The organism is Streptomyces sp. AN091965, assembly GCF_022698285.1.
Taxonomy (GTDB): domain Bacteria; phylum Actinomycetota; class Actinomycetes; order Streptomycetales; family Streptomycetaceae; genus Streptomyces.
Genome location: NZ_JALDMY010000004.1, coordinates 1 through 43,207, shown reverse-complemented (window position 1 = coordinate 43,207; position 43,207 = coordinate 1). Strand labels below are relative to the sequence as shown.

General features: G+C 72.3%; 32 protein-coding genes and 1 pseudogene. 20 read left to right on the top strand and 13 right to left on the bottom strand.

All coding sequences use genetic code 11. The annotated features are described in order from the left end of the window. Positions 1–1,628 (top strand): sensor histidine kinase (locus MQV74_RS40610; RefSeq protein ID WP_278195524.1); only part of this gene is annotated, 1,628 nt, incomplete at its 5' end. Between the two features lie 19 nt (positions 1,629–1,647). Here the strand turns inward: MQV74_RS40610 and MQV74_RS40605 are convergent. After that, positions 1,648–2,364 (bottom strand): response regulator, encoded by a 717-nt coding sequence (locus MQV74_RS40605; protein ID WP_242729466.1) that lies wholly within the window; start codon positions 2,362–2,364, stop codon positions 1,648–1,650. Positions 2,365–2,554: 190 nt separating this feature from the next. Here MQV74_RS40605 and MQV74_RS40600 point away from each other — a divergent pair, with 190 nt between their 5' ends. Then, positions 2,555–2,929, top strand: a complete 375-nt coding sequence (locus MQV74_RS40600) for a VOC family protein (RefSeq protein WP_242729465.1) — start codon at positions 2,555–2,557, stop codon at positions 2,927–2,929. Between the two features lie 82 nt (positions 2,930–3,011). Here MQV74_RS40600 and MQV74_RS40595 read toward each other — a convergent pair whose 3' ends face one another. The 3 genes from MQV74_RS40595 to MQV74_RS40585 all read right to left on the bottom strand — a co-directional run bounded on the left by MQV74_RS40595 (position 3,012) and on the right by MQV74_RS40585 (position 5,293). Beyond that, positions 3,012–4,103 carry a hypothetical protein gene (locus MQV74_RS40595; protein ID WP_242729464.1) on the bottom strand — a complete coding sequence of 364 codons (1,092 nt, stop codon included), beginning with the start codon at positions 4,101–4,103 and terminating at the stop codon, positions 3,012–3,014. A 2-nt stretch (positions 4,104–4,105) separates the two neighbouring features. Next, positions 4,106–4,462, bottom strand: a complete 357-nt coding sequence (locus MQV74_RS40590) for a PadR family transcriptional regulator (RefSeq protein ID WP_242729463.1) — start codon at positions 4,460–4,462, stop codon at positions 4,106–4,108. An 87-nt stretch (positions 4,463–4,549) separates the two neighbouring features. Further along, positions 4,550–5,293 (bottom strand): hypothetical protein, encoded by a 744-nt coding sequence (locus tag MQV74_RS40585; protein ID WP_242729462.1) that lies wholly within the window; start codon positions 5,291–5,293, stop codon positions 4,550–4,552. Between the two features lie 165 nt (positions 5,294–5,458). Between MQV74_RS40585 and MQV74_RS40580 the strand changes: the two genes are divergently transcribed. The 3 genes from MQV74_RS40580 (at position 5,459) to MQV74_RS40570 (ending at position 8,238) form a co-directional block, all read left to right on the top strand. Continuing rightward, entirely contained in the window at positions 5,459–6,004 is a 546-nt protein-coding gene (locus MQV74_RS40580; RefSeq protein WP_242729461.1) for a GNAT family N-acetyltransferase, read from the top strand. Positions 6,005–6,150: 146 nt separating this feature from the next. After that, positions 6,151–7,191, top strand: coding sequence for a methyltransferase (locus tag MQV74_RS40575; RefSeq protein WP_242729467.1), 1,041 nt, complete (start codon positions 6,151–6,153; stop codon positions 7,189–7,191). A 129-nt stretch (positions 7,192–7,320) separates the two neighbouring features. After that, the gene (locus MQV74_RS40570) at positions 7,321–8,238 is read left to right on the top strand and encodes a phosphotransferase (RefSeq protein WP_242729460.1); all 918 of its coding nucleotides are present in this window, start codon (positions 7,321–7,323) and stop codon (positions 8,236–8,238) included. A gap of 49 nt (positions 8,239–8,287) precedes the next feature. Here MQV74_RS40570 and MQV74_RS40565 read toward each other — a convergent pair whose 3' ends face one another. Then, positions 8,288–8,797 (bottom strand): ATP-binding protein, encoded by a 510-nt coding sequence (locus MQV74_RS40565; protein WP_242729459.1) that lies wholly within the window; start codon positions 8,795–8,797, stop codon positions 8,288–8,290. Between the two features lie 148 nt (positions 8,798–8,945). Here MQV74_RS40565 and MQV74_RS40560 point away from each other — a divergent pair, with 148 nt between their 5' ends. Together MQV74_RS40560 and MQV74_RS40555 are read left to right on the top strand one after the other, a co-directional pair. Continuing rightward, a complete protein-coding gene (locus MQV74_RS40560) occupies positions 8,946–11,825 on the top strand; it encodes a helix-turn-helix transcriptional regulator (RefSeq protein WP_242729458.1) in 2,880 nt (959 codons plus the stop codon). A 385-nt stretch (positions 11,826–12,210) separates the two neighbouring features. Beyond that, positions 12,211–13,683: pseudogene (locus MQV74_RS40555) on the top strand (S8 family peptidase); the annotation flags it as partial. 81 nt (positions 13,684–13,764) lie between these two features. Here the strand turns inward: MQV74_RS40555 and MQV74_RS40550 are convergent. Next, on the bottom strand, positions 13,765–14,802 hold the full coding sequence (locus tag MQV74_RS40550) for an aliphatic amidase (protein WP_242729457.1): 1,038 nt from the start codon (positions 14,800–14,802) through the stop codon (positions 13,765–13,767). 220 nt (positions 14,803–15,022) lie between these two features. Between MQV74_RS40550 and MQV74_RS40545 the strand changes: the two genes are divergently transcribed. The 4 genes from MQV74_RS40545 (at position 15,023) to MQV74_RS40530 (ending at position 19,771) form a co-directional block, all read left to right on the top strand. Further along, a complete protein-coding gene (locus MQV74_RS40545) occupies positions 15,023–16,678 on the top strand; it encodes a carboxylesterase/lipase family protein (RefSeq protein ID WP_242729456.1) in 1,656 nt (551 codons plus the stop codon). An 80-nt stretch (positions 16,679–16,758) separates the two neighbouring features. Next, entirely contained in the window at positions 16,759–17,538 is a 780-nt protein-coding gene (locus MQV74_RS40540) for a PTS sugar transporter subunit IIA (protein WP_242729455.1), read from the top strand. 46 nt (positions 17,539–17,584) lie between these two features. Next, positions 17,585–19,144 (top strand): PTS ascorbate transporter subunit IIC, encoded by a 1,560-nt coding sequence (locus MQV74_RS40535; RefSeq protein ID WP_242729454.1) that lies wholly within the window; start codon positions 17,585–17,587, stop codon positions 19,142–19,144. Positions 19,145–19,195: 51 nt separating this feature from the next. Further along, positions 19,196–19,771, top strand: a complete 576-nt coding sequence (locus MQV74_RS40530; protein WP_242729453.1) for a YdcF family protein — start codon at positions 19,196–19,198, stop codon at positions 19,769–19,771. A gap of 85 nt (positions 19,772–19,856) precedes the next feature. On the opposite strand, the gene MQV74_RS40525 is transcribed toward MQV74_RS40530, so the two are convergent. Continuing rightward, a complete protein-coding gene (locus MQV74_RS40525) occupies positions 19,857–20,450 on the bottom strand; it encodes a CAP domain-containing protein (RefSeq protein ID WP_242729452.1) in 594 nt (197 codons plus the stop codon). Between the two features lie 92 nt (positions 20,451–20,542). Further along, positions 20,543–22,168, bottom strand: coding sequence for a class I adenylate-forming enzyme family protein (locus tag MQV74_RS40520; protein WP_242729451.1), 1,626 nt, complete (start codon positions 22,166–22,168; stop codon positions 20,543–20,545). A gap of 1,037 nt (positions 22,169–23,205) precedes the next feature. Here MQV74_RS40520 and MQV74_RS40515 point away from each other — a divergent pair. The 3 genes from MQV74_RS40515 (at position 23,206) to MQV74_RS40505 (ending at position 27,840) form a co-directional block, all read left to right on the top strand. After that, positions 23,206–24,696, top strand: coding sequence for an amino acid adenylation domain-containing protein (locus tag MQV74_RS40515; protein ID WP_242729450.1), 1,491 nt, complete (start codon positions 23,206–23,208; stop codon positions 24,694–24,696). Between the two features lie 92 nt (positions 24,697–24,788). After that, the gene (locus tag MQV74_RS40510; RefSeq protein WP_242729449.1) at positions 24,789–25,853 is read left to right on the top strand and encodes a thioesterase II family protein; all 1,065 of its coding nucleotides are present in this window, start codon (positions 24,789–24,791) and stop codon (positions 25,851–25,853) included. Between the two features lie 10 nt (positions 25,854–25,863). Next, positions 25,864–27,840, top strand: coding sequence for a B12-binding domain-containing radical SAM protein (locus MQV74_RS40505; RefSeq protein WP_242729448.1), 1,977 nt, complete (start codon positions 25,864–25,866; stop codon positions 27,838–27,840). A 75-nt stretch (positions 27,841–27,915) separates the two neighbouring features. On the opposite strand, the gene MQV74_RS40500 is transcribed toward MQV74_RS40505, so the two are convergent. From MQV74_RS40500 to MQV74_RS40480, 5 genes are read right to left on the bottom strand one after another with little or no spacing between them, the layout of a single operon-like run. After that, a complete protein-coding gene (locus tag MQV74_RS40500; protein WP_242729447.1) occupies positions 27,916–29,214 on the bottom strand; it encodes an MFS transporter in 1,299 nt (432 codons plus the stop codon). Then, positions 29,211–30,878, bottom strand: a complete 1,668-nt coding sequence (locus MQV74_RS40495; RefSeq protein WP_242729446.1) for a condensation domain-containing protein — start codon at positions 30,876–30,878, stop codon at positions 29,211–29,213. Before MQV74_RS40495 ends, MQV74_RS40500 begins: the two co-directional genes overlap by 4 nt. A gap of 58 nt (positions 30,879–30,936) precedes the next feature. After that, positions 30,937–32,559, bottom strand: coding sequence for an acetolactate synthase large subunit (locus MQV74_RS40490; RefSeq protein ID WP_242729445.1), 1,623 nt, complete (start codon positions 32,557–32,559; stop codon positions 30,937–30,939). After that, on the bottom strand, positions 32,556–33,566 hold the full coding sequence (locus MQV74_RS40485) for an LLM class flavin-dependent oxidoreductase (protein WP_242729444.1): 1,011 nt from the start codon (positions 33,564–33,566) through the stop codon (positions 32,556–32,558). The genes MQV74_RS40490 and MQV74_RS40485 overlap by 4 nt, the downstream gene beginning before the upstream one ends. Then, complete coding sequence (locus MQV74_RS40480; protein ID WP_242729443.1) at positions 33,548–34,390, bottom strand: aspartyl/asparaginyl beta-hydroxylase domain-containing protein; 843 nt, start codon at positions 34,388–34,390, stop codon at positions 33,548–33,550. Before MQV74_RS40480 ends, MQV74_RS40485 begins: the two co-directional genes overlap by 19 nt. A 726-nt stretch (positions 34,391–35,116) precedes the next feature. Here MQV74_RS40480 and MQV74_RS40475 point away from each other — a divergent pair. The 6 genes from MQV74_RS40475 to MQV74_RS40450 all read left to right on the top strand — a co-directional run. Continuing rightward, positions 35,117–37,135, top strand: coding sequence for a SidA/IucD/PvdA family monooxygenase (locus tag MQV74_RS40475; protein ID WP_242729442.1), 2,019 nt, complete (start codon positions 35,117–35,119; stop codon positions 37,133–37,135). Next, positions 37,119–37,352, top strand: coding sequence for an MbtH family protein (locus MQV74_RS40470; protein ID WP_242729441.1), 234 nt, complete (start codon positions 37,119–37,121; stop codon positions 37,350–37,352). Before MQV74_RS40475 ends, MQV74_RS40470 begins: the two co-directional genes overlap by 17 nt. Then, positions 37,349–37,855 carry a VOC family protein gene (locus MQV74_RS40465; RefSeq protein WP_242729440.1) on the top strand — a complete coding sequence of 169 codons (507 nt, stop codon included), beginning with the start codon at positions 37,349–37,351 and terminating at the stop codon, positions 37,853–37,855. Before MQV74_RS40470 ends, MQV74_RS40465 begins: the two co-directional genes overlap by 4 nt. Before the next feature lie 17 nt (positions 37,856–37,872). Further along, the gene (locus MQV74_RS40460; protein ID WP_242729439.1) at positions 37,873–38,856 is read left to right on the top strand and encodes a hypothetical protein; all 984 of its coding nucleotides are present in this window, start codon (positions 37,873–37,875) and stop codon (positions 38,854–38,856) included. Next, positions 38,853–41,255, top strand: a complete 2,403-nt coding sequence (locus MQV74_RS40455; RefSeq protein WP_242729438.1) for a non-ribosomal peptide synthetase — start codon at positions 38,853–38,855, stop codon at positions 41,253–41,255. Before MQV74_RS40460 ends, MQV74_RS40455 begins: the two co-directional genes overlap by 4 nt. Position 41,256: 1 nt before the next feature. Then, positions 41,257–43,207: condensation domain-containing protein (locus tag MQV74_RS40450; RefSeq protein ID WP_242729437.1), on the top strand; the 1,951-nt coding region annotated here is incomplete at its 3' end.

Here is a 43,207-nt window from a genome sequence, read left to right as displayed (position 1 = left end):
ACCGCATCCACAACCTCCTCGACGCCGTCATGAACCTGGGGCACGGCCTCGAACTCCCCCAGGTCCTGCGCGACATCGTGGAGGCGGCGGTCACGCTCACCGACGCCGAGTACGGGGCCCTCGGCGTGATCGGCGACGGCCGCCGCCTCTCGCAGTTCCTGCCGGTGGGGATGGCCGACGAACTGGCCGCCCGGATCGGGCAGGCACCCTGCGGACGCGGCATCCTGGGCGAACTGATCAGCAATCCGGCGCCGTTGCGCCTGACGGACCTCGGTCGCCACCCGGCCAGCTTCGGCTTCCCCGCGCACCACCCGCCGATGCGGACGTTCCTCGGGGTGCCCATCCGGGTGCGCGACGAGGTGTTCGGCAACCTCTACCTGACCGAGAAGCGCGGCGGCGCCGGATTCGACGCCGACGACGAGGCCGTCCTGACGACGCTGGCCAACGCCGCCGGAGTGGCGATCGACAACGCCCGCCTCTACCACGAGAGCCGACGGCGCGAGCGCTGGCTGGAGGCGCTCAGCGAGATCACCCGCAGCCTGTTCGCGGGGACCGCCTCCCGCGAGGTCCTGCGTCTGATCGCCCGCCGCGCGAGCGAGGTGGCCGACGCCGACCTCGCCGCCGTGCTGCTCCCGGCCCCGGCGGGCGGCGACCTGCTCACCGTGGAGGTGGCGCACGGCCCCGGCGCCGCGCGCATGGAGGGCGCGACGCTGCCCGCGCGGGGGTCGCTGGCCGGGCTCGCCGCCCGCAACGGCCAGGCCGTGGCCACCGCGGACGCCGACAGCGACCCGCGCGCCCATCCGCTCGGCGCGGCGGCGTACGGCCCGACCATCGTGGTCCCGCTGCCCCAGGGCACCTCGGCCCCCGGTGCCCTGCGCCTGAGCAGGCGATCCGGCCGCCCGGCCTTCGACGACACCGAAGTGCCGCTGGTCTCCCGCTTCGCCGACCAGGCCGCGATCGCCCTCGAACTGGCCCGGCACCGCACCGAGTCGGAGGAGCTCGCCGTCCTCAAGGAGCGCGACCGCATCGCCCGCGACCTGCACGACCTGGCGATCCAGCGCATCTTCGCCACCGGCATGACCCTGCAGAGCGCGACCCGCATGATCGAGCATCCGGACGCCGCCGAACGCGTGGCGCGGGCGGTGCGGGACCTGGACACCACCGTCGAGATCATCCGGTCGACCATCTTCGAACTGCGGTCCGCGGGCGACGACCGGGGCGGGCCCGGGCTGCGCCACCGGCTGCCGGAGACCGCCCGCCTCGCCGCCCAGTCCCTGGGCTTCAGCCCGTCCCTGCGCATCGACGGACCGGTGGACTCCACCGTGCCGGCCGACGTGGCCGAGCACGTCCTCGCCGTGGCCGCCGAGGCCCTCAGCAACGTCGCCCGGCACGCCCGGGCCGGTCGGGCGGACGTGGTGCTCGCCGTTCCGGCCACGGGGGACGCCCTCACGCTCACCGTGACGGACGACGGGGCAGGCATCTCCGGTCCGGGCAACTCCGCGGGGCGCAGCGGCGGTCTGGTCAATCTGCGCTCCCGGGCCGAGCAGTACGCCGGGTCCTTGACCGTCGAGTCCCCGGAGGCGGGCGGCACCCGCATCGTGTGGCGTGTGCCGCTGCCCGGCGACTGAACTCCCGCGCGCTCCGCGGCTAGCGCCTCGCGCCCTGCTGCTCGCGCAGCCGCTCGGCGATCACGGCCGCCTGGACGCGGCGGCCGACGCCGAGCTTGGTGAGGATGGACGAGACCCGGTTCTTGATGGTCTTCTCGGCGAGGAACAGCCGGTCGGCGATCTGCCGGTTCGTCAGGCCCTCGCCGATCAGCGCCAGGATCTCCGCCTCGCGCGGTGACAGGCGCTCCAGCTCCGGCGAGCGGGCGGGCTCGGGCTCCGGTTCGCGCAGCCGCGCCATCACCCGGGCGGTCGCGCGCGGGTCCAGCATCGAGGCCCCGCCCGCCACCGTGCGCACGGCGTTCACCAGGTCCGAGCCGTCGATCCGCTTGAGCACGTAACCGGCCGCGCCCGCCATGATCGCGTCGAACAGCGCCTCGTCGTCGTCGAACGACGTGAGCATCAGACAGGCGAGGTCCGGCATGCGGGCGCGCAGCTCCCGGCACACCTCCACGCCCGCGTGGTCGCCGCTGCCGCCCTCGCCGAGGCGTACGTCGAGGACCGCGACGTCCGGCCGGACGGCGGGGACGCGGGCGAGCGCCTCGGCGGCGTCCGAGGCCTCCCCGGCCACCACGATGTCGGGCTCGGCGTCCAGCAGGTCCCGTATGCCCCGCCGCACCACCTCGTGGTCGTCGAGGACGAAGACCCGCAGCGGCGAAGCGGGCGCGGGAACGGTGTCGTTGTGTGTACGTGCTTCCACGGAAGTCCAGGTTACGGCCCGTACGCCCGGCCCCCGACACGAGGTGAGGGCACCCGGCGGCCACCGGGAGGCCGATGCGGTGAGGTGCCTTCGCTTCGGGTGAACCCAGCGGTACACCCCCGCCCCAGTGGGTACGAGCCGTCCCGTACGGAACCTCACCGAAATGCCCTCGGAGCGAAAGGCGCTGGACATGATTCGAAAGCTGCAAGCGGTCGCACTGGACTGTGCGGATCCGGTACGGCTCGCGACGTTCTACGCGGAGCTGCTGGGCGGCCGAGTGGTCGCGGACCCAGAGGACTCCGACTGGGTCGAAGTGCACGGGTTCGAGGGGACACCGCTGGCCTGTCAGCGCGTGGACGGCTACCGCCCGCCCGAGTGGCCGGGCCAGCAGTACCCGCAACAGCTCCACCTGGACTTCGACGTCGACGACCTCGAAGCGGAGGAGAAGCGGGCCCTTGACCTGGGCGCCACGGTCCTTGAGCGGACGGACCAGCTCCGGCCGGAGGCCAACTGGCGTGTCTACGCGGATCCGGCAGGGCATCCGTTCTGCCTGTGCCTGCACTGACGTCACGTGTGCCCGGACTGACGTCACGTGCCTGCTGGACGCCGCCGAGCCGCGTACCGACGCGGCCGAGCGGCGACAGCGGCTAGTCGGTGCCGTCAGGCGCGGCGGCGTCCGGGCGGCGGCTGGCGCGCCACTCGCCGACCGCCGTCCAGCCCAGGCTGCCGACCACGCCGGTGTAGAGCGCGAGCCAGAAGTCGAAGGACGTCTCCGAGTCCAGCACGTGGTCCACGAACAGCAGGGTGACCACGCCGAGCAGCAGCAGCGTCCCGTACATCTTGCGGCGGGCCGCGCGCTCCTTCTTGCGGGGGCCGTCGGCGAGCCGGAGGGCGTAGATCCCGACGTCCCCGAAGACGTCCTCGGCGTGCTCGCCGGGCTCCACGGCGGCGAGGTGCTGCCGTGCCTCGCGCACGTGCCCGCGCGCCTCGGCCGCCGTCATGCCGTGCCGCCCGCGCAGCAGTCCGCCGAGCCGGTCGAGCCACGCGGCGTCGTCGCGGCCCGCGGGCGGGCGCACCGCGAACCACCGGTCGACGACCCGCTCCGGGACGGCGAAGGCCCCCACGGCGCAGGCCGCGCACCCCGCCATGAGGACCGGCACGGGCACGGCGAACAACTGCACCTCGGGCACGGCGACACCGACCCCGCCCCCGGCCGCGATGACGGCGGGCACACCGGCGGCGAAGGCGTACGCGCCTTTGAAGCGCCCGGCGGACCGCGCCACCACGGCCACGGTGATCAGGCCGACGGCCAGGACGACGGTGGTGATGCCCACGACGCCCGGCCAGCTCACGCTCACCCACAGCCCGTCGTGCACCCAGTCGATGGCGCACAGGACGGCACCGACCACCCCGAGCGTGCCGAACGCGGCGAGCAGCCGCTCCCCGGGAGTGAGGCCGTGGGTGTCGGTCCGCGCCCGGTACTCCTCACTGACGCGTTCCTCGGCGACGGCGCGCGCGTACGCCTCCGGCGCGCCGAACAGGTCGTGGGCGGTCCGCCCTTCCTCGCGCACCAGCTCGTGCACCTCGGCGAGGACGTCGTCGGCGAGCCCCGCGGGCGCGTCGTGGTCGAGGACGAGGCGCAGCTCGACCGTCGCCGCCCAGTCCGCGTCCTCGTCGAGGTCCCAACGGAGGTTGTGCTTCCGCGTCTGCTTCTGTGACTCGTGCTGTGACGTGGCCACGGCTACTCCTCGTCCCCCGCACCGTCGGCGAGCGTGGCGACCATGGCGGTGAACGCGTGCCACGCGGCCCGCTCCCGCCCCAGTCGCTGCCGCCCCGCCTCGGTGATCCGGTAGTACTTGCGCCCGGGCCCGCCCTCTCCCGCGCCCCACTCGATCTCGACGGCGCCTTCCTCTTCGAGGCGGCTCAGGGCGGGGTAGAGGGCGGCGGGCTTCACGCCGGTGAGTCCCGCGTCGGCGAGGCGGCTGAGCAGGGCGTACCCATAGCTCTTGGCCTCGCTGTCGAGGACCCCGAGGAGGCAGAGCGGCAGGGCCGCCCGGGTCCAGGCCGCCGTCCCAAGGGCTGCCGCGTGTGCTGCCACCGAGGTCGCTCCTCTGCTCCACCGACTATTACGGAATTCAGAATAGTCGAGGAACTGAGTAATCGGACACGCACCCCCGTGCGGCCGCTACGCGGTCCGGCCGTCCCGCAGCCTCACCGCCGTGCGTCCGGACGCGGGGTCACGCTCAAGGAGCACGTAACGGCTGAGGACGGCGAGGGCGACGATGCAGCCGCTCATCTCCAAACCCTCCTCCACGAGCGTTCCCAGCATGAGCACGACGCTGTGGCCGTTCTCGAGTGCCCAGCCGTTGAACGCCTCGGTCACCAGCGCCCCGCCGAGATACACCCCCAGCGCGCTGAGCACCCCGTTGCGCAGATCGCGCGGGAGCCCCCGCGCCCACAGCACGGCGCAGACGGTGCCCGCCGCCGCGAGCAGCGCCCCGGGCAGCACCCAGGCGTGCGTGGGCAGCGCACCCCCGGCCCATTCCTTCCACGACCGGCCGACCTCGCCGAGGCGCTCGTGCAACGACACCGTCTCGTCGATGCTGAGCAGCGCGGTCGCGGCGGCCAGGCCCAGCCACGACAGCCGCCCGGGGCGCGTGTCGCGCCCGCTGAGCAGTGCCGCGGTCAGCGCCACGCCCGCCACGGCCAACAGGAGCGTGCTGTTCCACCACGTGGCCAAATTGGCCTCGACGTCGACGTTCACCAACCTGCGGATGGTCGGGATGGAGTCGTAGTGGTTGTAGGCACGCGTACCGAGGTCGGCGAGGAGTAAGAACGCGGTGGCGCCCGCGGCGCACCACAGGACGCGGTGGGCAGGCGGTCTCACGAGCTCACCGACGCGCTGGTCGTGGGTTTGTGTATCGGTCATGCGTACGGAGGCTAGCGGCTTGATCGGCGGACGAGGCGTCCGGGGGCGCTCCGCGGGGTGCTGTTCCGGACAGAACTCCCGCGGCGGGCGCGTACGCGGTGAACTCGGTTCCCGCGCCGCTTTATTGGATTGCCGCCGCTCGGCACGGTCGGATAGGAAGCTCGCATGCTGAGAGGGAGCAAGGTCGGGCTCAGGGCCCGGCACGAGGACGACGTGCCCGTCCTGCACGCCGAACTCCACGACGACGTGGCCAACCAGGCGCGGTCCGACACCCGGCCGTGGCGGCCGATCACGCCCGGCTCGAAGGAGTCACGCTTCGCGGTGGACGACGAGGAGCAGCGCCACGCCGCCTTCTCCGTCGTGGAGTTGGCGGGCGGCGCGCTCGTCGGCGACGCGGTGCTGTGGAACATCGACCCCCACAACCGGTCCGCGCACATCGGCCTCGGAATGCTGCCGTCCGCGCGCGGCAAGGGCTACGGCACGGATGCGGTCGCGATCCTGTGCCACTACGGCTTCGTGGTGCGCGGCCTGCACCGCCTGCAGATCGAGACCCTGTCGGACAACGCCGCGATGCTGCGCTCCGCCGAGCGCAACGGCTTCGTCCGCGAGGGTGTGCTGCGCTCCTCGGCCTGGGTGATGGGCGAGTTCGTCGACGAGGTGCTGCTGGGGCTCCTCGTCGAGGACTGGAAGCCGGACCTCACCTCGGCGTGACCGGTGAAGCCAGGGCCTGGCCCGTGACGCTCAGAACACGCCATTGGTGACCCGTGCGGCGGACGCCGGGGTTGAGGGAGCGGGCCGTGGGGCACGGCTGTGCTCGACCGGGCACGGGAGCGGAAGGAGCCGGGGCGATGGGTGACATGGGCACTGCTGGTGAGCGGGGTGCGCACGGCGGGGGCGGGGGAGGTGCCGCACTCATCGACGCGGCGCTCGGCTTCGTGTTCCCGGCCGCGCTCAGGGCGGCCGCGCTCGCGCGCGTGGCCGACCACCTGGCCGACGGGCCGCGCGCCCCCGCCGAGTTGGCCACCGCCACCGAGACCGACCCGGCGGCCCTGACCCGGGTGCTCCGGCTGCTCGCCACGCGGGGCCTGTTCAGTGAGGACGAGCGGGGGCACTTCCGCCTGGAGGCGGCGGGGCAAGCACTGCGGTCCGACGTCCCGGACTCGGTACGGGACGGGGTCCTCATGATCACCGACCGTACGTTCTGGCTCCCGGCGGGCCGGATGGACCACTGCCTGAGCACCGGCGGATCCGTCTTCGAGGCCGTCTTCACGCGGCCGTTCTTCGACCACTTCGCCCAGGACGCCAAGACCGCGGCCGTCTTCCACGACGGCATGGCCGCCATGTCCAGCGTGGAGAACGGACCGATCGCCGGGGCCTACGACTTCCCGAAGACCGGCACTGTCGTGGACGTCGGCGGAGGCCAGGGCGGGTTCCTCGCCGCGATCCTGCGGGCCGGGCCGGGGCTCAGTGGTGTGCTGTACGACCAGGCCCACGTCGTGGCCGGGCACCGCCTCGCCGACGACGCGGCGCTCGCCGGACGGTGGTCCACCGCGGAGGGCGACTTCTTCACCGAGGTGCCCACGGGCGATGTCGTTGTCCTCAAGCGCATCCTGCACGACTGGCAGGACGAGCAGTGCGTCCGCCTGCTGCGCGCCTGCCGCCGCGCGCTCGCCCCGGGCGGGCGGATCCTCGTGGTGGACGCGGTCGTCGCACCCGACAACCGCCCCCATCAGGCCAAGGACCTGGACCTGCTGATGATGGCTTCGCTGGTGGGGCGTGAGCGCACGTACGAGGACTTCCGCGGCGTGCTGACCGAGGCGGGCCTGCGGCTGACCCGTGTCGTTCCCACTCCCACCGTCCTGAGCATCGTCGAGGCCCAGGCCGTGGACGACGCGTAGGCGACCGACGGCTCTTGGACCCGGGCGGCCGGACCGGATCGTCCGCTGCAAAAGCCCCTGGGGCACCGGGACGTGACCCGGATCGCCCCGGAACCCGTGCGGACCGCCGCCCCACTACCGTTGCTCCCCATGACGGCACCCGACACGGACATCACCGAGGACTTGATCCGGGATCTGCTGCGCGCACAGCACCCGGACCTGGCGGACCGCCCCCTGAAGCTCGGGGCGCGCGGTTGGGACAACCAAGTGTGGCGGCTCGGCGACGACCTCGCCGTGAGGGTGCCCTGGGCGACGCGGTCCGCGGACGAGCTGCTGCGCAAGGAGCACGCCTGGCTGCCCGCCCTCGCCCCCCTCCTGCCCCTGCCTGTTCCCGTGCCGCAGCGCCTCGGCGAGCCCTCCGCACGGTTTCCCCGGCCCTGGCTCGTCACCACCTGGGTGCCGGGCGAGCCCGCAGACCACGCTCCCGCCACGCGCGCCGCGGAGGCGGCCGTCGGCCTGGCCGCCTTCCTGACCGCCCTCCACCGCCCCGCGCCCGACCGGGCACCGGCGGGCCGCGACCGTGGCGGCGCGCTGGCCGACACCGCTGAAGGGTTCACCCAAGGCCTCGCCTCGGCCACCGACCTGGGGCTGGTACGCGACCCGGAGGCCGTCCGCGCGGTCTGGGAGGACGCCGCCGCCGCGCCGGGCTGGGCGGGACCACGGCTCTGGCTCCACGGCGATCTGCATCCGGCCAACGTCCTGACCTCGAACGGCACCTTCTGCGGCGTCATCGACTTCGGCGACCTCTTCGCCGGTGACCCGGCCTTCGACCTCGCCGCCGCCTGGATCCTGCTGCCGGACGGAGCCCTCGACCTCTTCCACGAAGCCTGTCGGCCGAGCCCGGACGCCGCGACCCTGCGCCGCGCCCGCGGCTGGGCGGTGCTGCGCGCCCTCGCCTGCCTCCACATCGGGCACGCCGGAGTCCACGGCCGCCCCGGAGGCAAGCCGACCTGGGGGCCGCCCGCTCAGGACGCGCTGCGACGACTCACCGCGTCGGTCCGCCTGTGAGCCGAGCACGCGGGTGGCGGGTGACCCCCGACCCGCGGGGAGCTGCTGCTCAGGGCAGGGGGAGTTCGGCGAGGACGGTGGTGCCCGTGCGGGAGGGGCGGATCGTGGTGTGGGCGGCGTAGGCCTCCACGAGGGCGAGGCCGCGGCCGGACTCGGCGTGCAGGAGGTCCGCCGTGGCGTCGTCCGGCGCGGTGGTGTGCCGGTCGGGGCGGCGCGTCACACGGCGGTGCCAGCAGCCGGTGTCGTGGACCTCGACGCGCAGGACGCCGGGCAGGAGACGCAGCCGCAGAGTGACACGGGGGCTGCCGCTGTGCAGTATGACATTTGTGACCAGCTCAGTGACGACGAGCGCCAGCGCCTCGCGGGTGGCGGCATCGAGGTGCCAGGCCCGCGCGGACGTCGTCGCCAAGCGGCGCAGGGCCGGAGCCGCGGCGGCGGTGGCCGCCAGCGTGGCCAGCGACTCGCGGTGCACGGTGGCCGGGCCAGTGGGCGCCGCGGACGCGGCCGGGATGGCACCGGTGCCCGTTCGGGACGGTTGCGCGTACTGGGCGGTGATCATGCGGTCCTCCCGCTGCCGTGCCCGGAGCGTCGCATCACGGGCGCTTAGCACGCTGTCAACCGCAGCAGGCGGAAAGCAATCAGTGCCGGGCGAAATACGGATACGCAAAGAAGGCCGGAAGGCCTGGTAGACGGCGTACAGGAGCAGCGTGGTCACGCAGGGTGAGGAATTCTGGGAAGGCCGGATACGGCGGACACTGGCCGAGAAGGACGCCGGTCCCGTCCTCGTCCTGGTCGCCGGAGCCGCGGGCGCCGGCAAGAGCCGGCTGCTGCGGCGCCTGGCCGAGCTGCCGGAGGCCGTCGGCGTGGTGATCCCCTGGCGCTCCGGCGACCGTCAGACTCCGGATGTCGCCGCCGACGCCCCCGCGCTGGTGCTGGTGGACGACGTACACACGGCGGACGAGGAGGCTCTGGCCCGGATACGGGTCCTGGTGGCGAAGGCCGGGCCGCAGACAGCCGTCGTCGTCACCTACCGCCCCGAAGAATTGGCCCGGCCCGGTCTGCCGTTCGGTCCTGCGCCGCTTCGCTACCCCGACGACCTGGTGATACTGCGCCACCGCGTGCTGCCGTGGCACGCCGGTCAGGTGGCCGAGGCGGCGAGTGAGGCCCTGGGGGAGGGGTGTGGCCCTCAGGCCGTGGCTCGGCTGCACGAGCGGTCGGGCGGTGTGGCCCAGGTGGTGGTCGACCTGCTGGCCGTGCTGCGGGACAGCGCGGGGGAGCGCTGCACCGCCGCTGACGTGGACGCCGCGGGGGTGCCCGTACGCCTTGCCGAGCTGATGCTGCACCGCACCGACGCCCTGCCCGGTCCTGCACGGCGCGTGGTGTGGGCCGCGGCGGTCCTCGGCGAACCGGCGTCCGGGGCGGACCTGCTGACCGTGGCCGGGCTTGAGGCGCGTACGGCTCAGGAAGTGGACGACGACGACCACGGCGACCGGGGAGGCCATGACGGCCGCGACGCGCTGGTGGCCGCCCTCGCGCGAGCCGCCCTCCTTGAGGACGCCGAGCACCGCTACGCCCTGCCCGTCCCGCTCGCGGCCGAGGCCGTGCTGGAGACGGTCCCCGGACCCGTGCGCCAGGAGCTGCACGGCCGGGCGGCCGCACTGCTCCAGCGCAGGCACCCCGTGCCATGGGCGGCCCTGGCCCGGCACCGCCGGGCGGGCGGCGAGATGCGCGCGTGGCTGCGGGCGGTGGAACGCGCGGCCCGCGAGTTCGCGGCCGAGGGCCACCACCAGGAAGTCATCGCCCTTCTGGAGGACACCCTCGCCTCGCCGCTCGTGTCGCACCCCGCGCGAGCGCGCCTCGCCCCCGTCCTGGCCGCCAGCGCCGTCGTCGCGCTGCGCTCCGACCAGACGGTCGAGGTGCTCACGCAGATCGTGCGGGACGAGAACCTGCCGCAGGCCGTACGCGGCGAGATGCGTCTGGACCTGGGACTCCTGCTGTGCAACCAGGTCGGCATGAGCACGCACGGCTGGGCGGAGCTGGAACGGTCCGCCGCGGAGCTGCGCGAGGCGCGTCCGGAGCTCGCGGCCAGGGCGATGTCGGCCCTGGCCATGCCCTACTGGCCGGGCAACTCCCTGGACGTGCACCTGGCGTGGATGCGCGACGCGGAGCGGGCCAGCGCGGCGAGCGGCGACGAGGTCGTGAAGACCGCGGTGGCCGCGAACCGGGCGGGCCTGGCCCTCAGTTACGGCAACCCCGAGGGGTGGGAGCTGCTGAAGGCCCTTCCCGTCGACAGCCCCGACCCCCGCTGCCGCCGCCACGCGGCCCGCGGCCTGTGCAACGCCGCGGACTCCTCGGTGTGGCTGGGCTTCTACGACCGCACCCGCGAACTGCTCGACCAGGGCCTGGAGCTGTCCGCGCGCAGTGGTGCCCCCTACACCGAGCGGACGGCGATGGGCACCCGGCTGCTCCTGGAGTGGGCGACCGGACAGTGGGAAGGCCTCGGTGAGCGCTGCGAGGCGTTCGTCCGCGAAACCGCCGACATGCCCGTCATCTCGGCCGACGCCCGCACCGTCCTGGGGCTGCTCAACCTCGCCCGCGGTGGGTGGGGCCCGGCGGCCTCATGGCTGTCGGGCAAGGACGCGCCCCTGGCCGAACACGCCGCCGCCCCCCTGGGCGCGACCCTCGCCGGGGCCCTCATCCGCCTCGCCCTGGCGCGGCAGGACTTCGCCGACGCGGCCGCGCAGGCCCGTGCCGCCTGGAACAACATCGTCACCAAGGGCGTGTTCGTCTGGGCGGCGGAGCTGGCGCCCTGGGCGGTCGAGGCGTTGGCCCGCGACGGCGACACCGCGGGCGCGCGCCGGCTCGTGGACACCTTCGCCGACGGTCTGAAGGGCCTCGCGTCCCCCGCCGCCGACGCGGCCCTGTGGTGGACCCGTGCCGCGCTGGCCGAGGCGACCGACGACCCGGCCCGGGCCCGCCCCCTCTACCAGCGGGCGGCGAGTGCGTTCGCCGCCCTTCCTCGGCCCTACGCCCACGCCTTGACGGCCGAGGGCGCCGGACGCTGCGCCCTGCGGGAGGCGGACGCCGACACACCCGATGGCCAGGACACACCCGATGTCCGCGACACACCCGGCGACCACGACACACCGGATGACCAGGACACATCCGGCGTTCGCTCCACAGCCGACGACCGCGACACGACGGACAACGACCACGGCGACACGCACGACGAAGACGCCGCACCCGACGAAGGCGCCACACCCGGCACGCCCCGCGCACGGGGCCTCGCCGATCTCGCCTTCGCCGCCGAGCAGTTCAGTGACCTCGGCGCGGCCTGGGACGCGGCGCGCGTGCGCGCGCTCTCGCGCGTCCACCAGCCCGAGAAGCACCGCCGCCGCCCCGGGCGGCCTTCCTACCGCGACCAGCTCTCCCCGCGCGAGCGCGAAGTCGCCGAGCTCGCGGGCAACGGGCTGACCAACCGCGAGATCGCCACCACCCTGCACCTGTCGCCCCGTACGGTCGAACAGCACGTCGCCCGGGCCATGCGCAAACTGGGCACCGCGACCCGACAGGAGCTGGCCCCGTAGGTCTTCCGCTGCGACCCCAACGCCGCCCGGCAAGGCCCGCGTTGACGGGACCGGTGCTCGCGTCACCACCAAAACCCCAGGTCAGGCCTAGACCAACGCGGCCTGCGGGCATGGTTAATTGCGTATCCGTAGGTTGGGCCTCCCGGATAGGCGCGCTGTTCCCCCGGCCATAAGTTCCGTGCCACCGGTTGGTCGAACGTTCATCTGTTGCAGGCCGTACGAGTCCTGCGTGACGGACAGGCGTGCGTCCGGCCGGGAGCGCGTCACGGCGTCTCCCCAGAGCCCCGCGCGCCCCCGGGCCTGTGCCGCCCCCACATCCCCACACGCACCATTCGGCACAGGCGCGGAGCAAATTGTCATGCACGGCACGAACCGCTGGTCCGGCATGCCCGGACCAGCCCGTGAAAGGCACATCTTGAGCGGTTCCAGACGCATACGCATATCCCTGCTGGCCACGGTCGGCGCCGCCGTCCTGGTCGGCACCGGAGTCACCACCGTCGTCGCAGCCCCGGGCCCGGACTCCGCCGCGGTACCCGGCGCGTCCGTGGCGAAGGCGGTCCCCACCGAGCGCCTCATCGTCGGCTACACCGCACGCGCCGACGAGGCCACCTCCAACGCCGAGGCCCGCGCCGACGCCCGCGCCAAGGGCGATGACGTCGGCGAGAGCCTCGCCTTCGAGCGGCGCCTCGGCACCGGCGCCGCCCTGGTCGACCTCGGTGACGACCTCGGCACCAAGGACGTCAAGGACGTCATGGCCGCCTTCGCCGCCGACCCCGACGTCGCGTACGTCGTCCCCGACACCCGTATGTACGCCGCGGCCGACCCCAACGACACCTACTACGCGCAGCAGTGGGACCTCTTCGAGGACAAGGCCGGCATGAAGGTCCCCGGCGCCTGGGCGCAGGGCGCCACCGGCGAGGGCGTCAACGTCTCGGTCATCGACACCGGCTACGTCGCCCACTCCGACCTGGCCGCCAACGTGGTCCCCGGCTACGACTTCATCTCCGACCCCTGGATGGCCCAGGACGGCGGCGGCCGGGACAGCAACTCCGCGGACCCCGGCGACTGGATGAACCGCGGTGAGTGCGGCACCGACGCGAAGGGGCAGCCCGTCCCCGCCCGCGACACCAACAACTCCTGGCACGGCACCCACGTCGCGGGCACCATCGCCGCCTCGGGCGACAACGCCAAGGGCATCACGGGCATCGCCCACCGGGCCAAGGTCCAGCCCGTCCGCGTCCTGGGCAAGTGCGGCGGCACCACGGCGGACATCATCGACGCCATCACCTGGTCCTCCGGCGGGACCGTGCAGGGCGTCGCGGCCAACCCCTACCCGGCCGACGTCATCAACATGAGCCTGGGCGGCGGCGGTGCCTGTGACGCGGGCACCCAGAGCGCCGTCAACGCCGCGGTGAACCGCGGCACCACCGTCGTCGTCGCGGCCGGCAACTCCAACGCCAACGCCGCGAACTTCAACCCGGCCAGCTGCAAGAACGTCATCGCCGTCGCGGCCGCCGACCGCCAGGGCAACCGGGCCGTCTACTCCAACTACGGCAGCGTCGTGGACATCACCGCCCCCGGCGGCGAGACCTCGCCGAACACCGCCGACGGCATCCTGTCCACCCTGAACTCCGGCGCCCGCGGCGTCGGCGGTGAGACCTACGTCGCCTACCAGGGCACCAGCATGGCCGCGCCCCACATCGCCGGGCTCGCCGCGCTGATGTACCAGACCGAGCCCGGCATCAGCCCGGCCCGGGTCGAGTCGACCATCAAGGCCAACGCCCGCTCACTGCCGGGCAGCTGCTCAGGCGGCTGCGGCGCGGGCCTGGCCGACGCGACAGCGACCCTGTCCGCGCTCGGCACCCCCTGACCGCGACGGAACCCCTCGGGGCCCGGTGCCGCGACGGCGCCGGGCCCCGGCACGCGTACACCGCAGGCCTCAGTCCTCCTTCGGGGGCGGCACGGGCAGCGAGCCCACCGGGCAGTCCGCGACACCGGCCGTGTCACGGGTGATCGCCTCGGCGTTCTCCGCGGCCTTGGCCGGGTCGGTCACCCAGAGCCGGTAGAAGTCGAAGGGGCACTCCGCCACGCCCCGTTCGCCCTCTCCCGCCGCGTGCACACCGGAGTAGCCGCGGTGCATCAGCTTGTACAGGTGGTTCTGCGACTGGTCGTGGGCGCGCGCGTCCCGGATGGCGGACACCGACAGCTGCGCGTACTGGATGCCGTACTCCTCCTCGCCGGTCTCGCCCAGCGTGCGCCCGTCGAAGCCGATGAGCGCGGAGTGCCCGAAGAAGGAGTAGACGCCGTCGAACCCGGTGGCGTTGGCGACCGCGACGTAGCAGTTGTTCGCCCAGGCCATCGCCTTGGCCATCAGGACCTGCTGGTCCTTGGCCGGGTACATATAGCCCTGGCAGCGCACGATCAGCTCGGCGCCCTTCATCGCGCAGTCCCGCCAGATCTCCGGGTAGTTGCCGTCGTCGCAGACGATCAGCGAGATCCGCATGCCCTTGGGGCCCTCGGTCACCCGCGTGGCGTCCCCCGGGTACCAGCCCTCGATCGGACACCACGGGAAGATCTTCCGGTACTTCTGCGCGATCCGGCCCTGGTCGTCGATGAGCACGAGGGTGTTGTAGGGCGGCTTGTGCGGGTGGTCCTCGTGCCGCTCGCCGGTCAGGGAGAAGACTCCCCAGACCCCCGCCTCGCGGCAGGCCGCGGCGAAGACCTCGGTCTCCTCGCCCGGCACGCGGGAGGCGGTGTCCAGCATCTCGCCCGGGTCGTACATGATCCCGTGCGTGGAGTACTCGGGGAAGACGATGAGGTCCATCCCTGGCAGGCCGACCTTGACGCCCTTCACCATCTCGGCGATCTTCCGGGCGTTGTCGAGCACCTCGGCCCTGGTGTGGAGCCGGGGCATCTTGTAGTTCACCACTGCGACCCCGACCGTGTCCGGGCCGGAGGCGATGTCGCCATGGCGCATCGTTCGCTCCTTCCGTTGCGTTGCCGTACCGGGCGTCCTCGCCCAGACAACGCCCGCCCCGACGGCATGACAAGCGTTCCGACAGGGAGTCACGGGACGGAGCGAGGCTCCTGTCCGCCGCCATATGGGTGCATTCCGAACAGGTGACCACGCGCGGTCCCGGGTACGTACCAGGGCGCTCGGGTCCACCGTGGGCCCCCGGCCGCCGAAGGACGTCACCATGCCGGAACCCCGTCCCTCACGACGCCGAGGCGGCGCGCTGTGCGCGCTGGTCCTCACGCTGTCCGCTCTCCTCACCGCACCGGCCACGGGCGCCGAGGCCCCCGGCCGACCGGCCGCGCGCGGCCCGGGTGACGACGGCCCGGTCGTCGTCACCGACCACGGGCCGGTACGGGGCCGGTCCCACGGCGTGTACGACACCTTCGAGGGGATTCCCTTCGCCGCACCGCCGACCGGGCCGCTGCGCTGGCGCGACCCGCGACCGGCACGGCCCTGGCACGAGGTGCGCGACGCGGGCGCGCCCGGCCCGAAGTGCCTCCAGCTCCCGCAGTTCGGGCCCGGTCCGGTGACCGGCTCGGAGGACTGTCTCACCCTCAACGTGACCGTGCCCTCCACTCCGTCCGCCGCGGCGAAGGGCCGCGGCCGGCCGGTCATGGTCTGGGTGCACGGCGGCGGCTTCACCATCGGCTCGGGCTCCCCGTACCGGGCCGAGCGCCTCGCCGTCCAGGGCGACGCCGTGGTCGTCACGCTCAACTACCGGCTCGGCGTCCTCGGCTTCTTCGGCCACCCCGAGCTGCGCGGCGCGACCGACTTCGGCCTCGCCGACCAGCGGGCGGCGCTGCGCTGGGTACGGGCCAACGCGGCCCGCTTCGGCGGGGACCCGGGCCGGGTGACGCTGTTCGGGGAGTCCGCCGGGGCGCTGAGCGCCTGCGCGCACCTCACCTCGCCGAAGTCCGCGGGGCTCTTCCACCGGGCGGTGCTGCAGAGCGGGTCCTGCATGACCGCGTTCCCGCGCGGCGCCATCCTCCCCCTCCAACCCCGCTACGAGCCGTTCGTGCCGAGGAGCCGGACGGAGACGGCGGGCACGGCGGCCGCCGCCGCACTCGGCTGCGCACGGCCGGGCGGGACGCTCGACTGCCTGCGCCGCCTGAGCCCCGGCCAACTGGTCACGCCCTCGCTGACGCAGACGTTCTCCCTCGTCTCCTACGGGGGCGCAGGGCTGCCCCTGCGCCCCGACCGGGCCCTGGAGAAGGGCCGTTTCCACCGTGTGCCGGTGGTGCAGGGCAGCAACAAGGACGAGCTGCGGCTCTTCCTCGGCCTGACGCAGTCGACGAACCCGATCCCCGACGCGAGCGCGTACCGGGCCCGCCTCGTCCACTCCTTCGGCGCGGCGGCGGCGGCCGTCGAGAAGCAGTACCCGCTGACGGCGCACTCCTCGCCGGGGTCGGCCTGGGCCGCCCTGACGTCCGACGCCTCGTTCACCTGCCCCGCGCTGCGGGCGAACCGCGCGCTGGCCGCGCGCGTGCCCACGTACGCCTATCTCTTCAGTGACACGAACGCGCCGCGCCTCGCGGAGCTGCCGGCGGTGGAGGGCTACCCCTACGGGGCGGCGCACGGCTTCGAGCTGCCGTACCTCTTCCCGACGGACACGGTGCCGCGGTTCTCCCCCGGACAACACGCGCTGGCGGCCCGCATGACCGGCTACTGGACCCGGTTCGCGACCACCGGTGACCCGAACTCCGCGGGCGCACCCACCTGGCCCCGCTCCGCCGTCGGCCCCACCGTGCTGTCGCTGGCCCCCGGCCCGGACGGCATCCGCCCGGTGGACGCCACCACCGCACACCACTGCGCGTTCTGGGACCGGCAGAGCGACTGAGCGGGAACGGGCCCGTCGGCGGGAAGCCGCACGGCCCGAGCCCTCGGCCCGGCCCCGTGGCCTGTGAAACGATCAGCCGCATGGTGTCTGTGAGCGCATTGCTGCCGGTGGAGGCGATCCGGCTCGGGGTCGAGGCCGAGGACTGGCGCGGGGCGGTCCGCCGCGCGGGTGAGCTGCTCGTGCAGGCCGGCAGCAGCACGGACGCGTACACCGCCGAGATGATCCAGAGCGTCGTGGACAACGGCCCGTACATCGTGCTCGCGCCCGGCTTCGCCTTCGCGCACGCGCGGCCCTCACCGGCGGTGCTGCGGACGGGCATGTCCTGGGTACGGCTCGCGCGGCCGGTGGAGTTCGGGCACGCGACGAACGACCCGGTGGACCTGGTCGTGGCGCTGGCCGCGCGGGACGCCGCGCAGCACACCGAGGCGATGGCCTCACTGGCCCGGCTGCTCGCGGACCCGGAGACCGAGCGGGCCCTGCGGGACGCGCCCACGCCGCAGGCCCTGCGGGCGCTGCTCGCGGGGGAGAGTCCACCGGGGCCCGCACAGGACCGCGAGGCGAGCGGCGGCCGGACTGTGCACAAGATCCTCACCGTCTGCGGCAACGGCCTGGGCACGAGCCTGTTCCTGAAGAACACCCTGGAGCAGGTCCTCGATCGCTGGGGGTGGGGCCGGTACGTCACCGTGGAGGCGACCGACACCATCTCCGCCAAGGGCAAGGCGGCCGAGGCCGTCGCGATCCTCACATCCCGCGAGATCGCCAGGACCCTCGGCGACGTCGGCATCCCCGTGAAGGTCGTGGACGACTTCACCTCCACCGCGGAGGCCGACCGGGTGCTGCGCGACACCTACGACGTATGAGCCGGACCACCGCACACGACGGTGGAGAAGTGGGAGGAAGGGCACCGTGGACCGGCTGGTATCGGTAGCGAAGTTCCTGGTCGAAGAGATCCTCAGCCAGCCCGCGTATCTGATCGGGCTCATCACGGCCGCGGGTCTGGTCGCGCTGCGCAAGTCGGCGGGCCAGGTGCTCGGCGGCGCGATCAAGGCGACGCTGGGGTTCTTGTTGATCGGCGCGGGCGCCGGGCTCGTGGTGGCGGCGCTCGCCCCGCTCGGCGAGATGATCCAGGGCTCGACGGGCGCGCACGGCGTGATCCCGACGAACGAGGCCATCGTCGGCATCGCCCAGGCCGAGTACGGCTCGCGCGTGGCCTGGCTGATGATCCTCGGCTTCGCCGTCAGCCTGGCGCTCGCGCGTTTCACGCCGCTGCGCTACGTCTTCCTGACCGGCCATCACATGCTGTTCATGGCCACGCTCCTGACGACGGTGCTCGCCACCGCCGGGCAGAAGTCGTGGGTCGTGGTCGTCGTCGGCGGTGTCCTGCTCGGCATCCTGCTCGTGGCGATGCCCGCCTTCGCCCACCCGTGGACCAAGCGCGTCACCGGCAACAACACCGTCGCGACCGGCCACTTCGGCACCGCGGGCTACGTCGTCGCCGGAGCGACGGGACAGCTCGTCGGGCGCCGCAGCCGTTCCACCGAGGACATGAAGCTGCCCGAGGGACTGCGCTTCCTGCGGGACTCGATGGTCGCCACGGCCCTGTCCATGGTGCTCATCTACCTGATCATGTCGCTGGTGTTCCTCGCCAAGGTGGGCAAGGAGACCGCGTTCAAGGCGTTCGCCACGGACGGCGGCCCGGCCGCGCCCGACGTCGGCGCGTACGTCATGCAGTCGATCATGCAGGGACTCCAGTTCGGCATCGCCGTCGCCGTGATCCTCTTCGGCGTCCGCACGATCCTCGGCGAACTCGTGCCCGCCTTCCAGGGCATCGCGAACAAGCTGGTGCCGGGCGCGGTGCCCTCGCTGGACGCGCCGATCGTCTTCCCGTACGCGCAGAACGCCGTCCTGATCGGCTTCATCTCCAGCTTCGTCGGAGGTCTGATCAGCCTCGGCCTGCTCACCTGGATCTTCGAGCCCGCCTTCGGGCTCGCGCTGGTGCTGCCCGGTCTGGTGCCGCACTTCTTCACCGGTGGCGCCGCGGGGGTGTACGGCAACGCCACCGGCGGGCGGCGCGGCGCTGTCGTCGGTGCCTTCCTCAACGGCGTGCTCATCACGTTCCTGCCCGCGCTGCTCCTGGAGGTCCTCGGTGCCTTCGGCAAGGAGAACACGACGTTCGGCGACGCCGACTTCGGCTGGTTCGGCTCCCTCATCGGCAACGCCGCCAAGGCCGGGACGGCGGGCGGCGTCGTCCTGATGCTGCTCTTGGGCGCGGTGATCCTGGCCGGGGCCATCGTCGTGCAGAAGCGGGTCGTGGAGACGGGCTGGGACCCGGGCGCGCGCCGCGACGCGCTCCTGCCCCGCGAGGAGCAGGCTCCCGCCGCACCCGCGGCCCCGGCCGCCGCGTACGGAAAGATCGCGCCGCCTCCGGGCGCGCCGAGGCCGCCCGCGCCGCCGAAGGAAGGGTGACGCGTGACAGCGTCGTGGAGTCGCCGCAGGCGACGGAGGACGGGAGCGGCGATGGCGGGGGCTGCGGCCCTGGCCTGGGGCGAGTGGCTGAACCGGCGCTGGTCCCGCACGCTCGTGGGGCGCGGGGAAGGCGCGGTCGAGGCCGTGGTCGTGCTGGGTTTCAAGAACCCCCGGGCGACGGCGAACGTCATCAACCGCTGGCGCGTTCGCGCCGGAATCCGCTCGGCCACCGGCGGCGGGGCGGGTGACACGCGCGTGATCTTCAGCGGCGGCGCGACCAGCGGCGGCGCCACGGAGGCCGAAGTGATGGCCGACTACGCGACGTCGGTGCTCGGCTTCCGCGGCACGGTGGTCCTCGAAGACCGGAGCCGGACGACCTGGGAGAACGTCACGAACGTGATCCCCCTGCTCGAAGACGCCGACCGCATCAAGATCGTCTCCCAGCCGGCTCACGCCCTCAAGGCGCGCGCGTACGTGCGGCGGCAGCGCCCCGACCTCGCCGAGCGGCTGGTCCGCGCGGACGACTACCGCCCGGGGGAGTGGACGGTGGTCAAGCCGCTCCTCGCCCTGTACGGCCTCTGGGCGCTCCGCGGCCTCACGGCCGACGAACGGAAGATCTCGCTGTAGCCGCCACTGCCCCGGCGGTGTCCCCCCCCCACACGGACGTGGCGGGTCCAGGACCTGTCCGCGAGGCCCTGAACCCGCCCGGGCCTCAGAGCTTCGTGGCGAAGTTCTGCACCCACCAGGGGCCGTTGGCCTTCAGGCTGACCCCTGCGCCGAAGTCCTTGTACGCGCAGTTGAGGATGTTGGCGCGGTGCCCGGAGCTGCGCATCCAGTCACGCATGGCGGTCTTGGGGCCCTTCGGGCCCTTGTGTATGTTCTCGCCCCACGCCCCGGCGCGGTATCCCGCCTTGCGCATCCGGTCGCCCGCGCTCTTGCCCTCGGGGCTGGTGTGGTCGTAGTAGTTCCGCGCCGCCATGTCCTTGGCGTGGGCCTGCGCGGCGGCCTGAACCCGGCGGTCCAGACGCAGCGGCCGGCACCCCGCCTTCGCCCGCTCGGCGTTGACGAGGACCAGGAGCTGCTTCTGGTACCGCGCGGCCTTGCTCAGCGCCGGGCGCTTCTCGGCCGCTGCGACGGCGGTGTCCGGCTTCTCGCCGCCGGAGGTGTCCGCGAGGGCGAACGTCCCCACCGACGCGAGGGCGGCCGCCGCCACGGCCCCGCCCGCCAGCACGCGGACCTTCGGCCCGCGACGGCTCCGCCCGTGACGGCCGCGCTCCGCGTCGGTGTTGTCCTTGCCCAGGTGCATGTGCGCTCCACTCTGTGGTGATCGTCGGTCGGTCCGACGTAGGGGAGACCGGGCGGAGGGCCTGGGGACAACACTTTTCGCAGGACGCGCTTCTAGGGCGTGCCGAAGGCCCCGCTCGTCCACGCGGCGCGCAGCGCCTTCTTGTCGACCTTGCCGACCTTGGTCGTCGGAAGCTGCTTCAGCAGGACGGTCCCGCGGGGCATGTACAGCGCGCCCAGCTCGGCGGTCACCGCCGTGCCGACCGCGCCCGGGTCGACGTCGACGTCCTCGGCCGTGGCCAGGAAGATCTGTACGGCCTCCCCGTACTCCTCGTCCGGTACGCCGAGGGCCGCCGCGTTGCGCACCCCGGGCAGCGTGAGCAGGAAGTCCTCCAGGACCCGGGAGTAGACGTTGTCACTGGTGCTGCCGGTGACGATGATGTCCTTGGCCCGGTCGACGAGGTAGAGGTACCCCTCGGCGTCGAGGTAGCCCATGTCGCCGGTGCGCAGCCAGCCGTCGTTGAGAGCCTCGGCGGTGCGCTGCGGGTCCTCGAAATAGCCGAGCATCACCGTCTCGCCGCGGACACACACCTCACCGACCTGCCGGACGGGCAGCGCCGAGGTGCTGTCCTCACCGCGGATCTCGATCTCGGTGTCGCATATCGCGCGACCGCAGCTGCGCCAGAGTTCGGGACGGCGGGAGCCCTCCGCAGCGAGGTCTTCCGCGCCGAACGCGGTGATGCCGAGCGCCTCCGACTGCCCGTAGCCCTGGCTGAGCACGGGCCCGAAGACCTCGACCGCCTGCTGCAGTCGGCTGGGCGACGTCGCCGCGCCGCCCACGACGATCCGGCGCAGCGCGGGCAGGGCGCCGGGCACGCACTCCGGGTGGTCGAGAACCGCGTACAGCATCGGCGGCACGAACATGGTGGCGGTGATCCGCTCCTCGCGAAGGACCGTCAGGGCCGCGCCCGCGTCGAACTCCGGCAGCACGACGAGGGCGGACCCCGTCACCAGCGCCTGGATCGAGGTGAGGTGGCCGCTGCCGTGCGTGAGCAGCGTCGAGGCGAGCACCCGGTCCGTGCCCGGGTCCATGGTCGGGAAGAACCCGGCGCGGGAGTCCTGCGGATCGTCCTCCGCGATGTCGACCAGCGTGTCGTAGAGCCGGTGGCTGTGCGCGGCGAGCTTGGGGCGGCCGAGGGTGCCGCCGGTGTAGAGCACGGTGACGGCCTCGTCCGCCGCCGGGGCGGGCACGCCGCCGGGGCGCTCCGCCGGGCAGTCGGCCGCCAGGGCGAGCAGGTCCGGACACGGCTGTGCGCAGGGGCCGAGGCTGACGAGGGCGGGGGCGTGGACGCTGCGTCCGGCCGCGTCGGCGGCCCGCTGCGCGAAGAGCGGGTCGGTGACCACGACGCGCGCCCGGGACTGCTCGACCAGCGCCGCGAGCTCGCCGGGGCCCGGCTCGGGCGGCAGGAAGACGACGCGGCAGCCGATGAGGTGGACCGCGAGTTGTACCAGGACGGAGTCCACGCGATTGGCCAGGAACAGCCCCACTCCGTCCCCGGGTTCGAGCCCCTGCCGGCGCAGTGCGTGCCCCAGCCTGAACAGCCGTCGGCGGGCCTCGCCCCGGGTCAGCCGCTGCGCGCCCTGGACGAGGGCCTCGGCCTCTTCGTCCTTGTGCCAGTGCTCCAGGATGCGGTCCACGTACGTCCGCGGCGCGGCTGTTTGCTGCTCGTTAATGATCATGGACACATGCAAACATGCCGCTCGCATGTCATGAACGCGCAGGGGGTAACTTCGGCCACCACCAGGGGGAGTAGCATGCCCCCCGATCCGGGGCGGATGGTTGCTTTTGCGCCGCAGGGCGCATGGCCTGATGTCATCGGTGCGGTGAGGGGAGTGCGGCGCCGTCTCTCCGGGGGCGTCCCGGCCGCCGAGGCGGCCCCGGGCCCGGTCCGTGCGGGGCGCCGAATCCGAGTGGGGCGCTTCCGGTCGTGAAAGAATTTCGAATGCATCAATGAATGCGGTACGTGTCTTCTCCATCAAGGCGACTTTCACCATCACCCGACGGCACGGTGATCGAAAAGCCCGGTCGCCATTCGACACCTTGTCGAAGGACGCGAACTCGGCCTGTGCGCACGAAGCGCGAAACGGTCTGCGCGGCAACAGGGCGCCGCAGCGGAGGTGTTGACTGAGGAATAGGGCCGGGATAACGTCGCCATGAATCTCGGTCCCACACTTTGTTTCCGCATAACCGGGACCCGTGCCCGACGTGAAGCCACGCAAGGACGACACGCAACTCCGCGTCAATGGGCCATGCGCAGTGCCGCCTCTGCCGTTGGAAACCTGTTCCAGGAAGCACCGGCAAGGTCCCCTTCCCATCGCGTCGACACGGTGGAAACGGGCGAGGAAGAACTGGCCGTAGAGCCGGAGCAGGCGGGGAGAGTCCCGCTTCGTCGGTCCCCGTGAAGAGTCTCAGCGCAACCACCCGAACGGCGCGGATCGTCGCCGCGCCGCGAACAGTTCGTCATGGCGCGCGCCGCCGACACACATTTCCGCGGGCGGGACTTTCGGCGCTTTCCACAGCTGAGACCTGTGGAATGCCCGGACGGAAGCAGAGATGAATTGCTGATCCCGACGGCGACCTGGCCGTCACTATGGACATGCCCTGGGGGGCAACAATGACAGAGGAATCAAGGGCGCCGGCGCCGGGCCGGGGGGCGTACGCGCTCTGGGGCGGCGACGCCGAAGTGCGGTGCCTGCTGGAGTCGTTGGCCGAGACCGTGAAAGAGCGAAGCGAAGACATCGCGGTCCAGGACGAGGAACACGCACTGACCTACGCCCGGCTCGCGACCTGGGCCGGTCACATCGCCGATCTCCTCGTCGACCACGGCATTCGCCCGGGCGACCGGGTGGCGGTCACGGGACCACGCAGTGCCGCAGTCGTCGCGGCGATGCTGGCCACCGTGAGCGCGGGCGCGACCTATGTGCCCCTCGACGTCGAGTATCCGGTCAGGCGCCTGGAGCACATGGCCGCCGACAGCGAGGCCCGACTGCTGCTGTACTGCGGCGACGAACCTGCCTTCGACCGCAAGGCCGAAGCGGTCCGCATCCCCGCCGCGCCCGACCTGGCCGACGCGGAGGCCGCGGCCGCGCTCTCGCTGCTGTCCTGTCGACCGGACCTCCCTGTATACGTGATCTACACCTCGGGTTCAACGGGGCTGCCCAAAGGCGTGGCCCTGCCCCACCGCTGCGTCGACAACATGGCGGCCTGGCAGTGGCGCCACTCGGTGCGCCCGGACCTGCGCACGGCCCAGTTCGCCCCGCTCAACTTCGACGTGTGGTTCCAGGAAGTACTCGGAACCCTCTGCGGCGGCGGAACGCTGATCGTCATGCCCGAGTCGCTCCGGCGCGACCCCATCGCTCTCCTGGACTGGCTCGTCGACCACCGCGTCGAGCGCCTGTTCCTGCCCTACGTCGCCCTGCACATGCTGGCCGTGGCCGCCGAGGCCACGGACTCCCTGGAGCAGCTCGCCCTGACCGAGGTGAACACCGCGGGTGAGCAGCTCGTGTGCACCCCGGCGGTCCGTGCCCTCTTCCGTCGCCTCCCTGGTTGCCGGTTGAACAACCACTACGGGCAGAGCGAGTCCGCCATGGTCACGGTGCACACGCTCACGGGACCGAGCGACACGTGGCCCACGCTCCCCCCGATCGGACGCCCGCTGCCGGGCTGTGAGGTCCTCGTGGCCCCGACCCAGGCGGGCGAACCGTCCGTGGGTGAACTCCTGGTCGCCGGCGCACCGCTGTCCGTGGGCTATCTGAACCAGCCGGCCCTCAACGCCGAGCGGTACGTCACCCTCGACCGGACGACACCGCAGGGGCACCGCCACGCCTTCCGCACCGGTGACCTGGTGCGCGTCGAGGAGGGCAGCGTGCACCTCCTCAGCCGGATCGACCGCGAGGTGAAGATCCGCGGAGTGCGCGTGAACCCCCTGGAAGTGGACGCCTGCCTGCTGGAGCAGCCGGGGGTCGTCGAGGCGGTGACCGTCGTGGTGGACATCGCCGAGGGCTCCCGGCAGCTGCGCGCCGCCGTGACCTTGGACGTGGACGAGGACGCGTTCGACGGCGCGAGGACGCTCAAGGCTCTCGCCGAACTCCTGCCCGAGCAGTTCATCCCGGTCTCCCTCACCGTCCTGCCGGAACTGCCGCGCACCCCCAGCGGAAAGGCCGACCGGGACGCCCTCACCGCCGCGCTCGCACCCCTGACGCCATGACGCCGGACGGCGGGAACAGCGCACAGACCCCGGGCACGGCCCGGGAACGGGGGAGCACCGCACGAACGCAATCCATCCGAAGAGGGGGGCGCATGCACCACAGCGACTTCAAGACGGCGACCGAGCAGCGACTCGCCGAGATCTGGGCCGACGTCATGCGGCTGGACAAGGGCAAGGTCAAGCGCGACCACGACTTCTTCGACGTCGGCGGGGACTCGCTGCTGGCCACGAAGGTCGTCCTGCGCGTACGCAGGGACTGGGACATCAAAATCACCGTCAGGGTGCTGAACGACGCGCCGGTCCTGGCCGAACTGGCCGAACGCATCGACCAGCGGGTGGCGAAGTCGGCACGGCCGACCGCGGGTTCGCCCGCTCCTGCGACCCGCGCGAGCAGGCCCGGCGCGTGCCTGTGGGAGATGCGCCCCGGAACAGGGGGACCCGGGCAGGGAACGCTGCTCGTCCTGCCCCACGCGGGAGGCTCGGCGCAGAACTACGGCCCGTGGGCGGACTGGCTCCCCGAGGACCTGCGCATCCTCGCGGCCCAGTACCCCGCTCGCGCGTCGCGCGCCGACGAACCGGTCGCGGCGGACCTCCACCGCATCGTCGACGAGATCCTCGAAGCCCTGGGCGACCTCGACGGGCCGCTCTACGTCTTCGGCCACAGCATGGGCTCCTATGTCGGGTACGAGCTCTGCTGGAGGGAACAGTCGGCGGGACGCGCACCCGCTGTCCTCTTCGCCTCCGGAGCCGTCCCTCCGCACCGGCACCGGCCGAACCCGGCGACCGAGGAGGAGATCACCGACGAGTGGCTCCTGGGAATCCTGGGGATGTACGAGGGCATTTCCGACGACCTCCTGAACCACCCGGAGGTCATGAGCCAGGCCCTGCGCACCCTGCGGGGCGACGTGAAGCTCTTCAGGAACTACGCGTACGGCGACGTCCGGCGCAGGTTGGACACCCCCATCGTGGTGTTCGGCGGAGAGAGCGACGACCTCGTGCCCCCGGCCGAGGCGGAACGCTGGAACGACCTGGGCACAGCGGAGTGCGTCACGCATCTGATGCCGGGCGGGCACTTCTTCTATCTCGACAACATGGCGACCGTCACGGACGCCATGTCCACCTATCTCGTGAACAGTCACGACGGGCAAAGGGCATAGGGGCGCGAGCATGGGAACCCAAGAATCCTCCGGAACCGCGGAAGCCGGGACGGTCACACGGGACCGCCGGAAGATCGTGCTGGTGGAACTGCCCACCTACGAGAACATCCTGCCGCTCGCCTCGGGCTACATCCAGGCGTTCGCCCAGGACGACGACGAGGTCGCGGCGGCCCACACCTTCGAGATCGTGTCCCTGCCGGTCACCGGCGACCGGCACGACCTGCTCCGGCAGCTCGCCGACAAGGACGCGTACCTCTACACGTTCAGCTGCTACATCTGGAACATGAAGCTGGTCCGCTGGCTGCTGAAGGAACTGCGCGCACTGCGTCCCGACGCGTACTACCTGCTGGGCGGGCCCCAGGTGATGAACCACGCCGCGACCTATCTGAGCGACGGCGCGGAGAACGTCTACGTGTGCAACGGAGAAGGGGAACGCACGTCGCTCGAGTTCATCCGGCAACTCGGTGCGGAGAAGCCGGACATGCACAAGGTGCCCGGGCTCAGCTTCTGGTCCGCGGGCGACCTCGTCACCACCGAGGCGGCGCCCAGGATCCAGAACCTGATGGACATTCCCTCGCCGTTCCTCAACGGCGTCTTCGACGGTCACGAATTCAGCTTCGCCATCATGGAGACCAACCGCGGCTGCCCGTTCCGCTGCACCTTCTGCTATTGGGGCGCCGCCACGAACTCCAAGGTCAACAAGTTCGAAGAGGAACGGATCAAGAACGAGCTCAAATGGGTCAGTGAGCACGGCTACAACGCGCTGATGATCGCCGACGCCAACTGGGGCCTGTCGCCCCGCGACATCGCCCTGAGCGAGTACATCGTCGAATGCAGCGAGGAGAACGGCTACCCGCTGATCGTCCACATGGCCGCCGCCAAGAACCGGCCCGAGCGCATGGCCGAGATCACCGAGATCTTCGTACGCGGTGGACTCATGGTGAGCCAGCCCATCTCGCTGCAGACGGTCAACGTGTCGACGCTGGAGATGGTGGACCGGAAGAACATCCGCGAGGAGACCTACATCGGGCTCCAGCGCCTGCTCCGGGAGAAACGGATCAGCTCGTACGTGGAAATGATCTGGCCGCTGCCCGGCGAGACCCTCACCTCGTTCAAGGAGGGACTGACCCGGCTCTGCCGCTCGTACGCCGACACCATCATCGTCTATCCGCAGCTGTTCCTGCACAACACGCCCATGTACGCGCAGCGGGAGGCGCTCGGCATCCTGACCGCCGAGGCGGCCAGCGACGTGTCCGAGGCGGAGGTCGTCCTCGGCACGAAATGGGTGACCGAGGAGGACTGCTACGAGGGCTACTGGGTGAACCACGCGCTGTACACCCTGTACAACATGCGGGCCCTGTTCGTGCTCTCGGGCTATCTCGACGCGACCGGAATCCTCTCCTACGGCGACCTGTTCGCCGAGATGGCCCGCTACTTCCGGAGCAGGCCCGACTCACAGGTGTGCCAGTTCTTCATCCAGTCGACGAAGGACCTCGGCAACTACGACCTGCTGAACACGGGCAAGACCGCGCACATGGTGCTGAGCTCGCACCGCGAGGAGTTCGACCGGTTGCTGGCCGACTTCGTCGCCGAACAGGACTGGTGGGCCGACCCGATGGCACGCCAGGCCTTCGAGATGGACCTCCTCACCCGGGCCTACATCTACCGCGAACCGGTGCGGACTCCGGACTACGAGTTCACCGAGGTCACCCTGCTCGGCCGGCCGGACGGCAAAGGCTACCTGGTCGAGGTGTCCGCGGAACTGTTCCGCCTGCTGGTGGGGCGCGAAATGCTCGAAGCCGACGACGAGGGGGCGGAGCGGGTCACCTTGCACATCGACCACCGGGGGCGGCAGAAGATGCCGTACCAGCGGCAGCGGAGCCTGGAGCACAACGCGAACTACTGCCAGGGCATGGTGCTGCGCTCCCGGGAGATCCTGCCCACCCTCCAGGTCGCCTCCACCGAGGCCCTCAGCTCCGTGGCGTGAGCCGCCGAGCCACGACGGAGCCGGTTGCCCCGGCGGGACGGCGAGCCGATCCGCCGGGGGACCACCGGCCCCTCGTCACTCCGCCTCGGCGGGCAGGTCCTTCATCCGCCGAAGTGGGCTCGGCAGGATGAACAGGATGCTCACGACGCCGCCCAGGGTGGCCAGCCACAGCGTCGGGCGCAGCCCCAGCCAGCTGCCCAGGACGCCGCCGACGAGCGCGCCCAGCGGCCGTGCCCCCTTGTTGAACAGCATGAACGCGCCCTGCACCCGGGCGCGGAGCCGGTGCGGCGTCAACGCGAGCTGGATCGAGGTCGCGGAGATGTCGCACACCATCAGGCCGATGCCGGAGACGAACTCGGCGACGATCAGCAACGTGGCCGCCAGCCACACCGGCCCGTGGGCCAGCGGCACCAGGACCAGGGCCCCCGGATAGAGGAACGCGCCGAGGAAGAAGGCCCCGCCCACCCCCAGGGACCGGCTCGCCCGGGTCGTGAGCGCCGCCCCGGCCATCGCACCGATGGCACCTGCCGCGATCACGACACCGACGAGGCCGGACGACAGGTGGAGCTCCTGCACCGCGTACAGGACCAGGAGGGTGAAGTAGATCGTGTAGAAGAAGTTGAGGCTGGCGTCCGCGAAGAACTTCGCGAGCAGGACCGGGGTGCGCAGCACGAACCGCAGCCCCTCCCGCAGATGTCTGCGCCCCGCGGGGGCGGGGCGGGGCTCGTCGGGCGAGAAGGACCGCAGCAGCAGGGCCGAACCGAGGAAGGAGACGACGTCGAGGACGATCGCGACGGGACCGGAGAGGATCTGCACGAGCCCGCCGCCGATCCCCGGGCCCGCGGCGAAGGAGAAGTTGTAGCTCCCCTTGACCAGGGCGTTGCCCGACAGCAACTGCTCACGCGGCACGACGACGGCGAGGAGGCTGTTGGCGCACAGGCTGAACAGCATGCCGAACGTCCCCGTGACGAAGGCGACGACGTACAGCTGAGGCAGCGTCATCACGCCGAGCCAGTAGGCGATCGGCACGGTCACCAGGACAAGGGCGCGGACGAGGTCGGCGACGATCATCGTGGCGCGCAGCCGCCCGGACCGGTCGATGAGCGAGCCCGCGTGCAGCGAGAACAGCAGATTGGGAAGGGACGCGGCGGCCGAGAGGGCTCCCAGCTGGGCCGCGTTGGCGTCCAGGGCCAGGACCGCGGCCAGCGGCAGGGCGACGAAGGTGATCTGATCACCCAGGTAGGAGATCGACTGTGCGGTCCAGTACCTGCGGAAGGCGGTCTGGCGTAACAGCGGTGGCACCCGGTCAAGGACGCGGCGTTGCGTGGTGCTCGGGACGGTCTCCTCCGCTGGATCGGTCGGCCCGGCGCTCAAAGGTCGCCGCTGCTTTCGGCGAACGCCGTTCCACCACAGGGGAGATCATGGATCGGGCGGCCCGGTTCCGTGGCGATGACGCGCAGGATCAGGCCCAGGTCCTCGACCATGGCGCGGGCCGTCTCCCGGTCGAAGAGGTCCTCGGCGTACTCCAGGTGCCCGGTGACGCCGGCCGGTCCGCCGTCGCCGTCGAAGGCCTCGGTCAGCTCCCAGGTGAGATCGAACTTGGCGACCTTCAGCGGCAGGATCTCGGCCTCGGCGCGCAGGCCCGTCAGCTCCGGCGGCTCGACGGGGCCCGCCTGGAACGCCAGGAGGACCTGCACCAGCGGGCCGTACGCGGCCGACCGCGGCGGATTCACCACCTCGACGACACGGTCGAACGGCAGGTCCTGGTGCTCCATGGCCGCGAGGTCCGTCACCTGCGTACGGCGCACGGCCTCGGCCACCGTGGGGGCGCCCGACAGATCGACCCGCAGCACGAGGGTGTTCACGAACAACCCCACCAGGTCGTCGAGCGAGGCGTCCGACCGCCCGGCCACGGTCGCGCCGATGACGACGTCCTCTCCCGCGCCGCGCCGGTGCAGCAGCAGGGCGAGCGCGGCGTGGACGAGGACGAAGGCGGTGCAGCCCGAGCGCCGGGCCGCGCCCAGCAGTTCCCGGTGGAGCTCCGGGCCGAGGGCCAGGGGCAGATGGTCGCCTTTGCCGCCGGGCACCGGCGGACGGGGGCGGTCGGTGGCCATCACCAGCGGCTCCGGGGCACCCGCCAGGGCGGTGCGCCAGAACTCCGTCTGCCGCAGGGCCGTGGGGGAGGGGCGGTCCGGGGCGTACTGGGCGCGTTGCCACACCGCGTAGTCGGCGTACTGGACGGGCAGCGGCTCCCAGGGCACGCCCCGCCCGGCGAGGCGGGCCCGGTAGGCGAGGCCGAGGTCCCTGGTCAGGCGGTTGTTGGACCAGCCGTCGACAGCGATGTGGTGGATCAGCAGGAGCAGGACGTACGCGTCGGAGCCGTCCGCGCGGGTGTCGTCGGCGAACAGCTCGGCGCGGAACGGGATCTCGGTGGCCAGACAGAAGGAGCGATCGGCGGCCTCCCGCACGGCCGCCACCACCGTGCCCGACGTCACGCGGGTGTGGTGCAGCGGCGCCTCCCGCGGCGCCGGAAGGACCTCCTGGACGGGCCCGTCCTCACCGAGGACGACCCGGGTGCGCAAGGCCTCGTGACGCTCCAGTACGTCACCGAGTGCCGTGCGCAGGGCCGCCCGGTCGAGGGAGCCGCTGAGGCGGAGGACCATCGCGACGTTGTAGAGGCTGCTGGGGCCGGTGAACTGGTCGAGGATCCACAGGCGTTCCTGGGCGAAGGACGCGGGGACCGGCAGGCCGCGGTCGGCGGGCCGGATGAGCCGCGCCGCCTCCCGCCCGCTGCCGAGGGCGGCGCCCAGGCTCCGCACGGTCGGGTTGCGGAAGATGTCCGCGGTGGTCACCTCGACGCCCAGAGCGCTGCGGATGCGCGCCGACAGGGTCGTCGCGGTCAGCGAGTAGCCGCCGAGCACGAAGAAGTCCTCGTCGGGACCCACCGAGGGCATGTGGAGGCATTCGGCGAACAGGGCGGCGAGGGCCTCCTCCGGTACGCCCGTCGGTCGGGATGCGTGGTGCGGCTCGGTCGTCACGGGCTGCTCGCTCCTCACCAGGTCCTGGTCCTTCGTACGGTCGCGGCGCTCCACCCGGTCAGTGGGCCGCGGGCACCGGCACGTCAATAAGGTGCGGTCCGGGCTCGGACAGCGCCCCTTTCAACCGGTCGGCCAGTTCGCCGACGGTCCGGACACGGCACGCCGGTACGCCCATGCCCTCGCTGAGGCGGACGAAGTCCAGGTCGGGCCGGTCGAGGTCGAAGAGCCCCGCCAGCGGCTCGGCGGACGGACCCAGCATGCGGCGGGCCTCCCGGCGCAGGATCGCGTAGCTGCGGTTGTTGAGCACCAGGACGGTGACGTCGAGGTTCTCGCGCGCCTGGGTCCAGAGCGCGCTGAGGGTGTACATCGCGCTGCCGTCGGCCTCCAGACAGATCACCGGCCGCCCGGGACAGGCGAGTTGGGCGCCCACGGCGAGCGGAAGGCCCTGGCCGATGGCGAAGCCCGACAGGGTGAGCAGATCGTGGCGCGCGGACGCGGCGGTCGCGGCGGGCAGAGCCGCGCCGGACGTGTTGGTCTCGTCGACCAGGACGGCTCCCTCGGGCAGCACGGCGCCCACGACCCGCGCCACCGTCTCGGCGGTCAGCTCGGCCCCGGCGGAGGGGCGCGGTCCGGGCAGCGCCTCGTGGCGCCGCGGCCGGATGCCCGGGGCGACCTGGTCGGCGACCTCCTCCAGTACCTCGACCACGTCCTGGCCGTGACCGGCGAGACGGGTCACCGCGCAGCCGGGCGGAACCAGGTCGCCGGGCACCCCGGGGGTCGCGAAGGCGGTGACGGGCCGGGCCGCACCCGCCAGGATCAGCCGGGTGACATCGGCGAGTCGGGCCCGCGCGGCCTCGGGAGCCGCGCTGAGCCGCTCGACGAACGGCACGCCCAGGCCGCGTTCGAGCCGCCCGGGGAACGGCTCGGCGAGTATCCGGGCGCCGGTGGCCCGCGCGATGCGGTCGGCGGCGGCCAGGCCGCGGGCGGTGAGCGTCCGCCCGCCGAGCAGCAGCAGGGTGCCGGGGCCCGCCCGCAACGCGCGGGCGCTGGCGGTCGGAGTGCCCGCCGACGCCGTCGCGTGCGCCTGCCGATCGCTGTGGGCGGCCGGGTCCGCCGCTGTGGGGCTGGGCGGCCGGGCGGCGTCGTCCGGTGGCTCCGGGCGGCACGGCGACCAGGCCACGTCCGAAGGGACGACCAGGGTGGCCACGCCGGAGGGCGGACCGCACGCCGCCCGCAGCGCGGCGAGCGCGTCGGCTCCCAGGTCCGCGGCGTGCGCGCTGCTGCGGACCCACTGCGACATGGGGCGGGCGAGGGCCGCGACGTCGGACTCCAAGGGCGCGCCGAGGCCGTGGTGGGTGATCGCCCCATCGCCCACGACGTTCAGCACGGGCGTGCCCGCCCGCTGGGCGTTGTGCAGATTGGCGAGGCCGTTGGCGAGCCCGGCGCCCTGGTGGAGCAGGGTCATGGCCGGTAGGGGTGCCATGCGGCCGTAGCCGTCGGCCGCGCCGGTCGCCACCCCTTCGAAGAGGCACATCACGGTGCGCGTGCCCGGGGTGTCCTGGAGCGCCGCCACCAGATGGATCTCCGAGGTGCCGGGGTTGGTGAAGCACACGGAGACCCCGGCCGCGCGCAGGGCAGCGGTCAGGGCGTGGGCGCCGTCGCCCGGCGGTGTGCCGCTCATGCCGGACGCGTCGTGGTGTCGGCGTGCCGGGGCGCGGCGGCGGCGCCCTCGTGCAGCAGCGGCGCGATGGCGTCGAGGACCTCGGGGCGTCCCGCGAAGGGGAAGTCCGCGCGGGGCCAGAAGACCACCAGGTCGGTGAAGCCCATCTCCGAGAACATCTCCCTGGCCTCCTTGAAGGACTGCGCCGACTCCAGGACGCCACCGAGCTGTTCACCGGCGACGACGGTACGCGCCAGCGTGGACGGCTCCCTGCCCTCGGCGGCGCAGGCCTCGTCGAGCCGCGCGAGCTGGTCCCTGAGCAGCCCGGCCATCCGGTCGAAGCGGCCTTCCTGGAAGCGTCCCGGTACCCCGACGGTGATCCAGGACTGGGCGTGCCGGGCCGCGAGGCGCATCCCACGGGGGCCACCGGCCGCGAGGGCGAACGGCACGCGCGGGCGCTGGACGCAGCCGGGACGCATATGGGCCTCCCGCGCCTGGAAGTACCGGCCGCTGTAGCTGGTCTCCGTCCGGCGCAGCAGCAGGTCCGTCAGCTCGACGAACTCCTCGAAGCGTGCCGCCCGTTCGGCCGGGGACAGGGGAGCGGCACCGAAGACCTCGGCGTCGAAGCCCTGGGCGCCCGCCCCGACCCCGCAGATGAGGCGGCCCTCGGAGATGTCGTCGAGCGTCATGAGCTCCTTGGCGAAGGAGACCGGGTGCCGCAGGTTGGGGGTGGCCACCAGCGTGCCGAGCCGCAGCCTGGTCGTGACGGCGGCCGCGGCGGTCAGCGTGGTCAGGCCCGAGTACCACGTCGACTCGCGCAGCCGCCGCCACATCAGGTGGTCGAAGGTCCAGGCGTGGTCGAAGCCCAGGTCCTCGGCCCTGCGCCACATGTCTCGGGACCGGGGCCAGGTGTACTCCGGCAGGATGACCACGCCGTGCCGCATCGACCGGCGGGTCGGCGCGGCCGTGCCACCGGGCGGTGTGGTCCGCCCGGGGTCCGGGACGCCGGTCACGTGGCCCGTGCGCACAGGAAGTAGTCGTCCAGTTCCGCGAGGCGCGCGGCCATCGCGGGGTCGGCGACCCGGTCGCGGATCCCGGCGATCGTCCGCCAGAAGAAGTTCTCGCCACCGTCGTACTGGAAGCCCGCCTTGGCGACGAGGCCGAACACCTCCCGGAGGTTCCCCGGGTCGACCACGTCGGCCAGGCCGTACAGCGCCTGCCGCGCGGCGTCCGGCAGCGGTGGCCGGTGCACGATGCGGGAGTCGGGGATCACCCGCTCGGCCTCGGTGCCGAGGGTGAGCAGCTCGTCGTGGTCCTCGGTGTCGACGAAGTCGACGATCAGGTGCAGGCGCAGCTCGTCCGAGAGGTTGGCGGCGCTGTGCACCTTGGTGACGTCGAGGAACCACACCTCCCCGGCCGCCATCTGAAAGACCACGTTGTCGTCGCTGAAGTAGCAGTCCGGAAACGTGATCAGCGGGATGTGCAGCCGGTGCGCGGGGCGCTTGTCGGTGGCCGCGGCCGTGTCGAACTCGACGTAGTCACGGTGCGGGACCAGGACGTTCGAGGTCAGTGCGGCCAGCCGGGCGAACCGCAGATGCCGCACGGACAACGACTCTTCCATGATCTGTACGAGGTACGGCAACTGCCGCCCGTACTCCGTGACACCCGACGCGCGGCCGTCGTCGTAGTGCTTGATGATGCCGTCCCCGTTGTCGCCCCCGGGCGCCCAGAGCATGATCTGCCCTTGCCGGCGTGCCGGGCGGCTGCACAGGAACTCGTCGTAGGGCTCGGCGAAGTCGAAATCCTTCGCCTGCTCCAGCTCCTTGGCCAGTCTTTCCTCGTCTATGTCCACCGTGCTGACGCGATGAGAATGCAAACTCGCCAGTCCTTCCTGAAACAGGTTTTTGACGGCAGAAGCGGCAGCGTGAATTGCCGATGAATGTAGAGTCACGCCTCGTCTTCGCGTGGCCTGACGGCTCTTCCGCGCGGCCACGCAGCGGGCACGGGCCCCGGAGATGCGGACGCAGGGTGCGGGACCGGGAGTCATGGCGACGGTAGCCCGGTGATATTCGCCAGTCAACACCCCCGGTGAGTGGCGGTCGTTGGGCGGTGAACCGCTTCGCATCACGTTCATGCGGGCTGATTCCCTACGCCTTGAAGGGCTGGTGAATTGATCTCCGCCCACGTCTGCCATCAGCACGCATGCCGTCGAATGCGGCCCGATGCGCTTTCGTCCCGAGAGGCTGCGGGGGAGAGGGCATGTGTCCTGATTCCACTGTTGACTGGAATTTTCGATCACCGTAGTGTGGGGCTTCGTTGAATGTTGATCGCATGGTGAAGGCGGGTGCCGAATTGGCCGATGCCGGACACGTCGGACGGCTACTCCGTCTGCACCTCCCTCGAGCAGGCCGTGTTTTCGAAATGGCGCATCAATAACATTCGAACCTTTGCCGCCCCTCGTTTTCCTGGCGCATGAGTCGATCGCGCGGGTGGTGTGCCTCGATTCCCCTGGGCGGGCCGCCCATGGGTTGATGCGGCTGTGCACCGGCAAAGGGAACCAGAGGACGGGGTACCCGGTTTGCTCAACGACGCTGTGGAGTCCGCTGTTGCCTCGGGGCCATCGCCGACCGAGCCGTACGACGTCGTCGGCATCGGATTCGGACCGTCGAACCTGGCGCTCGCCATCGCCGCACGGGAGATCGACCCGTTGCGCACGTGCCTCTTCCTGGAGCGCGGTCCGCGTTTCCGCTGGCATCCGGGCATGCTGCTCAAGGGCTCCCGGATGCAGATCTCGTTCCTCAAGGACCTGGTCAGCCTCCGCAACCTGGCGAGCCCGTACTCCTTCCTGAACTACCTCAAGCACCGAGGCCGGCTCGAACGGTTCGTGAACCTGCACGAGTTCCATCCCTCGCGGGCCGAGTACAGCGACTACCTGGTCTGGGCGGCGGACGACTTCTCCGAGCAGGTCCGCTACGGCGCCGAGGTCGTCGGCGTCACCCCGCACGGCACGGAGTCGTTCGACGTGCGCTACCGCGAGCGGACCGGCGGCCGGACCCGCAGCGTGCGGGCACGCAACGTGGTCGTGGCGCCCGGCGGGAAGCCCCGGATACCCGAAGGCGTCGACCTCGATCATGCGATCCACTCCAGCGCGTTCCTGCCCCGGTTCGCCGAACGGCTGCCGGACACGGACGGGGCGCACCGGATCGTCCTCGTCGGTGACGGGCAGAGCGCCGGGGAGATCGCGCTCCAGGCCCTCACGGAGTACCCCGCGATCGAGGTCCACCTGATCGCCTCCGGCTTCGCACCGCGCCCCACGGACAACAGCCCCTTCGTCAACGAGCAGTACTTCTCCGACAGTGCGCGCCGCTTCCTGGAGCAGCCCGCCCAGCGCCGGGCCAAGCAGCTCGCCGACGTGCGCAACTCCAACTACGGAGCCGTCGAGGAGGGCCTGCTCGACCACCTGTACCGCCTCACCTACCTCGACGAGGTCACGGGACGCCGCAGACTGTTCATCCACCCCTACTCCCGCCTCGTCGCCGCGGGACCGGGCGAGGGCGGGACCCTCGCCACCGTCCAGGACCGCCTGGACGGGACGACCACCACCCTGCCCTGCGACCTGGTGGTCCTGGCCACCGGTTACGAACGCCGCCTGGACCGCGAGATGTTCGCCGACGTGCTGCCGTACGTCCGGCGCGACGCGACCGGCGAGCCCGTGCTGACCGCCGCCCATCGCGTCGCCCTGACGCCGCCGCTGACCGCGGGCCTGTACGTCCAGGGCCTGGGCGAGAGCTCCTTCGGGCTCGGCGACACCTTGTTGTCCCTGCTGCCGTTCCGGTCCCGGCAGATCGTCGACGACATCGCGGACCGGCTGGGCCCCGCCCCCGGCCGCAGTGCGGCGCGCTATCCGCCGGACCGCCATGTGGAGCGCGACGCCGAGAGGACGTACGCGGTCGTGGAACGCTTCAAGTTCGCCACCGTGATCTCGGCGCGCGGCACCGACGACCCCGTCGTCACCCAGCTCCCGCTCACCCTGGACCGCTCGCGAGGCCGCCGGGGGTTCCTCTTCGGGCACCTGGACCGGGAGAACCCGCACGCCCGGCTCCTCGACGACCGCCCGGTGACCATCCTGTTCCACGGACCCAACGGCTACATTTCGCCCACCGTCTACGAGACGGACCAGCTGCCGACCTGGAACTCCGTCACCGTCCAGGTCCGCGGCCGGGCCCGGATCGTCCGCGACCGCGACCGGATCGTGGCGGGCATGTGCGAACTGGCCGCGCGCGCGGAGCGCGACGCGGGCCCGCCGACGCTGCGTCCCGACGACGAACGCATCGACAAGCTGATCGACTTCGTCGTCGGCTTCGAGGTCGAGATCACCGACATCGTGGGCCGCTTCAAGCTGTCGCAGGACCAGGAGGAGCACGAACGACGGCATGCCGCCCACGCGCTCGCCGACACCGCGGAGACCGACCACCGCGAGCTGATCGGCCAGCTGCTCGGCATGTCCCTGGACAACGGCCGCACCGCATCGGACCCGGGCGGCGACGCCACCGTAGAGAGCCTTGTGGGAGGTGACGGCAGTGGACACCACGTCTGAGGCCGCGAGCGAGCCCGACTTCCTCGTCGTACGCAACGACGAGGAGCAGTACTCCATCTGGCCGACGGGCAGAGACGTGCCGGCCGGCTGGGAAGTGATCGGTCCGCCACGGTCCAAGGACGCCTGCCTCACGCACATCGCCGAGGTCTGGACGGACATGCGGCCGGCCAGCCTGCGGCGGAGCATGGAGGCCGCGGCCGGGGAGCAGACCTCATGAGCGTGCCGCCGCCCGGCACGAAGCGTGCCCCGGGAGCGCCCCCGGCGACGGCGCCGTCCTTCAACCACATCGGCGTACAGACCGCGGACCTGGACAACTCCCTCAACTGGTACCAGGACTTCTTCGGCTGCACGCCGAACTGGACGCTGTCCACGTTCTCGTCGCTCACCCTCAGCAGGCTGCCCGGGATCACCACCCTGGTGGAGCTGGAGTGCGGTTCGGTGCGCTTCCACCTCTTCGACCGGCAGGGCAGCGCCGCACAGCCGCCCGACCCCAAGGCGGCGCAGTACCAGCACGTGTGTCTCCAGGCGGCCTCCTCCGAGGAGCTGGTCGCCTGGCGCGAGCACTGGCTGGCGCTGTTCCGCTCCGGCTCGTACACCTTCGTCGACCAGGAGACCGCGACCGACGTCGTGGTGGACGCCGACGGCGTGGAGAGCTTCTACTTCCTCGACGTCAACGGTCTCGAGTTCGAGTTCACCTACATACCCGGTGCGCGCCCGTGAGCGGGAGGGCGGCCGAGGTGACGACCGCGACGCGGGTGGCGGAGTGGGACTTCGGCGCCTACCCCTACGGTCTGGAGCCGCTCCACCTGCCCGAGCCGGACGACCTCGACCGGGACGGGCCCGACGCCGCCGCCGACGCCGCCCTGGAGCACGCCGCGCGCAGGCTCGGGCTCGCCACGGCGTGGCTGTCGCAGGAGGAGATCCACCTCGCCGACCGGGACACCCTCGACGACGTGTTCTGGTTCCGGTGGATCACCGGGCACCAGATCTCGTTCCTGCTGTGGCACCTGATGGCGCGGGTCCTCGCCCGCATGCCGGAGCCGGGGCCGGAGCCGGACCCACGGCCGTCGCCGGATCCGCCCCGCACCGGTGCCGCCCTGCTCGCGGGCCTCGCCGAGGGCTACAACGCCATGATGCTGTACACCAGCTCCTGCACCCGTGACAGCTACGAGCGGGTCATCCGCCCGGCGATGCACCGCCACCACCACGGCTTCAGCGGCAGCTGGGCACCGGACTACCGGCCGGTGCGCCGGCTCTTCCACGGCCGGGTCCCCGGCGCCGGCGGCCTCGACAACCCCGAGCTGGAGGAGGCGCTGCGGGTCAACCAGGTCGTGCACGGCGCCGTGGCGGCCCGCCTGGTGCCCGGCAGCGAGTCCCTGCTCCAGCAGTCCGTCGGGGAGATGCGCCTGCAGGACCGGGCCGTGCGCTCGGTCTTCTACGACCACTTCTTCCTGACGGTCCGCCGCCCCGTCCCCGAGCGGCAGGTGCTCGACCAGCTGCTGCGCCGGCTGCGCGCCGCGCTGATCGACGTGTCCCTCAACGGCCTGTACCCGTACGGCGAGCAGACCTTCGAAGGGCTGCCGCCCCCGTACCGCACCCCGTTCATCGGCGAGTGCGAGCACCGCTTCCCGAGCATCACCGCCCGTACCGCGCAACTCACCTGCGGCTTCGCGGGACCGTCGAGCGCGGGCAGCCACACGGAGGGGGAGGACAACCAGTGACAACCCACCGACCGGCCGTGCGGCTGCCCCTGCCGCCGGACCTCATGGCCCGGGTCGCGGCCCTCGCGCGGAAGGGCGGCTGTCCGGCGGACACGGTCGTCGCCGCGGCGGTGGCCGCGACGCTGTTCCGCTACGACCGCGTCGAGGAGCGCCGACTGATCACCGGCGGTACGCCGTCGGCGGTGCGGGTGACGGACGCGGTGTGCTTCACCGACCTCGTGGCACAGGTCCACTCCGCGTCACCTGTGCCGACCGTCCCGACTGCCCCGGCGGTGTCGACTGCCCCAGCTGTCCCGACCACGCCGAGCGCCCCCGCCGTACAGGACGCCGTACAGGTCGTCCTGCACACCCCGCCCGGAACCGAAGAGGCCACGGCGGAGATCGCCGCGCCCGCAGGGCAGTGGACCCCGGCCGCCCTGGAATCCCTGCTGCGCCACGCCCTGGCCGAGCCCGCCACCCGCGTCGGCTCGCTGCGCCTGCTGAGCGCCGAGCAGGCCGCGGCCCGGATCGCCGCGACGGACGCCGGGGCGGCCGCCGCCCCCGTGCCGCACCCGCTGCACCGCCCCTTCGAGGAACAGGCCGCCCGCCACCCCGACCGCGTGGCGCTGCTCACCGCCGACGACACCGTCACCTACGGCGAACTCGACGCCCGCGCCGAGCGGTTCGCCGACCGGCTCGCGGCCCTGGGCGCCGGGCCCGAGCGGCCGGTCGCCCTCCAGCTGCGCCGCTCGACGGAACTGGTCGTGGCCCTGCTCGCCGTCCTCAAGTGCGGCGCGCCCTTCGTCCCCCTCGACGACCGGATGCCGCCCGAACGCATCCGGACCGTCCTGAGCTCGGCCCGCGCCCAGCTGCTGGTCTCCGCGCCGGGCACCCGCGCCGTCGACGGCCTGGACATCCCGTGCGTGACCGAGCAGCCGGACGCCGAGACCGCCGACAGCGCCGAACGCGCCCCGGCCCGCGCCCCCGTGCACCCGCACAACGCCGCGTTCATCTACTTCACCTCCGGCTCCACCGGCGTCCCCAAGGGCGTGGTCACGGACCACACGTGCGCCGCGATCCGCGTCGACTGGACGGCCCAGTACTACGATCTGGGGCCCGGCACGGTCACCCTGCACAAGACGCCGCTCATCTTCGACGTCGCCGTCATCGAGATCCTCGCGCCGCTGTCGGCCGGCGGCTCGGTGCGCCTGGCGGAGCCGCACGGCGAGGGGGACGTCGCCCACCTCGTCGATCTGCTCACCCGCGGCGAGGTGACGTTCGTGCACTTCGTGCCGTCCATGCTCAAGGTGTTCCTCGACGAGGCCGGGGACGCGAAGTTCCCCGGCGTGCGCTGGGTGCAGACCTCGGGCGAGGCCCTGCCGACCCGGCTCCTCGACGGGGTGCGGCAGCGCTTCGGCGACGCCGAGATCCACTCGGCGTACGGCCAGAGCGAGACGTGCGAGCTCGCCGTCTGGGCGGGCCGACGGCCGCACCTGGACACCGGGGTGCCGCCGCACGCCGCCCACGTACCGGTGGGCCGCCAGGTCGGTCTGTACCGGCCGTACGTGCTCGACGAGGCGCTCCAGCCGGTGCCGGACGGCGTCCCCGGGGAGATCTGCGTCGCCGGGGTGGGCGGCCTCGCCCGCGGCTACCACCACCAGCCCGCGCTGACCGCCGAACGCTTCGTCCCGCACCCCTACGCCCTCGAACCCGGCGAACGCCTCTACCGGACCGGGGACCTCGGCGCGCACGCCCCCGACGGACAGATCCTCTTCCTGGGCCGCGCCGACACGCAGACCAAGATCCGCGGCGCCCGGGTCGAACCCGCCGAGGTCGAGGCGGTCCTGGCCGAAGGACCCGGCGTGCGGGACTGCGCGGTCCTGGTGCGCCCCGACGAGCAGGGCGACGCCACCCTCGTCGGCTACGTCGTCGGCACGGACGTGGACATCGAGGAACTGGCCCGGTGGGCGGCCGAGCGCCTCACCAGCCACCTGCTGCCCCAGGTCTACGTCCGCATGCCCGCCCTGCCCTGCACCGCCTCCGGGAAACTGGACCGCGCCGCGCTGCCCGCGCCGACCACCGAGGACAGGGCTGCCCGCGGCGAGGGCGAGCGGGCGCAGTCGCACCTGGAGGCCGAACTCTGCCGACTGTGGAGCCGCGTCCTCGCGCTGCCCGACGTCGGACCGACGGACAACTTCTTCTCCCTGGGCGGCAATTCGCTCAAGGTCGCCCAGGTGATGGTCAGGATCTCCGCCCTGTTCGGCATCCGCGTCCCCGTCTCCGCGTTCTTCGAGGACCCGACGGTACGCGGCCTCGCCGCCCTCATCGAACGGACCCTGGGCGAGCTCGTCGGCTCGATGTCCGAGCAGGAGGCCGCCGAGCGCATCGAGGCACTCAACGCACGCGGCTCGGGAGGCTGAGATGGACAGGACGACCGACGCCCGGCACGAACTGATCAGGCGACTGCTCAGCCAGAGCGTCACCACCACCCGCCACCTGGCCATCCCCGCGCACCGGCCCGGCACGGGCGTGCCGCTCACCCCCGCCCAGGCGGGCATCTGGTTCTTCACCCAGCTCTTCCCGGACAGCACCGAGTACAACTGCTTCGACAACCTGCGCATCCCCTGGGCCTGCACCGAGGCCGACCTGCGCCGCGCCCTGCGCACCCTGGTCGAGCGGCACGACGCGCTGCGGCTGCGGATCACCGTCGAGGACGGCGAGGCCCGCCAGTACGACCGGCCGCCGTTCGACCCCGACGTGGACTGGCACGACCTGCGCGCGCTGCCCGCCGAGGACGCCGAGCGCCGCGCCGAGGAGATCGCCAACGCCGGCGCCCAGGTGCCGCTGCGCGTCGACCGGCCGCCCCTGTTCCGCGTCTCGGCCGTCGCGCTGCCCGGCGACGCGATGCTCCTTGTGTTCGTCGTCCACCACATCGTCAACGACTACGCCTCCATGTCGACGTACATGGAGGAGCTGAGCGCACTGCTCGCGGGCGCGCCGCTCGGGCCGCCGCCGGACGTCGGCTTCCTCGACTACGCGGCCTGGCTCGACGACACCGCCGACAAGGACCGCGCCGTCGTCGAACTCGCCTACTGGAAGGACAAGCTCGGCGGCGACCTGGCCGTCCTCGACCTGCCCGCCGACCGGCCGCGCGGCGACGAGCCGAGCCGCAGCGGCCACTCCGTCGCCGTCGACCTGCCGCCGGGTCTGGTCGGCGACCTGAAGGACCTGGCCACGCGCAACGGCACCACGCTGTTCGTCGTGCTGCTCGCCGCCTACAAGGTGTTCCTGATGCGGCTGACCGCACAGCGCGACACCGTCGTGGGCACCGCCCTCAGCGGCCGGGACCACCCCGACGCCGAGCGGATCGCCGGATGCTTCGTGAAGTCGGTGGCGCTGCGCACCGACGTGGTCGCCGCCGCGTCGTTCCACGACGTCATCCGTGCCGTGCACACCACCACCGCCGAGGCCCAGGACCACCAGACGGTGCCCTTCGAGCGGATCGTGGACGCCTTGGGCACCCCGCGCCGCCTCACCACCCACCCCGTCTTCCAGACCTTCTTCGGCTTCCAGAGCGACGAACGGCTCCAGCTGAGCGGCGCGCAGATGAACCCGCTCAAGCTCCTGGAGTACGGCACGGCCAAATGGGAGCTGTCGGCGACGCTGTCGGATACGCCCCAGGGCGTCAGCGGCGTCATGGAGTGCTCGGCGGCCCTCTTCGACGCCACGACCCTCGACCGGTTCCGCGGCATCTGGCTGCACCTGAGCACCGCGCTCGCGGCGGACCCCGAGGCGGCCGTCGGCACCCACCCGCTGGTCACCGACGCGGAACGGCAGCGGATCCTGTACGGCCTCAACCCCCACCAGCCGCTCGACGTCCCGTACGCCACCCTGGCCGAGCCCTTCGAGCAGCAGGTCGTCCGCACCCCCGACGCGGTCGCCGTCGAGGTGGGCGAACGGACCCTCACCTACGGTGAGTTCAACGCCTGGGCCAACCGTCTGGCCCGCGCGCTGCGCGGCCTGGGCGCCGGGCCCGGGACGCGGGTGGCGCTGTTCATGGACCGCAGCGTCCGCACCCTCGCGATGGTGTACGCCGTCGCCAAGAGCGGCGCGGCCTATGTGCCCCTCGACCCCCAACTGCCCGACGCCCGACTGGCGTTCATGCTCCAGGACACCGCCCCGCAGCTCGTGGTCGCCGAGGCGGACGGCACCGGCCGGATGCCCGTCGGGACCTGGGCCGTACACACCTTCGCGGACCTCGACGCGGCCGCGGCGAACGAGGCCGACGGCGACCTCCCGGCCCGGGGCGACTGCCACAACGTCTCCCACCTGCTGTACACCTCGGGATCCACCGGCAAGCCGAAGGCCGTCA

Coding starts and splice junctions, on each gene's coding strand:
- MQV74_RS40490 (WP_242729445.1), bottom strand. CDS start 32,559: ATGAGCGGCACACCGCCGGGCGACGGCGCCCACGCCCTGACCGCTGCC.
- MQV74_RS40520 (WP_242729451.1), bottom strand. CDS start 22,168: ATGATCATTAACGAGCAGCAAACAGCCGCGCCGCGGACGTACGTGGAC.
- MQV74_RS40570 (WP_242729460.1), top strand. CDS start 7,321: ATGACGGCACCCGACACGGACATCACCGAGGACTTGATCCGGGATCTG.
- MQV74_RS40550 (WP_242729457.1), bottom strand. CDS start 14,802: ATGCGCCATGGCGACATCGCCTCCGGCCCGGACACGGTCGGGGTCGCA.
- MQV74_RS40545 (WP_242729456.1), top strand. CDS start 15,023: ATGCCGGAACCCCGTCCCTCACGACGCCGAGGCGGCGCGCTGTGCGCG.
- MQV74_RS40510 (WP_242729449.1), top strand. CDS start 24,789: ATGCACCACAGCGACTTCAAGACGGCGACCGAGCAGCGACTCGCCGAG.
- MQV74_RS40565 (WP_242729459.1), bottom strand. CDS start 8,797: ATGATCACCGCCCAGTACGCGCAACCGTCCCGAACGGGCACCGGTGCC.
- MQV74_RS40580 (WP_242729461.1), top strand. CDS start 5,459: ATGCTGAGAGGGAGCAAGGTCGGGCTCAGGGCCCGGCACGAGGACGAC.
- MQV74_RS40525 (WP_242729452.1), bottom strand. CDS start 20,450: ATGCACCTGGGCAAGGACAACACCGACGCGGAGCGCGGCCGTCACGGG.
- MQV74_RS40505 (WP_242729448.1), top strand. CDS start 25,864: ATGGGAACCCAAGAATCCTCCGGAACCGCGGAAGCCGGGACGGTCACA.
- MQV74_RS40530 (WP_242729453.1), top strand. CDS start 19,196: ATGGCGGGGGCTGCGGCCCTGGCCTGGGGCGAGTGGCTGAACCGGCGC.
- MQV74_RS40575 (WP_242729467.1), top strand. CDS start 6,151: ATGGGCACTGCTGGTGAGCGGGGTGCGCACGGCGGGGGCGGGGGAGGT.
- MQV74_RS40600 (WP_242729465.1), top strand. CDS start 2,555: ATGATTCGAAAGCTGCAAGCGGTCGCACTGGACTGTGCGGATCCGGTA.
- MQV74_RS40585 (WP_242729462.1), bottom strand. CDS start 5,293: ATGACCGATACACAAACCCACGACCAGCGCGTCGGTGAGCTCGTGAGA.
- MQV74_RS40540 (WP_242729455.1), top strand. CDS start 16,759: ATGGTGTCTGTGAGCGCATTGCTGCCGGTGGAGGCGATCCGGCTCGGG.
- MQV74_RS40465 (WP_242729440.1), top strand. CDS start 37,349: ATGAGCGTGCCGCCGCCCGGCACGAAGCGTGCCCCGGGAGCGCCCCCG.